Genomic DNA, 55643 nt, shown 5'->3' on the forward strand with positions numbered 1-55643 from the left:
CACGGAAATCCTGACACTCCCCCGCTCGCCGAGCTCTGAACTCGGATTGCCGAGAAAAAGGCTCGATACACCGGGTTCCGAGCTCGGACCACCGAGAAAAAAGCTCCGCACGTCGAACTCCGAGCTCGGAATGCCCGCCCTCAGGCACGGGTTGTTTCGCGCGCGTATCATGCGTGCTCTCCGCCTTCGCGCGTCCCGTTCCGGGGCACCGCCCCCGCCCGACCCGACATGCCGCTGCGCCGCCTCGAAAAGCTGATCGACCCGTTCCGCCATCTGCCCGACAGCCAGCCTCCGGGCGAAGTCTGGCGCTTCTACGCCTACTTCCTGCGCGAAGTGCGCGGCGTCTTCGTGTTCCTGCTGGTGGTGGGGCTGCTGGGGGCGTTGATCGAGGTGGCGCTGTTCGACTTCCTCGGGCGCCTGGTCGACCTGGCCCAGAGCACGCCCAGCACGGATTTCTTCGCACGCCACCGCAACGAATTGCTGTGGATGGCCTTCGTCGCGCTGATTGCGCGCCCGGCCGTCTTTGGCCTGCATGACGTGCTGGTGCACCAGGTCATCAACCCGAACCTGTCGAACCTGATCCGCTGGCAAAACCACCGCTACGTGCTCAAGCAGAGCCTGACGTTCTTCCAGAACGACTTTGCCGGCCGCATCGCCCAGCGCATCATGCAGACCGGCTTTTCGCTGCGCGATTCTGCCGTGCAGGCAGTGGATGCCATCTGGCACGTGGTGATCTACGCGATCAGTGCGCTGGTGCTGTTTGCGCAGGCCGACTGGCGCCTGATGGTGCCGCTGCTGCTATGGATTGCGTGCTACGTGATCGCCATGAGCTACTTCGTGCCACGCGTGAAGGCGCGCTCGGTCGTTGCCACCGAGGCACGCTCCAAGCTGATGGGCCGCATTGTCGACGGCTACACCAACATCACGACGCTCAAGCTGTTCGCCCACACGCAGCACGAAGAAACCTACGCGCGCGACGCCATGGCTGAGCAGACCGAGAAGACGCGCCTGTCCGGCCGCATGATCAGCATCATGGATTTCACCATCACCACCATGAACGGCTTGCTGATTGCCGGCACCACGGCCCTGGCCCTGTGGCTGTGGAGTCAGGGCCGGGTGAGCGCCGGCACCATCGCGCTGACCACGGGACTGGTGATCCGCATCAACAACATGTCCGGCTGGATCATGTGGGTGGTCAACGGCATCTTCGAAAACGTCGGGCAGGTGCAGGACGGCATGCAGACCATTGCCGTACCGCGCACCGTGACCGACCGCCCGGACGCGCAGCCGCTGCACGTCGCGCGCGGTGAGGTGCGCTTCGAGCAGGTGGGCTTTCACTACGGCAAGGGCAGTGGCGTGATCGAAGGGCTGGACCTCGTGGTGCGCCCCGGCGAGCGTATCGGCCTGGTCGGCCCATCGGGCGCGGGCAAGTCGACGCTGGTCAATCTGCTGCTGCGCCTGTACGACGTCGAGCGCGGCCGCATCCTGGTCGACGGTCAAGACATCACTGCCGTCACGCAGGAAAGCCTGCGCGCGCAGATCGGCATGGTCACGCAGGATACGTCGCTGCTGCACCGCTCCATCCGTGACAACCTGCGCTACGGCAAGCCCGATAGCACCGTGGCGGAGTTGATGGAAGCCGTGCGGCGTGCGCGGGCTGACGAGTTCATCCCGCACCTGTCCGACTCACACGGGCGACGCGGTTTCGATGCGCTGGTGGGCGAGCGCGGCGTGAAGCTCTCTGGCGGCCAGCGCCAGCGCATTGCCATTGCCCGCGTGCTGCTCAAGGATGCGCCGATCCTGATCCTGGACGAAGCCACCTCGGCGCTCGATTCGGAAGTGGAAGCCGCCATCCAGGAAAGCCTGGAAACGCTGATGCAGGGCAAGACCGTGATTGCGATTGCGCACCGCCTGTCGACCATTGCGCGCATGGACCGGCTGGTGGTGCTCGACGGTGGCCGCATCGTGGAGAGCGGCACGCACGCGGAGCTGCTGGAACACGGCGGCCTGTATGCGCGGCTATGGGCGCACCAGACCGGCGGCTTCGTTGGTGTGGACTGAGCGTTACGACAGGCGCCGGCCGAGCGTCTCGGGCACCATCGCCAGCCCGATCAGCGAGACCAGCCCGCAGCCGATCACGTAGAAGGCGGGCGCGTTTGCATTGCCCGTGAGGTGGATCAGCTCGGTCGAGAAGAACTGCGCGAAACCGCCGAAGATGGCGATGGCAACGCAGTAGGCGATCGACAGCCCCGTGGCCCGCAGCCGCTGCGGCAGCACCTCGCTGACGAGCACCATCGATGCCGGCGAGGTCATCGACATCGGCACCGACAGACAACCGACCACGATCAGCAATCGGGGGAGCGAAGGGTCTGCGTTGATGAGGGCGAAGGCCGGATAGACCATCGCCAGCAGTGCAACGCGAGACCACAGCACCACCCTGCGACGCCCGACGCGGTCCGCCAGCCGGCCCGCAAACGGCGACAGCACCACCTGCACCAGCGCCGCAATGCACGCCGCCCAGATGCCCAGCGACAGCGGCATGTGCAGCACGCTCACGGCGTAGTTGCTGAGGTAGTACACGATGATGTACGTGGACGAGGCCACGCCGATCATCAGCAGAATGCTCGCCACCAGCGCACGGCGGTGTTCGCGCAGGAGCGGCAGTGTTGCGTCGGCTTCGCGCGTGCTCGGCGGCGCGGCGGTTTCCTCAAGACGGCGGCGGATGACCAGGCCGACCGGGATGACGAGAATGCCGATCACGAATGCGAGCCGCCAGCCCCACGACTCCAGCGCTGCCGGCGCGAGCAGATTGCTCAGCAGCAGGCCGACCAGCGCGCCGAACAGTGCTGCCAGCCCCTGGCTGAACGGCTGCCAGCTCGTATAGAAGCCACGCGAGCGATCATTCGCGTATTCGAGCAGCAGCGCGGTGGAAGCGCCCATCTCTCCACCGATGGCAAAGCCCTGCACGAGCCGCGCGAGCACAACCAGCATCGGCGCGACGATACCAATCTGGGCGTAGGTCGGCGTGACGACGAAGATCAGCGACGAGATGCCCATCAGCCACAGCGTAAGCGCCACGGCGGGCTTGCGGCCTGCGCGGTCGGCGTACATACCGATCAGCAGGCCGCCGAGCGGACGCATCAGGAAACCCACGCCAAATGTGGCGAAGGACATCAGCAACTGGCCGGTCGCGTTGCCGACCGGGAAGTACAGCCGCCCGATGAGCGTGGCGAAGAAGCTGTAGACCACGAAGTCATAGAACTCCAGACCGTTGCCGATGGTGATGGCCGCAATGGCGCGCGTACGGGACAGCGGTTGCGCCTGCGCCGTGGTGTGCGCGCCGGCACGGCCGCCATACGACGGCGCGGAGGTGTGGTTCGACATGGGGTTGCCTCTGGGAATCGTGCTTCTTTTTTTGGCGCCGTCGCGGCGCTGTGATGGCCCTGGCGTCAATGCGCCGGGCTCATGCCCCGCGCGCCTCTTCAGCCAGGACGCCTGCTGCGTTCGGTTTCACGCACACATACCACGCTGCCGACATAAGCAGCACCCAGCCTGCGCCAACGTACAGCGCCACGCGGGTGTCTTCCATGTAGCCCAGCACCCCGATCACGAACAGCATGAAGGCGATGGCGAGTGCCGGCCCGACGGGCCACAGCGGCACCTTGAACTTGAGCGCACGCACTTCGTCGGCCGACAGGCGGCGACGCATGGCCACCTGCGACAGCAGGATCATCAGCCACACCCAGACAGTCGCGAAGGTTGCGATGGACGCGATGATCAGGAAGACGTTCTCGGGAATCAGGTAGTTCAGCACCACGCCGCCAAGCAGGGCTCCGGCCATGGCCAGCACCGTGACCCAGGGCACGCCGTGGCGGGACGTCGCGGCGAAGATGCGCGGCGCCTGGCCCTGCTCGGCCATGCCGTACATCATGCGGCCTGCGCCGAAGATGTTGCTGTTGATGGCCGAGATGGCCGCCGAGATGACGATCAGGTTAAGGATCGCCGCGGCAGACTTGATGCCGAGACCGGAGAAGATCTGCACGAACGGGCTGCCCTGGCTGCCGATGCCGGTCCACGGGAAGATCGCCATCAGCACGCACATCGTCAGCACGTAGAACAGCAGGATGCGCGCCGGCACAGCGTTGATCGCCTTCGGGATCACCTTCTCCGGGTTCTGCGCTTCACCGCCAGTGATGCCGATGATCTCGACGCCGCCATAGGCAAACATCACGACGGCCAGCGAGGCAACGAGCCCGCCGACGCCGTGCGGCAGGAAGCCGCCGTGCGCCCACAGGTTGCTCAAGCCGGGTGCGTGCTCGCCGTTCATCGTGACGCCAAGGAACAGGATGGCGGTGCCGCCGATGATCATGGCGCCGATCGCAAGAATCTTGACCAGCGCGAGCCAGAATTCCATTTCGCCGAACACCTTGACGTTGCACAGGTTCAGGCCGCAGATCAGCATGACAATGCCGAGCACCCAGATCCATTGCGGCACATCGGGAAACCAGAAGCCCATGTAGATGCCGAAGGCGGTCACGTCCGCGAGACAGACGATCACCATTTCGAGGATGTAGGTCCACCCCGTGAGAAAGCCGGCGAGCGGCCCGAGGTTGTCACGCGCGTAGCGTCCGAAAGAGCCGGAGACCGGCTCCCGCACCGCCATTTCGCCAAGCGCACGCATGACCATGTAGACGGCGGCGCCGCCAATGATGTACGCGAGAATCACAGCCGGTCCGGCCAACTGGATGGCCGATGCAGACCCATAGAACAGGCCCGTGCCGATAGCCGAGCCGAGCGCGAGAAAGCGGATATGCCGCGCGCGCAGGTTGCGTTGGAGGTGTTTCAATCTGTCTCCTGTCCATATAAGCGAGATCGCCCCCCCGGGGGGCCGTAGCGATGGCAAGCGGATCTTCGTCCGCTTCCGTACCAGCGCGTCGCGGATCAAGCCCGCGACAGCGCGCCCGTCGGCAGCAAAGCGGCGTGGTGTCGTCCGGCAACCATTGTTCTCCGTACAGACAACATCGCGCAGATGCGCATAGTGTTGTATATACATTGACAGATGTATTGGGGTATTCCCGAGATCTCGCGCATGGCCGTGACGAGGGTCAGACTTCTTCTGGGTCGCCCCCAAAGAAAAAGGCGAACGTGGTTCGCCTTGGGTGGTGCTTGACGGCCGCCGCATCGTCGAGAGCGGCGCGCATACGGAACTGCCGGAAGATGGCGGCCGGCATGCGCCGCCTATGGGCGCATCAGACTGGGGACTTTGTCGGCGTGGATTGTTGGTGTGGGCGTTGGGCGGCTACACCCAGCCCAAGCCGCCCACCAGCGCGCCCAGCCCCACCAGCAGCAGCGGGTGTACGCGTGTCAGGGTGCAGGCCAGCACCGTTGCCACAGTCAGCATGATCGTGCCGGCGCTGTGGTCTGCACCGCGCGTCAGCACCCAGCCGGTGGCGAACATCAGGCCGATGGTCAGCGGCGCCAGGCCACGGCGGACCAGCGTGACCCAGCGCGCATCCGGCGCCCGATGCATGACGCGCGCGATCACGACCGCAATCACGCACGATGGCCCGCAGATGCCGACCAATGACGCAACCGCACCACCCAGCCCCGCCGCCTGCCAACCGAACAGCTCCACAAAGAGCACGTTCGGCCCCGGCGCGGCCTGCGAGATAGCGTACATGGCGCTCAGTTGCTCGCTGGTCATGTAGTGGCGCGTATCGACCAGGAAGCGGTGCATATCGGGCAGCGTCGAGCTGGCCCCGCCGATGGCGAGAAACGACAGCACCAGGAAGTGCCAGAACAGGTCGAATACCGTGGTCAGATAGCTGCTCATCGCATCGCTCTCCATTCCAGCACGAGCGCGAGCGGAATCAGCACCAGCATCACCGGCAGCAGCGGCCATTGCAGCACGCCGATCGCCAGGAACACCGCCAGGCCGACGCCGACGGCGCGCCACGTGCGCGACTGGCCCTGCGTCAGCTTGACGGCCGTTGAGAGCACCAGCCCCGCCGCCACCGCTGCCATGCCCTTGAGCAGGTTCTGCACGAGCGACAACGTGCTGAAGTGGTCGTACAGCATCACGATCAGCAACAGCAGCACCGCCGGCACCAGCACCAGGCCGCTCATCGCTGCGGCCGCCCCGCGCACGCCGTGATAACGGTAGCCGAGCATCACCGAAAGGTTGACGACATTTGGGCCGGGCAGCACCTGGCCGAGGCTCAGCAGTTCTGCAAACTCTGCGTTGGAGAGCCAGCCATTGCGGTCGACAATGCCGGCGCGTGCAAACGGCAGCACGCCGCCAAAACCCGACAGGCCCATGCGCGCAAACTCGGTGAAGAGTTTGCTGCATGAGGGAACGTTTGCCGCACGGTCGGCGGCATTGGCTTCGGGCTCGACGCTCAGGTCGCTCATCGGTTCAGGCGGCTTCCGGTGCGGGCTTGGGCAGCGACAGCTTCGGATCGCGCAGCTTGGGTTCCAGCGTCTTGCCCTTGCGTGCGCGCTTACCGGCGTACGGCTCTTGCGCGCGGGTCGTCAGGGTCTGTTCGACCGCCTTGCCGCCGCGTGGGCCGGTGCCCGAGAGCACAAAGCCCGCTGCGCCAAAGGCCACCGCCTGAAGCAGCGTTTCATTCTTCTCCAGCTCCATCAGGATCACGCCACGGCCACCGCTGGCGAGCGTCTTCAACTCGCTGATCTGGAACAGCAGCATGCGGCCGCCTTCCGACAGACACGCCACGCCATACGCGTCAGCCGGCACCGGAGCGGGCTTGTTGGGCTGGTCGCCTTCGTCCAGCGTCAGGAACGCCTTGCCTGCCTTCTGGCGGCCAACCATGTCGCCCACCTTGGCCAGGAAGCCGTTGCCACCTTGCGTGGAGATGACGAGGTTCTGCTCGGCATGGCCTGCGAAGGTGTGCGCAATGTGCGTACCCGGCGCCAGCTCGATCAACGTGGTCAGCGGCACGCCGTCACCACGGCCGCCAGGCAGGTTGGCCACGGCCACGGAATACACACGGCCCGTGCCCTTGTCGTCGCGCGTGCCGAAGATCAGCAGCGCGTCCGTCGTGCGGCACTCGAAGGTGTCGTACAGCATATCGCCCGCCTTGAAGCCGAATTGCGTCGCGTCGTGGCCGTGGCCTTGACGCGTACGCACCCAGCCCTTCTGCGAAACGATTACCGTGACGGGTTCGTCGATCACCTTCACCTCGGCGGCGGCACGGCGCTCTTCCTGGATGAAGGTGCGGCGGTCGTCGCCGTATTGTTTGGCATCGGTCTCGATCTCCTTGATGATGCGACGGCGCATCATGGTCTCGGACTTCAGCAGCACGTCCAACTCGCCCTGTTCTTCGCGCAGGTTCTTCAGCTCCTGCTCAATCTTGATGGCTTCCAGGCGCGCAAGTTGGCGCAGGCGGATTTCCAGGATGTCCTCGGCCTGACGGTCAGTCAGGTTGAAGGCCTGGATCAGCGCGGCCTTGGGCTCATCGCTCTCGCGAATGATGCGGATCACCTCCTCGATGCGTAGCAGCACCATCTGCCGGCCTTCGAGGATATGGATACGGTCTTCGACCTTGCCCAGACGATGGCGCGTGCGGCGCGTGACCGTGGCGAAGCGGTAGGCGATCCACTCGCGCAGGATTTCGGCCAGGCCCTTCTGGCGCGGCCGGCCATCCATGCCGATCATCACCAGGTTGATGGCCGCGCCCGATTCCAGCGACGTATGCGCCAGCAGCGAGTTGGCAAATTCCTGCTGGTCGATGTTCTTGCTCTTGGGCTCGAACACGAGGCGCACCGGCGCATCCTTGCCGGACTCGTCGCGCACGGCATCCAGCAAGCCGAGCATGGTCTGCTTCATCTGAAGCTGATCCGGCGACAGCGACTTCTTGCCCGTGCGCACCTTCGGGTTCGTCAGCTCTTCAATCTCTTCCAACACCTTCTGCGACGAGGTGTTGGGGGGCAATTCATTGACGACCAGTTGCCACTGGCCGCGCGCGAGTTCTTCGATCTTCCAGCGCGCGCGCACCTTCAGGCTGCCGCGGCCGGTTTCGTACACCTGCGCAATGTCGGTTGCCGACGAGATGATCTGCCCGCCGCCCGGGAAATCTGGCCCCGGCATGTACTGCATCAGATCGGTGCTGGTGAGCTTGTCGTCGCGGATCAGCGCCACGGCGGCGGTGGCCACTTCGCGCAGGTTGTGCGACGGAATCTCGGTCGCCATACCCACCGCGATGCCCGACGCGCCATTGAGCAGCACGAACGGCAGACGCGCCGGCAGCAGCTTGGGCTCGTCCATCGAGCCGTCATAGTTGGGGACGAAATCGGCCGTGCCCTGATCCAGCTCTTCAAGCAACAGGCGCGAGATGGGCGTCAGGCGCGCTTCCGTGTAGCGCATGGCCGCCGCGCCATCACCGTCGCGCGAGCCGAAGTTGCCCTGGCCGTCGATCAGCGGATAACGCAGCGAGAAATCCTGCGCCAGGCGCACCAGCGCGTCATACGCCGATTGATCGCCGTGCGGGTGGTATTTGCCGAGTACGTCACCCACCACGCGGGCCGACTTGACCGGCTTGGCGTCGGCGCGCAGGCCCATCTCGTGCATCGCAAACAGGATGCGGCGCTGCACCGGCTTCTGGCCGTCGGCCACTTCGGGCAAGGCGCGGCCCTTGACCACGCTCACGGCATAGTCGAGGTAGGCGCGCTCGGCGTAGTGCCCAAGGGTGAGCGCTTCGGCCGGCTCGCTGGGGTCGAAGAGGATGTCTTGTTGTTCCATGGAAGCTCAAGCGAAGGCGGCGCGCATGGATTGCGGCGCCGCCAGGATCAATGTTGTTGGTCGTTCTTGGCCACACCGGTGGCCGGGTCCAGTACGAGTTCGATGCGGGCGGGCCGTCCTGTGCGGCCGGGCTTGCGCGTGACCATGGCGCCGTTGGCGCTCGCGTTCATCAAACCCGGCACGGCGGCCAGCGGATTGTAGTAACGGTAGAACTGCAGGACCGTCTTCACGTAGTTCTGCGTTTCGGCATAGGGCGGAATGTCGTTGCCGTGCTTCTTGACCGCGCCCTCGCCCGCGTTGTAAGCGGCGAGCACGAGTTCAAGATTGCCCGAGAACATGCGCAGCAGATCGCTCAGGTAGCGCACGCCCGTGGCAATGTTCGTCTTCGGGTCGGCCAGCTTCTGCGCAGTCGTACGGCGCGCGTCGCCGGTCACGCCGTAGCGTTCGCCGGTTTGCGGAATCACCTGCATCAGCCCGATTGCGCCCTTGGGCGACACGGCCTGGGGGTTGAAGCCCGATTCGGCGGCAATCACTGCCTTCACGAATGCCGGATCAATACCGTGCTTGCCCGCGGCTTGGCGGATCAGCGGATCGACCGTCGGTACGTTCGGGTGCTGCAGCACCGCGCGCACCAGGCGCTGGCGCATGCCCGTGTTGTCCAGCGCATCGCGCCTGGTTGCGTTGATGTAGGCATCGACGTCCGGCAACTCGGTGGCTGGCAGCGCGATGGCGCCATCGCCCTTATCGTCGGAACCGCCGGCCACTGCCGCACCCTTCATGAACAGCACGTAGCGATCATCCAGACGCTCGGCGGCAAAGTGCGCAAGGCCGTTCTCGTCGATGTAGCCGTAGACGTCCGCACGCGCGGGCTGGCTGGCTAGCAGGGCCAGCGCCGTGAGCACATAAGCGAGACGTCGGAACAGCTTCATTGTGATTGGTTGGATATCAGATATCGGCTTCGACTTCGTTACCGCGCGCTTCCAGCCACGTGCGACGCGCGCCGGCTTCGCCCTTGCCCATCAGCATGTTCATCATGCCCACGGTCTGCTCCTGGTCCAGTTCGCCCAGCGACACGGGCAGCAGGCGGCGCGTATCGGGGTTCATGGTGGTTTCCCAGAGCTGTTCGGCGCTCATTTCGCCCAGGCCCTTGAAGCGGGAGATCTGCCAGGCGCCGTCTTTCACGCCGTCCTTGCGCAGCTTGTCTTCGATGGCTTCCAGCTCGCCGTCGTCCAACGCGTAGAGCTTCTGCGCGGGCTTCTTGCCGCGCGCCGGCGCATCGACACGATACAGCGGCGGACGCGCCACGCATACGTTCCCGCGTTCAATCAACTGCGGGAAGTGCTTGAAGAACAACGTGAGCAGCAGCACCTGGATGTGCGCGCCGTCCACGTCGGCGTCCGACAGAATGCAGATCTTGCCGTAGCGCAGGCCGGAGAGGTCGATGCTGTCCATTGGGCCGTGCGGGTCCACGCCAATGGCGACCGCAATGTCATGCACTTCGTTGTTGGCGAACAGGCGGTCGCGCTCGGTTTCCCACGTGTTGAGCACCTTGCCGCGCAGCGGCAGGATGGCCTGGAATTCCTTGTCGCGGCCCATCTTGGCCGAGCCGCCTGCGGAGTCGCCCTCCACCAGGAAGAGTTCGTTGCGGGTCACGTCGTCGGACTCGCAATCGGTCAGCTTGCCGGGCAGCACGGCCACGCCGGAGCCCTTCTTCTTCTCGACCTTCTGCGCCGCGCGCGTGCGCGCCTGCGCCTGCTTGATGACGAGTTCGGCCAGTTTCTTGCCGTGCTCGACATGCTGGTTCAGCCACAGTTCCAGCGCCGGGCGGCTGAAGGTGGACACCAGCCGCACCGCATCGCGGCTGTTCAGGCGCTCCTTGATCTGACCCTGGAATTGCGGGTCGAGCACCTTGGCCGACAGCACGAACGACGCGCGCGCAAACACGTCTTCGGACATCAGCTTGACGCCCTTGGGCAGCAGCGCGTGCATCTCGACGAAGCTCTTGACGGCCTGGAACAGGCCTTCGCGCAGACCGGATTCATGTGTGCCGCCGGCCGGCGTCGGGATCAGGTTGACGTACGACTCGCGCACCGGCGAGCCCTCTTCTGTCCAGGCCACCACCCACGAGGCGCCTTCGCCAAAGGCAAAACCTTCTTCGCCCGGCTTGTCCGGGTCGGCAAAGTGCTCGCCCTCGAACAGGGGGATCACCGGCTCGGCGCCGCTGCCCTGCGCGAGCGATTCGACCAGGTAACCACGCAGGCCCTGGTCGTATTGCCATTCAAGCGTCTCGCCGGATTTTTCCAGCGTGAGCGCGACCTTCACGCCCGGCAGCAGCACGGCCTTGCTGCGCAACAAGCGCTGCAGCTCGGCCTGCGGGATGTTCTCGGAATCGAAATACTTGGCGTCGGGCCACACGCGCACGCGCGTGCCGTTCTTCTTCTCGCCGCGCTCGGCCTTGCGCGTGGTCAGCTTCTCGATGACGTCGCCGCCGGAAAACGTGAGCGTCGACACATTGCCATCACGCCAGACCGTCACTTCCATCCGCGTCGACAGCGCGTTCGTCACCGACACGCCCACGCCGTGCAGGCCGCCGGAGAACGCATAGGCGCCGCCGCGCCCCTTGTCGAACTTGCCACCCGCGTGCAGGCGCGTGAAGACGATCTCGACCACCGGCACACCCTCTTCCGGGTGAATGCCGACGGGAATGCCGCGCGCCTCGTCTTCCACGCTCACGCTGCCGTCCTTGTACAGCGTGACGGCAATCAGCTTGCCGTAGCCGCCCAGCGCCTCGTCGGCGGCGTTGTCGATCACTTCCTGCACGATGTGCAGCGGGTTGTCGGTGCGCGTGTACATACCCGGCCGTTGCTTGACCGGTTCCAGGCCCTTGAGGACCTTGATCGACGATTCGCTGTATTGGGAGGTTTTGCTCATGGAAGGCGGAAAAACTGGCCGGCGCAGGGTCTGTCCCTGCGTGTCGGGAATGCAGCGCGCATTGTAAAGGAAGCTGTCCTTACAAATGCGGAGGGATTGTTAGCCTTGGGATGCGACGCGCGGTCGACATCCCGCTGACATATGGACGGACTACCGAGGCTTCATGCCGTGCCGGCGCGCTTGGCTTCGAGCGCTTCCCAGCGCTCCAGCGCCTCCAGCAATTCCAGCTCGATCGCCTCGTGGCGCTCGGCCAGATTCTGGGCGCGTTCCGGGTCGCGGCCGTAGATCGTGCCGTCTTCCAGCTCGGCGCCGACCTGCTTCTGCTCGGTCTCCAGCGCCTCGATGCGCGCGGGCAATGCGTCCAGCTCGCGCTGCTCCTTGTAGCTGAGCTTGACCGTGGCGCGCTCGCGCGGGCGGGCGGCTTCGGCCTTCTTCTCCTCCGCGACGGGCTTGGCGGCCTGCGCAATCTGCGCGGAGCGTGCCGACTGCGTCTGCCAATCGGAGAACCCGCCCACGTACTCGCGCCAGCGGCCCTCGCCCTCTGCGGCAATGACCGAGGTGACGACGTTGTCGACGAAGGCGCGGTCGTGCGACACCAGGAACACCGTACCGCTGTATTCCTGTAGCAGTTCTTCCAGCAGTTCCAGCGTGTCGATGTCCAGATCGTTGGTCGGCTCGTCGAGCACCAGCACGTTGGCCGGGCGGGCAAACAGGCGCGCCAGCAGCAGCCGGTTGCGCTCACCGCCCGAGAGCGATGCCACCGGCGAGCGCGCCCGCTCGGGCGGGAACAGGAAGTCGCCCAGGTAGCTCATCACGTGCTTGCGCTGGCCGTTCACCTCGATCCAGTCGCTGCCGGGGCTGATGGTGTCGGCCAGCGAGCGGTTGAGATCGAGCTGCGCGCGCATCTGGTCGAAATACGCGACCTGCAGGTTCGTGCCGTTGCGCACCGTGCCCGAATCGGGCGGCAGCTCGCCAAGGATCAGCTTGAGCAATGTCGTCTTGCCGACGCCGTTGGCGCCAAGAATGCCCACCTTGTCGCCACGCAGGATGGTGGCGGAAAAATGATCGACGACGGTCTTGTCGCCATAGCACTTGGTCACGTCGATCAACTCGGCGACGATCTTGCCGGAGCGGTCACCCTGCGAGACCTCCAGCTTGACGTTGCCCTGCACCTCGCGGCGCGCCTGGCGCTCCACGCGCATCTGTTCCAGCCGCGCAACGCGGCCGACACTGCGTGTGCGGCGCGCTTCCACACCCTTGCGGATCCACACTTCTTCCTGCGCGAGCAGCTTGTCGAAGCGGGCATTTTCCAGCGCTTCGGCCTCCAGCTCCTGCGCCTTGCGCGTCTGATACGCCGTGAAGTTGCCGGGGTACGAACGCAGCTTGCCGCGATCGAGTTCGATAATGCGCGTGGCCACACGGTCCAGGAACGCGCGATCGTGCGTGATGAACAGCACGCTGCCGCGGAAGGCCAGCAGCAAATCTTCGAGCCAGCGGATGGAGTCGTAATCGAGGTGGTTGGTCGGCTCATCCAGCAGCAGGATGTCGGGCGCACCCACCAACGCCTGCGCCAACGCCACGCGCTTGGTCAGGCCGCCTGACAGCGAACCGATGCGCGTGCCCGGCTGCAGGCCAAGCTGGGCGATGGTTGTTTCCACGCGCGTGCGCAATTGCCAGGCATCGGCGGCTTCCAATTGCGCTTGCAATGCATGCAGCCGGTGCAGCGCGGCTTCGTCATGCGAATCGCCCATCGACGTGACAAGCGCCTCATATTCCGCGAGCAGCCCCGCGGCATGCGGCACACCCATGGCGACAGCTTCAGCCACCGTCTGGTCCGGGTCGAACACCGGCTCCTGCGGCACGTAGGCAGAGGTGACGCCGCTCTGGCGGGCGATCAGCCCGTCGTCTGGGGCGGTGGCGCCCGCCACGATCTTCAGGAGCGACGACTTGCCTGTGCCGTTGCGGCCAATCAGACCGACGCGCTCGCCAGCCTCCAGCGAGAAATCGGTGTGGTCGAGCAACGCCACGTGGCCGAACGCCAGTTGCGCATCGGTAATGGAAAACAGGGCCATGCCGGATCAAGAAAGAAGACGGGCCGCACGCGGCCGGGAGGCGCGTATTGTAGTCGCCTCGGGGCCGGAGGCCCGTGTCATTGCACTTGCGCGCGCGGGTGCTATAACGCTTGTGCCGCTGCGTGCGCTTTTCCAGGCGGCTTCCATCCACATCACTAGCCAAAGGGGAAACCAATGCGCGGACTGTTCGGGCTGTTGATCATCTTGATCGTGGTAGGCATTCCGGTGCGGCAGGTCTTGCTGCGGACCGGCTTTTCGCAATGGTGGACGCTGCTGGTGCTGGTGCCGCTGGTAAACCTGGTCGCGCTGTGGATCTTTGCGTTCTCGAACTGGCCACGGCAGTCGTCTCAGCCAGGCAACGTGCTGCCGAACCAAAGCTGAACAGGCGACGCGCCAAGGCGGCCGCGCAAAAGAAAACGGCCCGCTTTCGGCGGGCCGGAAGAGTCTCTCCTCGATGCCTTGCGAACAAGACATGTGCGGAGCATAGCGCCGCTTTTCAATCTCTGGCAGTCAGGACAAACCCGGTAGGGAAAAACGCGTAACGCCAAGCCCCACGCGGCTTTGCACCGCAACAACGCATGCCGCGTCAAGCATGCGCACGGCGCACCGCGCACGGGTCGGCCGCACCAAGTCGACAGTCGGCGCGGTGTCGATTTCGCACGCCATGTGTGCGCGACGCACCACTGCAAGGCAACTCGGCGCAAACCGATTTTTAGAGCATTGAATCCAGTCTTGCAGCCTGCTTACAACACAGCGGAATCGCATACCTGCGCGTTGCGCCATCGCGCCGTATCATGCGGCAGGCCCTCCGGTCACGAGCCGGGCATAACGATAAAGCGGGCCGCCGATTCTTCCCGGGGGATACAACCATGTTGTACTTCAAGCGCACGCTGCCGACGGCAGCGCTGCTCTCTATCTCGCTATCCATTCTTGCGCCGGGCGCCGCCCTGGCCTCTTCCTCGCCGGTTCTCGACCGCATCCGCGACACTGGCGTCGTGCGCATCGCCCATCGTGAAAGCTCCGTGCCCTTCTCGTTCTACGATGCCGACAAGAAGCCCGTCGGCTATGCGATGGATCTTTGCCTGCGCGTGATCGACAAGCTGCGCACCGAACTCAAGCGGCCCGACCTGAAGGTGCAATACGTGATGGTGACGTCGTCGTCGCGCATCCCGACCATTGCCGAAGGCAAGGCTGAACTCGAGTGCGGCTCGACCACCAACACGCGCGAGCGCCGCGAGAAGGTGGCTTTCACCATCCCGCACTACATCGCGGGCAGCCGGATGATCGTCAAGACGTCGTCGGGCATCCGCAAGTGGGACGACCTGCGCGGCAAGACCGTGGTTTCGACCAAGGGCACCACCAACATCACCGAGCTGCACAAGGTGAACGACACGCGCGTGCTGGGCATGAACATCATCGAGGCGAAGGACCACGGCGAGGCCTTCGCGATGGTCGAGGCCGGCAAGGCCGATGCCTTTGCCATGGACGACGTGCTGCTCTACGGCTTCCGCGCCAACGCCAAGACCCCGGGCGACTACACCGTGGTCGGCGACATGCTGACGATCGAGCCGTACGCGATCATGCTCAGCAAGAGCGACGCCGAGTTCAAGCGCGTGGTCGACCGCGCGATGACCAATATCATCCTCGACTATGAAGCCGAGAAGCTCTACAAGAAGTGGTTTCAGCAGCCGATTCCGCCCAACGGCGCGAAGCTCGACATTCCGATGAGCTTCCTGCTGCGCGACTCTTTCAAGTACCCGAGCGACAAGGTCGCCGACTGAGCAGGGTCGCTGAACACCCAACGCCGCCGCCTTGCACGGCGGCGTTTTTCATTGCGCGATCAACGCTGCGACGGCAGCATCGGCTTGCCGAGCAGACGAGAGAGTACGGCCTCCGGCGAGTGCGTACGGTCGGCAATGGCGGCCGGGGCCAGGTAGAAGGTCTGCTCCATCATCGCGTGGCCGCGCATGGCCGCATGCAGCGCCTGATCGCTGAACACCACCCAGGTTGAGCCGGGCGGGAACTCGAAGGTCTGCTGCGGCGCGCTGCGCTGATATTGCAGGTCGGCCTTGGCCAGATCGTGCAATTGCAGCATGCGGTGGTCATATTCCGAGCGCAGACGCTTGGTGATGTGCAGCTTGTGCATCAGCCAGGACTGGCCCGGCAGCATGCCGCGCGTCTTCGGCACGAAGCGCTGCGCGAAGTCCGCAAACGGCTCGCCGATGCGCCAGACGCGCGGCGCATCCGGATCGACGTTATGAAACACGCGCAAGAGACGCTGGCCGAGCAGTGGATTCGACGGAAACGCATCGACGTGCAGGCGCGTGTCGTCCTTGCGCCAGCTCACCGGCCGGCCGGCGATTTCGGCGGGGCGCAGTGAGGTGCCAGCACGCTTGAGGTGCGGGCCGTAGTCGGGAAACAGTGCGAGGATGAGGCGCTCGGCCGCATCGGCATAGCGGCGAATGAGCGTGGCGAGATCACGCAGATCCGCAGGCGCGCCTACCGCGCCGCGCACGGTGGACTCGTTGGCGCGCAGGTTGATGTTCTTTGTCTTGCCGTCGGACCAGCGGGCATCGAGAAAGCGCTGCTCGCGGGCGTCCAACTGGAAACCCAGCGCGGGAAAATGCAGCACGTTGCCGCGTTCAAGCGCGGCACGGATGGCCCCAGCTTCGTTTGCCGTGACAGCCGGCGACCATTCATGTACCGGCCAAGGCACCACCATATCGATGGCCGGCGGCACAACAGCCGACTGTGTCCGGATCTGATCATTGCGAGCCGGAGGCTTGGCCGGCTCGAACCCTTGCATACTTCCCATGAACTTATCAATCGCTTACGTAAATATTGGCGAATGATAGGACGTTCACCAGCTCAGTGCATCTTCAGGAAACACAATGCTGCATGTCATACGTCACATGCGGGGAGGCAGCACTACAGGAAATGCTTGACGACCTGCTCTTCGAGGCCGACAAAGCGCACCAGCTGACGCGAGCCGTCCGGAAACTGCTTGATGACGTGGCCGTCAGGGGTGTCGGTATGACGAAAGTAGATCGGGCGATCGGGCGCCCCGGACCGATGCTTCGGCAGCAGGCCTTCCAGCGACGACTCCACCGTCCACGGATCGTCCCGCTCTTCGGATGTCAACATGTTGGTCGTCTAAAGGTGTCTCGGATGAATCTTGAATGAGTGAAGAAGCATAACTTCCACGAACGATCGTGCAAAGTTCGTAATACTTAAATCTGATTCATTGACCGATCGTTCGTTAGATTTAGCGTTTGCCCCGCCGAAATCGCACCGAAATTGTGGGGCGCACCCCACAAAACCCATGCCATCATCATCGCTTCACGCATTTCGGATAATGGCCCGAGCATCAGGCCAACCCTGCCTCCCATGAGTGACGCCCCCTCCCCCTTCTCATTTGCCACGCTACGCGAGCGCCTGCTGCGCGCCGTCGAACGCAAGCTTCGCCAAACCTCCCGCATGTCGCGCAACGGGCTGCGGTTCACGATCTTCCTCGCGGGTGCGATGGGGGTAGCAGTGTTTTCGCTGGTGTTCTCGTGGGTGGCCGATACCGCGCTTGCCTGGCAGCGCGCCCTGCACGCGCACTATGCATGGGCGGCCTTCATCCTGCTGCCACCCGGGCTGGCCGCTCTGCGCTGGCTGACACTGCGCCTGGCTCCGCAAGCGCGCGGCAGCGGCATTCCGCAGGTGATCGCCACGCAGCATCTGCCGCCGTTCGGGATGGCGCAGACGACGCTGGTGTCGTTTCCACAAGCGCTATGGAAGATCGGCCTGACAGCGGTAGCGCTGTTCCTGGGCGCATCCGTCGGGCGCGAGGGGCCATCTGTGCAGGTGGGCGCAGCGGCCATGCTGGCGTGGGGCCATTGGTGGCAGCATCGTGCCGGCGTGCGCGTTGGTTTCCATGCGCAGGCCCTGCTCACGGCCGGCGCCGCTGGCGGCTTGGCTGCCGCCTTCAATACACCGCTGGCCGGCGTGGTGTTTGCCATCGAAGAACTCGGCAAAGGCGCCGCGCTGCGTTGGGACCGTCTGGTGCTGGCCGGCGTACTGGCGTCGGGTTTCCTCTCCCTGGCGGTGGTCGGCAACAACCCGTATTTCCTGGTGCGCGAGCCCATCCTGTTCCTGCGCCAGGGGTGGCCCTGGATCGTGGTTGCGGCGCTGGTCTGCGGCGTATTCGGCGGGCTGTTCGCCAAACTGTTGCTGGGTGGCGTCTCGGGCCTGCTGCCTGCGGCCATCGGCCAGCGCGTGCAGCGCTATCCTGTGTGGACGTCCTTCGGCTGCGGCATCGTCATCGCCTGCATCGGCGCAGCTACGCATGGCGACACCTATGGCACCGGCTACAGTCAGGCCGACGCCCTGCTCAACGGCCACCCGATCGAGACGCATTGGTTTGGCGTGTCGAAGCTGGCGGCAACTGTTGCGTCGTATTTTGCCGGCATCCCAGGCGGGATCTTCACGCCGTCACTGGCGATCGGCGCGGGGCTGGGACAGCATCTGTGGCAACTCACGGCGGGGCTGGCCGACGAGCGCGTGCTGGTGCTCGTATCGATGGCGGCATTCCTGGCGGCGGCCACGCAGGCGCCCATCACCGCCAGCGTGATCGTCATGGAAATGACGCGCAGCCAGAACATGATGTTTCATTTACTCGCCGCGACCCTTCTGGCCTCGTTCGTGGCGAGGCAGTTCTGTCCGCGGCCGTTCTACCACGCAGCCTCGCGGGGCTTCCGGCGTGAAGCGCTGGCCGTCGAAGCCGCGTCGGGAAAGGCCGCGAGCGCCTAGGCAGTCTGGCCTTGCCTGCGCAAATTGCGTAGAATCGCCGCTCGCTCGGGCGGCCTTCCGCGTCACCCGAAGCAGGTCACTCGCCGTAGCACAATGGATAGTGCACGCGCCTCCTAAGCGTGAGATACAGGTTCGATTCCTGTCGGCGGGACCAGCACACATGACAAAGCCAGGCACATCGCCTGGCTTTCGTTTTTCCCGCGCTAGAAACAACAAGGCCCGCCACACACGGGCGGGCCTATGGCTGCGGATGGCCCGGGGACATCTAGGTCAACACCGGCAGCGCTTCGAGCACGAGCAGCCCGATCAGCACCCCGATGATGGTCAGCAGCACACGGATCCCTACCCGTGTACCTCGAATCACCAGTGGCGCGGACGCCAGTCCGATCACGCCCGCCACGCAGACGGCGAGCAACAGGTATAGGTTGGAGAAGGCCATCGGGAATTCCATCATCCGCCCCTTGCCGACCGTGATTGGCCGGTGTTTCGAGTATAGGCCGAACTCCCGTTCCGGCAACCCGTTGCATTTGCTCTTTGACGCACTGCAAAAAGTCGTGCTATAGTCCGCCGCTTGGCTGTTTACTGCTCCCATTGCGGTTGGCCGATGTGCCGGTTTCGCTACATTGTCGATCCCGGTGCCCATCGCTCTCGATTCCGCCCCAAAAGCATGCGCAGCCGATTGCCATTGTGCTTGGCATCGTCTCCGATCTCCCGCGTGGATTCACATCACGCCGAAGGGACCGCCGCCCCACCTCGCTGATCGATTCAGCGCGAGGCCGGCCCATTCCCCGCCTTGTCCGTTTTGCAGCCCCGTCTGTCGAACCGGCCTTATCCGATTGGCGCCGACGCCCGTAATTAACCGGTCGCCGTATCCCATTTCCGTCGCTCGCATCCGTTGATGTGGTCGGCGCGGCAGCCTTACTACCTATTCGACATGACACAGCCTCAACTGGACGGCGGTGCGATTGCGCACGCTGAATCCGACACCACCAATTCCGACGCACTGATCGCCAACGCCGCCACCGCTGCCAGCGCTTTTGCTGCACTCGGCCTGGACGATCGCATCGTCCGCGCGCTGGGCGAAGTGAACTACACCACCCCGACGCCGGTGCAGGCACAAGCCATTCCGGCCTGCTTGTCGGGCCGCGACCTGCTGGTCACGAGCCAAACCGGTTCGGGCAAAACCGCTGCCTTTATCCTGCCGGCCATCCAGCGCATCAGCGAGCAACCCGAGCCGCAGCGCCCGCGCATGGACGGCCCGCCGCAACGCATGAAGGGCCGCCGCCCGCGTCCGGCACCGGCCAAGCCGTCGCTGCTGGTGCTCACACCCACGCGCGAACTGGCCCTGCAAGTGACCACTGCTACCGCACAATACGGTCGCCATCTGCGCCGCATCGTCTGCGCGAGCATCCTGGGCGGCATGCCCTACCCCAAGCAGCTTGACATGCTGGCACGCATGCCGGACATCATCATCGCCACGCCGGGCCGCCTGCTCGACCATATTGATTCGGGCCGCATCGACCTGTCTGCGCTCGACATGCTCGTGTTCGACGAAGCCGACCGCATGCTCGACATGGGCTTCTCCGACGACATCGAAGCCATCGTCGGGGCCACGCCGGCCACGCGCCAGATGCTGATGTTCTCGGCCACCATGGACCGCCGCATCGAGCAGCTCGCCGAGCGCATGATGCGCGACCCGCAACGCATCGAAATCGCTGCCGCAAAGGTCGATCAAAGCAACATCGAAGAGCGCCTGCACTTCACCGACGACGTCTCGCACAAGCAGCAACTGCTGGACCACCTGCTGCGCGATTCATCGCTCAAGCAAGCCATCGTCTTCACGGCCACCAAGCGTGACGCCGACTCGCTGGCCGAGCGCCTGACCGAGACCGGCTTCTCCGCCGGCGCCCTGCACGGCGACATGCATCAAGGTGCCCGCAACCGTACGCTGACGGCACTGCGCCGCGGCCACCTGCGCGTGCTGGTGGCGACTGACGTGGCCGCGCGTGGCATCGACGTGCCCGACATCACTCACGTGGTCAACTTCGACCTGCCCAAGCAGGCTGAAGACTACGTGCACCGTATCGGCCGCACGGGCCGTGCCGGCCGCAGCGGTATCGCCATCAACCTGGTGAACCACAACGACACGTTCCAATGGCGCCGCATCGAGCGCTTTGTGGATCGCCGCATCGACGCGAGCGTCATCGAAGGCTTGGAGCCGAAGCGCTCGCCCAAGCCGCGCAGCGGCGGCCCGCGTGCCGGTGGCGACCGTGGCGGCTATCGCGGTGGCAACGGTGGCGGCAACTGGCGTGGCCAGCGTGACGGTTATGCCGCACGCCAGGGCAACGGCAGCAACGGTGGCAACAACGAAGGCCGCTTCCAGCGCAGCTTCGGTGGCGACCGCGACGGCTTCGCCCCGCGCCGCGACGACCGTGGCGACCGCAATGGCGGTGGCTACCAAGGCGGCCAACGTGACTGGGGCAACCGCGACAATGCGGCCCCGCGCCAATCGTACGGCCAGCAAAACCGCGGCGACTGGCAACAGCGCCCGGCCCGCACGCAAGACGGCAACCGGGGCTACGGCAATAGCAATGGCGGTGGCGGTTATGGCAACCGTGACGGCAATCGCGAAGGCTATGGCAACCGCGAAGGCGCCCCGCGCCGCTTTGGCGACAACAACAGCAGCCGCTTTGGCGATAGCAATGGCAGTGGCGCTCCGCGCCGCAACAACAGCAGCTACGGCAATCGTGACGGCAACCGCGACAGCTACGGCAGCAAGGGCCGCTCGCGCGACTTCGATCGCTGATCGGCTACGCGCATCGCCGCAATGAGAAAGAGAATGGCCCCGCAAGGGGCCTTTTCTTTTGCTGCGCCAGGATCAAAGCGCACAGGTCCGGAAGCCGACGAAGACGTCATCGCGCTCCGGCAGCAGGAACCCCCGGAAGCGCGGATGGCGCGCGCGCTGCGGCGTGTGCGCAGCGGCGCCACGGATGGTCTGCATCGTCATGAAATGCGGTGCCGACAGGCTCGCCACCCGGCCGCGCGGCACACCCGGCACGAAATCCGGATACGGCTCGAACGGCGATGAGGTCCACTCCCACACCTGCCCCCAGTGGAAGCCGGCGCGATCCCGCACGGCGGCCATCTCCCATTCTTCCTCGGTGGGCAAACGACGGCCGGCCCAGCGGCACCATGCCTGCACCTCGTATAGGCTCACGTGCCGCACGGGCTCGTCGCGATTGAGCGTGCGGGCCTGGCCGTAGCGCAGCGCCTGCCAAGTGCGTGTAGCAGGATCACGTTGCCAGCCCAGCGGCGCGGAGCGCTCCTGCATCATCAACCACTCCATGCCGGCCGGTGACCACCACTGCGGATGGTCATAGCCACGGTCTTCGATGAATTCCAAATACTGGCCGTTGGTGACCGGCTGGGCATCGATCTCGAAGGCGGGCACATAGGTGTGATGCGGCGGACATTCGTTGTCGAAGACAAAACCGTCTGCGTCAGGCCAGCCCATCTGGAAGCGGCCGCCGGACAGCGAGAGCGTCTGCGCGGCTGGTACGGCCACGGCAGCCAGCGGCGGCTGCCCAGCCGGTTGCAGACCCAGTATCTGCAGCAGGCCGTGCAGATGCTCGGCGCGCAGGTCTTCATGGAAGACGGCCCAACGGAACGGCTCAAGCGCCGCGTCGTCATCGGTGCCGAGCGTGGCCAGTTTGCGCAACACCCGATCGAGCACGTCGTGCGCGTATTGCTTGACCGCCGCGATGCCCGGAAGCGTCAACTCCCAGCAGGCGTCGGGCGGCATGCGGTCCATGTCGAAGAAGGTGTCGGCACCATCCAGCGCGGTGGGCAGCGTGGCCTGCCAGCGCGCCAGATCCCATTCGGTGCCGGCGCCGTCTTCGACGGTGTCGCTGCCATTGCGGCGCGGCTCGCGCAGGCACCAGAACTCGGCAAACCAGGCGAGCTGACCGAGCGTCCACAGTGGCGGCGCGTGATGCGGCACGCGCTCGATCTGCCAGCCGCGCTGCGTGTCGCCAAATGCAGCCAGCAACGCCAGCGTACGGTTGCGCGCATCGACCAGACTATGAGCGATGCCCTGGCGCGGCAGGCGGCGGCCGTCGGTCCAGTCGGGGAGCGATCCGATGAACGTCGGATCGGGGAGCATGAAGAATTCAGCCATCGCGGCACACCTCGGGCGGGAACCGAGCCATTATCGCACCGGCTTACTCCGCCCTCCCGCCGTTGCCGTTCGGGCCTCTAGCGACCGATGCAGGCGTGGCAGACGGCAAAATCGCCGCCGGCGTCGGTCCAGGTGTGCAGGTCTTCAAAACCGGCATCGACAAAGAGTGCCTGCAGGCGCGGCAGGTCGTATTTGACGGAGTTTTCGGTATGCAAGCGCTCGCCAACGGTGAAGGCGCGCGCCTGATCGGCCCAACACACTGTCACGTTGCGACGGGCCTCAAGGTGCATCTCAATGCGGTGCATTTCGGCGCGGTACAGCGCGACATGGCGCCAATCCTGCACATCAAAGTCCGCACCCAGCAGACGATTCAGGTTGCGCAGCACGTTCAGGTTGAATGCGGCGGTCACGCCAAGCGGATCGTCATAAGCGGCTTCGAGCCGGCGCACGTCCTTGATCAGGTCGACGCCGATCAGCACGCTGTCGCCGGGCGCTGAAGCCTCGCGCAATCGCGCGAGAAACGCCTGCGCGTCATCCGGCGTGAAGTTGCCCAGGCTCGATCCGGGATAGAACCACACGCGCCGCCCGTCGCCCACGGCATCGGGCAGCACCAGCGGCTCGCACAGGTCTGCGCCGATGCCGACCATCGGCAGTTGCGGATGTTGCCGCGCCAACGCGCGCAACGTGTCGCGCAGGAATTCGGCAGAGATATCGATGGCCACGTAGCGCGATGGCGCCAGCGTGCGGAACAGCCGCGCCGCCTTCTCGCAGTTGCCAGCCCCCAGGTCGATCAGCGTGGCGCCGCGCCCGACGCGCAGGGCGATCTCAGCGGCGTGCAGGCTGAAGATGGTGGCTTCGGTGCGGGTCGGGTAGTACTCGGGCAGGTCAGTGATCGCCTCGAACAGGCGCGAACCGAGCGCATCGTAGAAGAACTTCGGACTCACGCTGGCAACCGGCGCCAGCAAGCCTGTCTCTGCCTCAGCACGCAGGGCCGCGTCGTCCTCGGTGAAGAGTTGGTAGAAGGTCAGGCCGGCGCCGACGGCATCGACTATCGGCGCCGGCTGGACCAGGCGAGCCAGCGCGCGGCGGGCATAGGCATCGGCGGATGGCTTGGTGGCCTGCATGGTGTCTCCCGGTGGGGTGGAACGGCACGGTACAGCATGGTCATGAAAGCCACTGGCAGCGAGAAATGTGCCACTAGCTCCGCACTGGTGAAATTGCAGCGTAGCCGCCGCTTCATGACAGCGCCACCGTTCTTTCACACGAGAATGTCACAACGCGGCATGACGCCAATCGTAAAAATCACCATCGCCGCTGAAAAATGCGTACACATGACGGTATGACGCCGGTATCGCGTTTTTGCAGTGCAACATCATTCGGCTGCGCTATAATGCGGGCTTCCTCAAAGGGGAGTAGCTCGGGGGTTCTTCAGCCCCAGGCACGATCGTCATGACGAAGCTCGCGCTTCCGGTCGTGCCGGCACCGGCAGGTTCCCAACCTGTTCGTGTCGAGCAAGACCTTTGCAACCGGATTCATGGTCTGCAAAGCGTCACGTCCCTGCCTTCCATGTAATCCGGTCAACCCTGTTTCTTGTTTGACTCTGGAGCCATCATGGAGTGGTTGTCTGAAATTTTCACCATGCAGTTTGCTGCCGCGCTGGCCTCGATCGTCGTGATCGACCTTGTGCTCGCAGGCGATAACGCCATCCTCATCGCACTGGCCGCGCGCAACCTTCCGCACGAACTGCAGAAGAGAGCAATCCTGTGGGGCGCGGCGGGCGCCATCGTTGTGCGTGCGCTGATGACGCTGGCAGTGGTGTGGCTGCTGAAGATCCCGGGCCTGATGCTGGTGGGTGGCCTGGCACTGGTGTGGATCGCCTGGAAACTGCTGGCTGACGACGGCGGCGACGATGGCGAACATGGCCCCGCCAGCACCACGCTGATGGGCGCGATGAAGACCATCATCATCGCCGACGCGGTGATGGGCATCGACAACGTGCTCGCCATTGCGGGCGCGTCACACGGCAATTTCCTGTTGGTGGTACTCGGTCTGCTGATCAGCGTGCCGGTGGTGGTCTGGGGCAGCGGCGTGGTGCTGCGCCTGATCGAGCGTTTCCCGCTCATCATCTACGGCGGTGCGGCAGTGCTGGCCTACACGGCGGCTCACATGATCGTGGCCGAACCCATCCTCAAGCCGTTCTTCGCTGAGCAGCCCCCGCTGACATGGGCTGTTTACGTAGTGGTGTTCGTGATCGTGCTGGGCGGCGGCTGGCTGGTGCAGCGTCGCCGCCAGCAGCCGGCTTAAGCCGGGATCGACTGACCGGCGAAGACTTGCGCCAGCATGGCGCGGTCGATGTTGCCGCCGGTCAGCGGCAAGCCGACACGCAAACCGGCAATCTGCTCGCGCTGCTGCCACGCGCCCGCCAGGGCGGCAGCGGCAGCGCCTTCGGCCACGTTGTGCGTGGTCGAGAAATATAGGCAAATGGCCTCGGCCACCTCGCCATCCGTCACGGCGACAATCTCGTCGACACCGGCACGGATCACCGCCAGCGCCTTGGCATCCGGCGTGCGGCAGGCTAATCCATCGGCCAGCAGCGTCGATACCGGCGCCGACACCACCGCACCACTCGCAAACGAGTGCTCATAACATCGCGCGTGTGCCGACACGACGCCAACAATGCGCGTCGACAAACCCAGCGCGTCGCGCGCCGCCACTGCCGCGCAGATGCCCGAGCCCATGCCGATCGGCACATACACCACATCCAGCGGTGCCGCGTCGAAGAATTCCAGCCAATAGCTCGCCACCCCGGCGACGAGGTCTTCGTGATACGCCGGCACCAGGTGCAGTCCACGCTCAGCGGCGAGTTGCGCAGCTGCTTCGCGGCTGGCCTGGAAATCGTCTCCGGCTTCGATCAGCTCTGCGCCCAGCGCACGCATGGCGCCGTTCTTCTCCACGCTGTTGCCGTACGGCACGACGATGGTGGCTGCCATGCCATTCTGGCGCGCAGCCAGGGCGATCGACTGGCCGAGGTTGCCGCGCGTCGCAGCAATCACACCGCGCAGTTCCGGCTCGCGGCGACGCAGCGCATGCAGATAAGTCAGGCCACCGCGTACCTTGAAGGCGCCCACTTCCGTATGGTTTTCGTGCTTGACCCACACCGCCGTGCCCATGGCCTGCGAGAGGAGCGGCCAACAATACTGCGGCGTCGGCGGGATCACTGCATTGACGACACTTGCAGCAGCGCGCAGACGGCGCAATTCAGCAGCACGGTTGAGTGAGGCGGCGGTGGTAACGGGCGACATGACGATCTCCAGCAGACAGTTTGATTCGACAGGCCTATCTTCCCTGCCCGCTGACTCGCAGAACATCGACAGTTCTGCGATTTGTCAGTCAAACTGTGCCGCCCATTCGACCAGGCCAGTTTCCAGACACTTCCAGTACAGTCACCACCTTGTCGGGCAAGTTACAATGCGGCTCAATCGATTTCCGACGCCCTGCTCGCCGCAATGCAGCCCTATCTCGACCTGATGCGCCATGTCTACGAACATGGCACCGACAAAGCCGACCGCACCGGCACCGGCACGCGCTCCGTGTTCGGCCACCAGATGCGCTTCAACCTGCAGGATGGCTTTCCGCTGGTGACCACCAAGAAGGTCCACATCAAGTCCATCGTCTATGAACTGCTGTGGTTCCTCCAGGGCGCAACCAACGTGCGCTGGCTGCAGGACAACGGCGTGACGATCTGGGACGAATGGGCTGACGCCGAGGGCGAGCTGGGCCCGATCTACGGCTACCAATGGCGCTCCTGGCCTTCGCCCACCGGCGAGCACATCGACCAGATCGCCGAGCTGATCGCGCAGATCAAGCGCAACCCCGATTCGCGCCGGCTGATCGTCTCGGCCTGGAACGTGGCCGATATCCCGCGCATGAAGCTGCCGCCCTGCCACGCGTTCTTCCAGTTCTACGTGGCCGACGGCAAGCTGTCGTGCCAGCTCTACCAGCGCAGCGCCGATATCTTCCTCGGCGTGCCGTTCAACATCGCCAGCTATGCGCTGCTCACGTACATGATTGCGCAGCAGACCGGCCTGGATGTGGGCGACTTCATCTGGACTGGCGGCGACTGCCACCTCTACAACAACCACTTCGAACAGGTCGAAACGCAACTCGCGCGTGAACCGCTGCCGCTGGCGAAGCTGCACATCAAGCGCAAGCCCGAGAGCATCTTCGATTACCAGTACGAAGACTTCGAGATCGTCGGCTACCAGAGCCACGCAGCCATCAAGGCTCCCGTCGCCGTATGACCATCCTGACCCTGATCGTCGCACGCGCCCGCAACGGCGTGATCGGACGCGACAACACGCTGCCCTGGCGCCTGCCCGAAGACCTCGCACACTTCAAGCGCACCACCATGGGCGCGCCCATCGTGATGGGCCGCAAAACGTACGACTCGATCGGTCGCCCGCTGCCCGGCCGGCGCAACATCGTCGTCACGCGCAACGCCAAGCTGGAGCTGCCGGGTTGCGAGATCGCCCATTCGCTGGAAGACGCGCAGCGCCTGTGTGTGGGTGTTGAGCAGATCTTCCTGATCGGCGGCGCGCAGCTCTATGCGGATGCCCTGCCGAGCGCCGACCGCCTGATCGTCACCGAGATTGATGCGGACTTTGAAGGCGACGCGCACTTCCCGGCGCCCGACCCGACGGTCTGGCATGAGGTTGCCCGCGAGACACACCACGCCGCCACGCCCAACGATTTCGACTACGCCTTTGTCACGTACGAACGGCCACCGTCGGACGAGCAGTAAGCCGATCGCGAAATCGCAGGCAACAAAAAAACGCGCTCAGTTTCGAGCGCGTTTTTTGTATGAGCGAATGGGCTTACTCGCCAGCGATCGTCATCTGTTCAATCAGAATCGAACCGGTTTCCTTCGTGCCGCGCACCAGCGCATCTGCGCCGATGGCGACGATCTGGCGGAACATCTCGCGCAGGTTGCCGGCAATGGTGATCTCTTCCACCGGATACTGAATCACGCCGTTCTCGACCCAGTAACCCGATGCGCCGCGCGAGTAGTCGCCGGTCACGTAATTGACGCCCTGCCCCATCAGCTCGGTCACCAGCAGACCCGTGCCCATACGGCGCAGCATGCCGGCAAAATCGTCCTCAGGCTTGGTCTTGTCGGAGAACAGCGTCAGGTTGTGCGAGCCGCCCGCGTTGCCAGTGGTCTGCATGCCCAGCTTGCGTGCGGAATACGTCGACAGGAAGTAGCCCTCCACCACGCCATCCTTGACCACGTCGCGACGCTGCGTGCGCACGCCTTCCTCGTCGAACGGCGCGCTGCCCATGCCGCTCAATACATGTGGGTCTTCCTTGATCTGTACGTGCGGTGCGAAGATTTCCTTGCCGAGCGAATCGAGCAGAAAAGTCGACTTGCGGTACAGCGCCCCACCCGACACGGCCTGCACGAACGCACCCAGCAGGCCAGCCGCCAGCGGCGCCTCGAACAACACCGGGCACTTGCGCGTGGTCAGCCTGCGCGCGGACAGACGTGCCAGCGCGCGCTCCGCAGCGTACTTGCCGATGGCTTCGGGCGCGGCCAGATCCTTGGGCGAGCGCTTGGACGAATACCAGTCATCGCGCTGCATATGCGCGCCCGCCCCCGCGATCGGCGCGCACGAAATAAAGTGTCGCGAATACGGATAGCCACCTAGGAAACCGCGCGAGGTCGCCAGCACGAAGTGCGAATGCTGCGCCGAGATGCTCGCGCCATCGCTGTTGCGGATCTTCGGGCTCACGGCGAAGGCGGCGGCTTCGGCAGCGCGGGCGATCTCAACGGCGGCTTCAGCGTCGATCGTCCACGGGTGGTAGAGCTGCAGGTCGCGCGGATGCTTTTCCAGCAGCTCTTCTTCGGCCAGGCCAGCGCAGTCGTCGTCAGCGGTGAAGCGCGCGATGTTGTAGGCAGCCTCCACCGTGGAGCGCAGCGCAGCCGGCGAGAAATCCGACGTGCTGGCGTTGCCGCGCTTCTTGCCCAGCATGACCGTCACGCCGACGATCTTGTCGCGGTTCTGCTCGATGGTCTCGATCTCGCCCTTGCGCACCGTGACCGACAAGCCCTGGCCTTCGGAGATTTCCGTTGCGGCATCGGTGGCGCCGAGCTCACGTGCAACGCGCAGCACATCGCGCGCCATCTCTTCGAGCTGTTCGCGGCGGTAGGCAAACACAGAGTCATCAGTCTTGGAATCGAGCGTTTGGGACATAGGCAAGGAAGGGGGGAGAAACGGGGCCGTTTTGGCGTAGGCGCCCATCATAGCAAGATACAATGCGCGCCATGAGCCGAGCATCCCGACACAACCCTACGTATCTGCAACCCGTCGTGCGTACCGACATCGGTGACGAGGACGATCCGGATACGCCCAAGAGCAAATCGCAGCGCAAGCGCGAGGTGAACGCCCTGCAAGACCTGGGCACCGCCCTAGAAGCGCTGCCCAAGGACAAACTCGCCAAGGTGCCGTTGCCCGACACGCTGGCCGACGCGCTGCGCGATGCAAAGCGCATCACCGCCCACGAGGGCAAGCGTCGCCAGATGCAGTACATCGGCAAGCTGATGCGCGCCCTGACCGACGAGGAAGTCGAAGCCATCCGCCGCGTTTTGGCCACCTTCGTTGGCGCCTCCAAGGCAGAAACCGCACGCCTGCACGCCATCGAGCGTTGGCGCGACCGCCTGATCGCCAGCGACGATGCCGTCACCGACTTTATTGCAGCGCACCCGGACGCCGACGTGCAAGCCCTGCGCACGCTGGTGCGCAACGCACGCAAGGAAGCGCAACTGGCCAAGCCGCCCAAGTCGTCGCGCGAGCTGTTCCAGATGGTCAAGCAGGCCCTGGCCGGCAATGACCGCGACGAAGGCGACGCCGATCAACCCGAAGCCGAAGACGACGAAGCATGACTGCCTCCGCCCCGCTCACCCGACGCCACCCCGACGAACTGATCGTCGGCTTTGTGTCGATCTCGGACCGCGCCTCGGCCGGCACGTATCAGGATGAAGGGATTCCGGCGCTGCGCGACTGGTTTGGCGCCGCGCTGTCGTCGCCATGGCAAGGCGTGGAGCGGCTGATTCCGGACGACCAGGCCACCATTTCGGCCACGCTGATCGACCTCGTGGACCACGTCGGCTGCAATCTGGTGCTCACCACAGGCGGCACCGGCCCGACGCGCCGCGACGTGACACCCGAAGCCACGCTGGCGGTGGCCACTAAGGAGATGCCGGGCTTTGGCGAGCAGATGCGGCAGATCAGTCTGAACTTCGTGCCGACGGCGATCCTGTCACGGCAGGTGGCGGTGATCCGCGAGACGCCGTCACGCGCGGCGCTGATCGTCAACCTGCCCGGTCAGCCGCGCGCCATCAAGGAAACCCTGGAAGGTGTGAAGGACGTCGAAGGCCGCGCCACGGTGCCGGGCATCTTCGCGGCGGTGCCCTACTGCATCGACCTGATTGGCGGCCCGTACGTCGAAACGCACGACAGCGTGGTCAAGGCCTGGCGGCCCAAGCACGCCGTGCGCGCCAAACCGCTGCAGATTTAAGGATTACGGTGCAACCGAGGAGGCCAGCGCTTCGGCTTCCGGCATCTGCGGTACGTCACGGATAAAGTGCTCGCGGTAGTAACGCAGCTCTTCGATCGACTCGATGATGTCCGCAAACGCCGTGTGCCGTTGGTGCTTGGTAAAGCCCTTGGCGATGGCCGGCTGCCAGCGCTTGCACAGTTCCTTGAGCGTGGAGACGTCCAGGTTGCGGTAATGGAAATACGCCTCCAGCTTGGGCATGTAGCGCGCCATGAAGCGGCGGTCCTGGCAGATCGAGTTACCGCACATCGGCGACTTGCTCTTGGGCACCCACTTCTTGAGAAACGCCAGCAACTCCGCTTCCGCTTCCGCTTCCGTGGTAGTCGACGCCTTGACCTTGTCGATCAGGCCCGAGCGGCCGTGCGTGCCCTTGTTCCATGCGTCCATGCCGTCCAGCAACTCGTCGGACTGGTGGATCACCAGCACCGGGCCCTCGGCCAGCACATTCAGCTCCGAATCTGTCACCACCACGGCCACTTCGATGATGCGGTCGTTCTCGGGGCTCAGGCCAGTCATCTCCATGTCGAGCCAGACCAGGTTGTTGTCGCTCTTGGCGGCAACGCGGTGGGGGGTCTGGGACGATGCGGCCGGTTGTTGAATCGGCTGAGAAGCGGAGGTGCTCACGGAATGCCTTGAGAAAATGACTGAAGGCTATAATTTTCGCATATCTGATAGGTGTTTCCCCACATGCCCGCCTTTACTGCAGTCTTCCTGATCGCTCTCTTGCTGATGTCCGCCACGCGCCTGTGGCTGGCCGCGCGGCAGATCCGCCACGTGGCGCGCCACCGCGATACCGTGCCCGCACAGTTTGCCGAGTCGATCACGCTGGACATGCACCGCAAGGCCGCCGACTACACCGTCGCCCGCACCCGGCTGGCGATGCTGGAAGTGCCCGTGCAGGCAGTCCTGCTGATTGCGCTGACGCTGCTCGGCGGGCTGAACTGGATCAACCAGGCGTGGCTAGGCGTGTTCGGTCCGGGCTATGCCTACGGCGTGGCGCTCATCGCGTCGGTCATCGTCATCAGCAGCGTGGTCGAGCTACCGTTCTCGCTGTATGCGCAGTTTGTCGTCGAAGAGCATTTCGGTTTCAACCGCATGACCTGGAAGCTCTGGGCCATCGACTTGGTCAAGGGCATCGCCATTGGCACCGTGCTCGGGCTACCGCTGCTGCTGGCCGTACTGTGGCTGATGGACAAAATGGGCGCGCACTGGTGGTTGTACACCTGGATCGTGTGGATGGCCTTCATGCTGTTTGTCCAAGCGATCTATCCGAACGTCATCGCGCCGCTCTACAACAAGTTCACGCCCCTGCAGGACGAAGAATTGCGCACCCGCATCGAAAGCCTGCTCAAGCGCTGCGGCTTTGCCAGCAAGGGTCTGTTCGTGATGGACGGCAGCCGTCGCAGCGCGCACGGCAACGCATACTTCAGCGGCTTTGGCGCGACCAAGCGCATCGTCTTCTTCGATACGCTGCTCGAACGCCTCAACCCGTCCGAAATGGAAGCGGTGCTCGCGCACGAGCTGGGTCATTTCAAACGCCACCACATCACCAAGCGCATCGCCGTGACGTTCGTGCTGAGCCTGGGCGCACTGGCGCTGCTCGGCTGGCTGATGACCCGGACGTGGTTCTATCTGGGCCTGGGCGTAGCGCCCAACCTGTTCTCCGACAACCACGCGCTGGCGCTGATGCTGTTCTTTCTGGCGCTGCCGGTGTTCACGTTCTTCATCTCGCCGATCGGCAGCCTGTCTTCGCGCAAGGATGAGTACGAAGCCGATGCCTTCGCGGCACAGCATGCCGATGCGAAGCAACTCGTCTCGGCGCTGGTGAAGCTCTTCCAGGACAATGCCTCGACGCTGACGCCCGACCCGGTCTATTCGGCGTTCTACTACTCGCACCCGACGGCCTCACAGCGCGTCACACGCCTCGTGCAGGCCGGCGCATGACGCGCGGCAAACCGGGCCGTGCTCACAAGCAGACTGCCACCGGCGAGCGCGGACTGGTGATCGCCGCGCACGGCCGCCATTATCTGGTCGAACGCGAAGGCGGTGGCTTCCTGCAGTGCTTCCCGCGCGGCAAGCGCAGCGAATGCGCTGTCGGCGACCACGTCATCTTTGAAGCCACGGCTGTCGACCAAGGCGTGGTCGTACGCGTGGACGAGCGGCGCAACCTGCTCCACCGCTCCGACCAGTTCAAGTCCAAGATGCTGGCCGCGAACCTCGATCAGGTCGTCATCATGCTTGGCACCGAGCCGAGCTTTTCCGATGACCTGCTCGGCCGCGCACTGGTCGCCGCCGAATCGCTCGGCATCACGCCGCTGATCCTGCTCAACAAGATCGACCTGACCGCCCGGCTGGAGACAGCCCGCGGACGGCTGGCGCTATATCGCGAGCTTGGTTATACGGTCGTGGAGTTGACAGTGCATGGCGCACCGGAGGCCGCGCACGCCGCCCTGGAGCCGCATATCGCCGGCCGCGCGTCGATCCTCATCGGCCAGTCTGGCATGGGCAAATCATCGCTGCTGAACCTGCTGATCCCGGGCGTGGATGCGCAGACGCGCGAGATTTCAGAGAAGCTCGATTCCGGCAAGCACACGACCACCTTCACGCGGCTCTATCATCTGCCGGCCGACTGGGGCCAGGGCGGCGTGCTGATCGACTCGCCGGGTTTCCAGGAATTCGGTCTGCACCACCTGAGCGAAGGCATGCTCGAACGCGCGTTCCCCGAATTCCGGCCGCACCTGACCGAATGCCGCTTTTATAACTGCCGACACCTGCAGGAGCCCGGCTGTGGCATCCTGGGCGCAATGGCCGAAGGCAAGATCGATCCGCGCCGGCACCAGCTCTATGCGCAGTTGCTGCACGAATCGGAGCAGCAGAAGCCCTGGTAGCGGCCCGTAGCGACCGATAGAAGAGGCAGGGATGAAACTGTTAGTCAGCAGTCCATCGCTCGGCATGGCGGCGCATTGGCAGAACGTGCTCTCTGCCGCAGGCATCCGCACCGAGTTGCGCAACATCTACCTGAGCAGCGTGGCAGGCGATGTTCCGCCGCAGGATTGCGCCGCGCAGGTCTGGCTGGTGAATCCAGAACAGGAAGCGCAGGCACGAACGCTGCTGGATCAGGCGCGGCATCCGCCAAGCGGCCCTGCCTGGCGTTGCTCCCACTGCGGAGAGATGCACGAGCCGCAGTTCGCCCAATGCTGGCGCTGCGGCCACGACCGCGAGGATGCGGCCTAGAAGGACAGATGGGAATTCAGCCCAGCCACACGGCGACCGACAGCATCGCCAGCAGCAGCATCCACAGCACGACCGCGCGCCACACCAGCCCCACGGCCGATTGCAGCGTGCGCACGTTCGCCTCCTGCCCCACTTCCATCGGATACGCGCCGTCTTCGTCGGCAATGCTCTCGGCGGAATCACGCTGCGGGATGGGCATGCCCAGGCGCACGCCCAACGCGCCGCCGCCGGCCGCCAGCAGGATGCCGTTCACCTCGTCGCTCCACTTGGCGGCACGATTGCGCCACGCGTACACCGCATCTTCGAAATTGCCGACGATGGCGAAGCCGATGGCCGTCAGGCGCGCCGGCACGTAATCAATGATGAAGAACGCCTGGCGCGCGAACAGGCCCAGCGCAGGGCTGCGTTCCATCGACGGCTCGCTCCAGTGGCGCGCCAGATATTCGGCGCCGCGATACAGCACCACGCCCGCTGGCCCGATCGGCACGAGAAACCAGAAGAACACGCCGAACACATGGCGATGCACCGCCACGATCGCGCATTCGAGCGTGTGGCGGACGACCTCATTGACCGGCATGTCGGTCGTATCCCGCCCGGACCACTCGGCCAGAATCAGCCGTGCCGTGACGACGTCGTCGCTGCGCAGTGCTTCGTGGATATCGGTGAAGTAATGGCTGAACTGGCGGAAGCCCAAGGTCAGATAGACCATCAGTACGTTCCACAGAAACGCCAGCCCGATACTGATCGACGACAGCAGGTAGTGCACCAGCGCCACCACCACCACGGCCGGCAGCGTGACCACGCACCAGGCCAGGATGGCATCGCGGCGCTGTCCGGTATCGAACCAGGTTTCCGCCCGTGCAGCGAGTGCGCGCACAACGTCGTAGATCGGGTTGTCCCGGCTGAGCGCACGGAATTGCTCAAGGATCAGCGCGCAGAGTACGGAGAAAAAGGTCATTGGACTGGTGTTGCGAAGGCGCGTGCCACGCCGTGAATGCGATGTGCAAGACGATAGCATACGGCGTGCGCACAACAACGCACGCTGTGAGGCCCTGTTGTCACATCCGCTACGCGGCCAGCAGGTGATACAGGTTGCGCAGCATGCCCGCGGTGGCGCCCCAGATAAAGTAGTAGCCACCGTCCGGCCGCCGATAGGGCATGGCATAGAAGCGACGCACGCGGTCTTCCCAACGCAGTTCGCGCACTTCGTGGTTGGATGGGTCCATCAGGAAGGCAAGCGGTACCTCGAACACCTCGGCGACCTCGCTTGGGGCCGGGCGCAGATTGAAGTCGGGCGTGAGCAATCCGACGACCGGGCTCACATGAAAGCCCGTGCCGGTAATGTAGTCCGGCAGACGGCCCACCACCTCGACGAAATCGGGACCGATGCCGACCTCCTCCACCGTCTCGCGCAGAGCGGTGGCAACCATGTCGCGGTCGATCGCCTCTCGGCCGCCACCAGGAAAGCTGATCTGTCCGGCATGTTGGCTCAAGGAGGCATTGCGCTGCGTCAGTAACACCGTCAGGCCCGCCGCGCGCTGCACCAGCGGCACCAGCACAGCCGCCTCACGCAGTTTGAGTGAGCCGTCAATCAGACGGGATTCGTCGGTATGCTCCGGCTGCCAGGTGGGCTGAGCATGCAGACGCTCGCGCACAAAATCGACAGTCAGCCGCATGGCACCGAGTGCCGGCAAGGGCGCTGCGGCTTGCAACACCGGCAACTGCTCTGGATCGAACGCGGGACGGCGCATGGGGCGGAGATGGAATGATCGTAGGCGGAAGGCAATTACGTGAGGGCAATTTTCCGCCGCAAAAGAGAAAAAAGGCACCCGAAGGTGCCTTTTCGCAACGCGCGCAGATTACTCCGCAGCGACTTCCTTGCGCTTGAAGGTCAGCTTCTCCTTGATGCGTGCCGACTTGCCCGAGCGCTCGCGCAGGTAGTACAGCTTGGCACGGCGCACATCGCCGCGACGCTTCACTTCGATGCTGGCCAGCAGCGGCGAGTACAGCTGGAACGTACGCTCCACGCCTTCGCCCGAAGAAATCTTGCGAACGATGAACGACGAGTTCAGGCCGCGATTGCGCTTGGCAATCACCACGCCTTCATACGCCTGCACGCGCTTGCGGTTGCCTTCAACGACGTTCACGTTGACGATCACGGTGTCGCCAGGGGCGAACGGGGGGATCGTCTTGTTGGCCGTCAGGCGCTTGATTTCTTCCTGCTCGATTTGCTCGATGAGATTCATCTTTTTCTCCTTGACCATCATGCCGGCGTTTTGCCCGGTCGGTTGACCGCGGCCCCGGTAGAGGATGGGAACTTCGGAATTTCCGCAGAACTACTGCGCAATCCAACCTTGCCCTTGCGATGCTCGCCATACCAATGTACGGCTGCGCTTCTCAGGTCAACCTCGAATCGCTCGCTACGTTCTGCAAAGCTTCCTTCACTTGGCCGAGGCTTCCGGTGTGGAAGCTTCCGGCCCCTTTGCCGTCGTCGCCGCGGCAGCGAGGAAAACCTCATCGCTGCGGGACAACAAACCCTGCTTGCGTGCCGCCTCGATCAGATCGGGCCGCTTGCGCATTGTATTCAACAGCGCCTGCTGGCGGCGCCACTTCTCGATCTCGGCGTGGTGGCCGCCCAGCAAGACATCGGGCACACGCACGCCTTCGTACTCTTCCGGCCGCGTATAGTGCGGGCAGTCGAGCAAGCCATTGACGAAGCTGTCCTGCACCGCCGACTGCGCATCGCCCAGCACACCGGGCAACTGCCGCACCACCGCGTCAATGATGGCCATCGCCGCAATCTCGCCACCGGAGAGAACGAAATCGCCGAGGCTGATTTCCTCATCGACACGACGGTCGACCAGGCGCTGATCAATCGCCTCGTAACGCCCGCACAGCAGCGTGAGCGCCGGCAACTGCGCCAACTCCATCACTCGCCGGTGCGTGAGCGGCCTGCCTTGCGGCGACAACAGCACCACATGCGAAGCCGCCGGCGCCTGTGCCTGCTGGATCGCGTCCAGCGCAGCTTCCAGCGGCCTGGCCAGCATCACCATGCCGGGGCCTCCACCATAAGGCCGGTCGTCTACCGTACGGTAGTTGTCCGTCGTGAAGTCGCGTGGGTTCCAGGTGCGCAACGTGTACACCTGCTGCTTGGCTGCGCGGCTGGTGATACCCCAGTCCGTCAGCGCCCGGAACATGTCCGGAAACAACGAGATGACGTCGAACTGCATCGCCGAATTCTCCGGCCGCATGTTCAGTAATCCAGACCCCAGTCGACGACGATGCGCTTACCAGCGACATCCACCGACTTCACGTAAACCTCGACAAATGGCACCAATCGCTCGACGTCGTCCTCGCCAACGATGCGCAGAATCTGATGCGCGCCGTTGTCGATCAGGCCCGCCACCGTGCCGAGCGTTTCCTGCTGCTCGTTGACGACCGTGGCGCCGATCAGGTCGACCCAATAGAACTCGTCGTCGTCCGGTTCTGGAAAATCGGCCCGGCTGACCCACACCGCACAACCGCGCAGCGCCTCGGCAACATTGCGATCAGGCGCGGCAGGCGAGCCTGCCACCACCGTACCGCTGTGTTCGCGCGATGTACCGACAGGGAATACCAGCCAGTCCGTCGATGCTGCAAGCACCCCGGCGGCAGGCTTGAGCCACCAAGTGCGGGCATGCAGCAGCGCATCGGCATCGCCGTGCGGCTGGACCTTGACCCAACCGCGAATACCATAAGCACCGCCCACATAGCCGACCTCGACCAGATCGTCGGGAAGCGATGGATTGGTGCTTGCCCCCGGGCGCATGGCTTGCAAGCGCTCAGCCACCTTTTGCGAGGTCGCCTGCGTTGCGACGGCCACAGGACCGGGTCGTGTCGATGCGGCGCGCGTCACAGCAGAATGTGCACGGACGGCACCGTCGATCGACGCATGCTAAAACTTAGGCAGCAGCCTTCGCAGCGCCTTGCTTCACCAGACGGGCAACCGTCGGCGACAGTTGAGCGCCAACACCTTGCCAGTAAGCCAGACGATCTTGCACGAGGCGCAGACCTTCTTCGCCATCTTTGGCGAGCGGGTTATAGAAACCAACGCGCTCGATGAAACGACCATCACGGCGGTTACGCGAGTCAGTCGCGACGATGTTGAAGAACGGGCGCTTCTTGGAGCCACCGCGGGCCAGACGGATCACGACCATGGATCTTTTCCTTGAAAAACTGGGTATGCGTACAGAGAAACGCGCAAGTATAGCCCAATTTTCCAGACCAAACAAACACTTAGGTTCAGCGCGGGCGCGCAGCGGTTGGCGTGCGTGGCACGAGCGTTACGCGCGGGCAGCGATTGTGCTTGCGGCATGGCTTGGCGTTGCGCTGCCGGCCGGCGCCAAGTTGCCGATCGAAACCCTGCGCGTGCCACCCGGCTTCCAGGCCGAGGTGCTGACAGATGCGATGCCGGCTGCACGCGAAATGGCGCTGTCTCCAGCCGGCATCCTGTACGTCGGCAGCCGTGCTGGCAAAGTCTATGCGCTGGCGATGCAGACGCCAAATGCGCCGGTGCGCACGGTGGCCTCCGGCCTGCAGCTTCCTGTCGGCGTGGCTTGGCGCGATGGCAGCCTGTACATCTCGGCCGTATCGCGCGTGGTGCGGCTCGATGGCATCGACAAGCGCCTGGACAACCCGCCCGAACCCATCGTCGTTAATGACAAGCTGCCCACCGAGACGCACCACGGCTGGAAGTTCATTGCGTTCGGCCCCGACGGCAAGCTGTACGTACCCGTAGGCGCCCCGTGCAACATCTGCCGCCCCGACGAGAGCCGCTACGCCAACCTCATGCGCATGAACGCCGACGGCAGCCACCTCGAACTCGTCGCACGCGGCGTCCGCAACACGGTCGGCTTCGACTGGCACCCGACCACGCACGAGCTGTGGTTCACCGACAACGGCCGCGACTGGATGGGCGACGACCAACCCGACGACGAACTCAATCGCATCGCCGCACCCAACCAGCATTTCGGCTTTCCGTTCTGCCACGCCGGCGACATCGCCGACCCGGAATTTGGCGCGGGCCATCCGTGTAGCGACTACGTGCGACCAATCACCAAGCTGGGCGCGCATGTGGCAGCGCTCGGCATGCGCTTCTACACGGGCACCAGCTTCCCGGCGGCGTACCGCAACAACATCTTCATTGCCGAGCATGGCTCGTGGAACCGCTCATCCAAGGTCGGCTACCGAGTCATGCGCGTGGTGATCGATGAAGCAGGCAAGGTGACAAAGCAAGAACCCTTCGTGCAAGGCTGGCTGCAGGGCGAGCGCGTCTGGGGCCGCCCCGCTGACGTGCTCGTCACACCGGACGGCAGCCTGCTGATCGCCGACGACTACGCTGGCGCCGTGTATCGCGTCCGCTACATCGGAAAATGACGCTCGCATCGCCTATTGCCAGGGCAATGCGTGCGGGAAACATCTCGTTACACGGGAAACCTTTGGACAGTGGATGCGACCTGAGTGAAGCCTTACATTGACAGGCATGAACACGCGCTGCCGGTCTCTCTTGCTCATGCCAGGAACACGCGCGGCGCGTGGCGCTTTCGAACCCTTGTCCGACAGGAGATAGCCATGCCGATCCGTGCATTGCTTCACCCCTTGGCGGCGGGTGTTCTGATTGTCGCCTCTGCGGGCGCCCTGGCTGCCAACGCATCGGCGCGTCAGGCCGCCGTCGCCTTTGCAGAACCCGCCATGCCCGCCTGGACGCAGAGCGCCAACGCTGCGCCGCGTGCGCAGCCGATGGTGGCGCAGATGTTCTTCGCTGATGCCCGCAGCGACCAGGCTGCCCGCATCCGCGCGCAGATGGAGCGGATGGAGGCGCGCGCCCGCGCCGACGACCGCCTCAACGGTCGCGTGCAACCCCGCGAAGGCAGCGGTCGAGGCGACTGGCAACAGCAGGAACGCATGCGCCAGGAACGTGGCAATGGCGGCGGTCAGGGCGGCAACTGGCGCGGCTCGCGACGGGGCTGACCGCTACATCAACTTGGCTGCTCCAGACCGCCACATTTCACATCGCGGAACTTGCTTTACACACCTCAGTCGTATTAGCTGGTGAGTGGCACACGTTTGGCGTGCCATTTCCATCACACCAATCACAACGACAACAGGTGCCTCCATGCTGTTCCAACTCCACCGCCATGTGCGGCTCATCCTGGGTCTGATATGGACCTCGGCCTTCATGCTGATGCTCGCCCACTTGCTCTACGGCGAAGTCAGCCTGCGCCAACAGGCGCCCCAACTGCTGCAAGACCTGACGGCGTCGCTGAGCGTGCCGTCGCTGCGTCCGGTTCCGATTTAGCGCCCCCGCCCTTCCCGCCACAGCGCCATCGCAACGCTGCGTGCGTCCGGCCGAACTGAAAGCCGCCTCCACTGATTGTTGATGCGTCCTCGAGACGCGCCCCAGTGCAGCCAACGGGCTGCGCCGCGGATTGTCTCGGGCGTAGAATGCACGACGCTGTTGCCGTGCTGCCGTGTGTTCTACGCCCATCATGCCTACGATCGCTCTCCAAAAAAAATCCAAGCTGCTGACCGTGCTGCTCGCCTTCCTATTCGGGAGCGTGGGCGCCCATCGTTTCTACCTCAAGGGCGGGCGCGACTTCTGGGCGTGGACGCAGGCGCTTTCCATGGTGCTCGGCGTCGTGGGCGTGGCCCTGCTGTGGACGACCAATCGGGCAAGCCTGCCCGGCTGGATCTGCGCCATCGTCGGCGGATCGTCCGTGCTGGCCGGTTACCTGTCAGCGCTGGTGTATGGCCTGCGCCCCGACGATAAATGGGATGCGCAATTCAATGCCGACGGCACGCCCACACAATCGGGCTGGCCTATCGTACTGTTGACCATCCTCACCCTCATGATCGGCACCGGCCTGCTGATGGCCGGCCTTGCCATCACCTTCCAGACCTATTTCGAAACGCAGGTGCAGGCAGCGAAGGAGCTGTCGCAGTAATTCGCCGTCAGAACAGGCTGCCCTGGCGTTCGTCAACCGGCTTCCTTGGCTTGATGACGCGCACGGGCGGTTTGAACTGCGAGGTGTCGAGCACCAGTTCGTTGTAGCGGTGATAGCTGAAGCCGAACTTGTCGGCGCACTTGTAGAAGCGTTGCCGCAGCAGGTCGGCCCAGATGCCGGTGCCGCGCATGCGCGTGGTGAAATCAGCCTTGTAGTCCTGGCCGCCGTGCAGGTCGCGGATGCGGTTCATGACGCGTTGCGCACGGTCAGGAAGATGCGCCATCAGCCAATCCTGGAACACAGCGTTCAGCTCATTGGGCAGGCGCAGCACGATGTAGCTCGCGTATGTGGCGCCCGCCTCGCGCGAAGCTTCCAGGATCTGCTCCATGTGGTCGTCGGTAACGAACGGGATCATCGGCGCAACGCTCACTCCCACCGGAATGCCCGCCTGGGCCAGCGTGCGGATCGTGCGCAGGCGGCGCGAAGGCGTGGCCGCGCGTGGTTCCAATTTGCGCGCCAGATCCGCATCGAGCGTAGTGATCGTAACGGCCGCCACGACGAGGTTCTTGGTGGCCATTGGCGCGAGCAGGTCGATATCGCGTTCGATCAATGACGACTTGGTGATCAGTCCAACGGGGTGGTCACAGTCGTGCAACACCTGCAGCACGTCGCGCGTGACGCGCAGCTCTCGCTCGATGGGTTGATATGCATCCGTGTTCACGCCCAGCGCAATCGCCTCGCAACGGTAGCCCGGCTTGGCCAGCGTTTCTCGCAACACCTCCGCAGCGTTCGTCTTGGCGAACAGCTTGGTCTCGAAATCGAGCCCCGGCGACAACTCCAGATACGCATGCGTTGGCCGCGCGAAGCAGTACACGCAGCCGTGCTCGCAGCCGCGATACGGATTGAGCGACACACCAAACGGAATGTCCGGCGACTGGTTGTGGCTCAGGATCGAGCGCGCACGCTCAATGGAAATCGTGGTCTCGATGCGTGGCGGCGTGTCCTCGGGATCTAACTGGCCGACGAGCGACTGCCAGCCATCATCAACGCGCGCGCGTTCATCGCGCTCGAAGCGGCCTTGCAAGTTGGACGTGGCGCCACGCCCCTTGCGCGGGACATGGCGATCGGACGGGTCGGACACAGCGGAACAGGTCGGATGCGGGGCCCGCTGATCGTATCGCATCCGCCTGCAGTCCGCTGTGCGTGGCGCTCGCTACGCTTCCGGGTCCAGCTTCACCTCCCAAAGCGACTTGCCGTCCAGGTCATGCAGCGAGACCATCATCGTGCGCGTGGCCGGGTCGATCTTGGCGCGACCGTAGTACTGCTGCAGCGCGGCCGGCGACTGGTTTTGTGGATTGTCTTTGGGGATGCTGATGTAGCGCAGATCCGGCCCGAAGGTCTGGTCCACCTCGTTCGGGCCGAACGTGCCGGCGTTGATCGGCCCGCCGACAAATTCCCAGAACGGCTTGAACTCGGTGAACTTCGCGCGCGACGGATGGTAGTACGTCGCCTGCGCATAGTGCACATCGGCCGTCACCCACACCACGTTCTGGATGTTCTCCTCCTTGATGAAGCGCAGGATGTCGGCCAGCTCAAGTTCGCGGCCGGACGGTGCGCCGTCGTCAGCATTGGCCCACGCCTCGAACGTGCCCTTGGGCACATCGGGGTTCAGGTCGGGCACCACCAGCGAAATCGGCATGTCACTGGCAATCACCTTCCACGTTGCCTTCGATTGCTTGAGCGATTGCTTGAGCCACGCCGTCTGTGCCGGGCCGAGGAATGCGGAATCGGCATCGAGCGTGGTCTGTCGGTTGGGCGAGTTGCGACCGCGATAGCTGCGCTCGTCGAGCATGAAGACGTCCAGCAACGGACCGTACTGGAACGCGCGATAGATCTGCTCCGGGTCGATCGGGTTGAAGCGGAACGGGTTGTATTCGAACATCGCCTGCCGCGCACGTGCGGCCAGCAGCGACGCGCTGCGCTCCTGATAACGCTTCTCTTCGGGGCCGATCTGCTGGCCGGGGTACCAGTTGTTGCGCACTTCGTGATCGTCCCACTGCACAAGGAACGGCACTTCGGCGGCAAAGCGGCGCTTGTTCTTGTCGAGCTGGTTGTAGGCGAACGCGCCGCGATAGTCGTCGAGCGTCTGCGCAACGTGCGATTTGGCTTCGGTGACAAGGTTCGTCCACAGCGAGCCATCCGGCAGCTTCACCTCGGCCTGAATGGGGCCGTCGGCGTAAATCTGGTCGCCCGAGTGGATGAAGAAATCGGGCGACTCTCGACGCATCGCTTCATACAGGCGATAGCCGCCGAAGCGCTCGTTGATGCCCCAGCCCTGGCCGGCCTCGTCACCCGAGAAGACGAAGCAGATCTCGCGATTGGCTTGCACGGGCGTCGTACGGAAGCGACCAGTGACGGGCTCGCTGAACGCCTTGTCGTGCACGAGGTCTTGAAAGCTGACGCGATAGAACAGATCGGCGCCGGACGGCAAACCCGTCAGGTCCACGCGCGCGGTCAGGCCGCTGCCTTCGATGGCGGACGGGCCGATGCGGCGGGCAGCGTTCTTGAAAGCGGTGTCGGTCGAATATTCGACGATCATGCGTGCCGGGCGGTCGGTACGGCTCCAGACGATGGCGCTGTCGGCGGTCACGTCGCCGCTCATCACGCCGCCGGGCAGTTGCGGGCGCAGACGTTCGGAAGTCACCACCGCTGGGGCCGCGCCTTGCGCCAGCACCTCGCCGATGCGCGAACCGAGCAACGCGCTGCCGCTGGCGGAAACAAGACCCTTGATGAGCGTGCGGCGGGTCGGCTTGAAGATCGGCTGGTCGGACATGGTGGCTCCGGGTATCGGTGAGAAGGATGCCGCCCAGCGTAAGTCGCTTCCGTGACAACGCTACGTCACGCGCCCGCCTCCGTCACATCAATGGCGAGCGTCTCCTTGATCTCCTCCATCACGATGTAGCTCTTGGACTGCACCGCACCAGGGAGCTGCAGCAGGATGTCGCCCAGCAGGCGGCGGTATTCGCTCATCTCGCGGATGCGTGCCTTGATGAGGTAATCGAAATCGCCCGAGACGAGGTGGCACTCCAGCACTTCGGGAATGCGCAACACCTCGCGCCGGAACTGCTCGAACATGTTGCCGGATTTGCTGCCCAGGCTGATCTCGACAAACACCAGCAGCGAAGCGCCCAGCATGGCCGGGTTCAGCCGTGCGTAATAGCCGAGGATGAAGCCCTCGCGCTCCAGCCGTTTGACGCGCTCGATGCACGGCGTAATGGTCAAGCCGACAGCCTCGGACAACTCCTTCATGGAGAGGCGCCCGTCCTTCTGCAGCAGGTCGAGGATGCGGCGATCGAGCTTGTCGAGGGCCCGGATAGGCTTGCGCTGGGTTCGCATGAATGAAATCACCCCAAAATCGAAGTTGTTCCTGTTTATCTAAAATATACAGAAACAATTGCTGGATATGTGCGAATAGGATAGCGACATCTATCGCGATTGCATCTCCGGGGAGTATCACCATGCGCGTGCTCGTTCTTGGCAGCGGCGTCATCGGCGTGACGAGCGCCTATTATCTGGCCCGCGCCGGCCATGAGGTCACCGTCGTCGACCGTGAAGCCGGTCCGGCGCTTGATACCAGCTTTGCCAATGCCGGTCAGATCTCGCCGGGTTACGCATCACCGTGGGCCGCGCCGGGCGTGCCGCTCAAGGCCGTCAAGTGGATGTTCCAGCAACATGCGCCGCTTTCCATCCGCCCCGATGGCACCCTCTTCCAGCTTCAGTGGATGTGGCAGATGCTGCGCAACTGCAACGCTGCCAGCTACGCCCAGAACAAGGAACGGATGGTCCGCCTGGCCGAGTACAGCCGCGACTGCATCCGCGACCTGCGCGCCGACACCGGCATCGCCTACGAAGGCCGCCAGCAAGGCACGCTGCAAGTCTTCCGCACCCAGCAACAGCTTGACGGCGCCGCGAACGACATCGCCGTGCTCCAGCGTGCCGGCGTGCCATACGAACTGCTTTCGCGCGATGACCTCGTGCGCAGTGAACCAGGACTGGCCTCCACCCGCCACAAGCTGGCCGGCGGCCTGCGCCTGCCCAATGACGAAACGGGCGACTGCCAACTCTTCACCACGCGCTTGGCGGCGTTGGCAGAGCAGCTGGGCGTGCGCTTCCGTTTCAACAGCAACATCAACAGCCTGACCGTCAAGAACGACGCCGTGCGCGGCGCGCTGGTCGATGGCGAGCCGCTGGATGCCGACCTCGTCGTCGTGGCGCTGGGCAGCTACAGCACGTCGTTCCTGCAGAACCTCGTGCGCGTGCCGGTATATCCGCTCAAGGGCTTCTCGATCACCGTGCCGATGACAGATACGGCCAAGAGCCCGGTTTCCACTGTGCTGGACGAGACCTACAAGGTGGCGATCACGCGCTTCGACGACCGCATCCGCGTGGGCGGCATGGCGCAGATCGTCGGCTACGACAAGCGCCTGGACCCGGGCAAGCGCAACACGCTGGAGTTCGTCGTCAACGACCTGTTCCCGGGCGGCGGTGACGTGTCGCGCGCTTCGTTCTGGACCGGCCTGCGCCCGATGACGCCGGACGGCACGCCCATCGTCGGCCCGACGCCGGTGCGCGGCCTGTGGCTCAACACTGGCCACGGCACGCTGGGTTGGACCATGGCATGTGGCTCAGGCAAGTTGCTGTCGGATCTGGTGTCGGGCCGTTCGCCCGCCATCCGTGCCGATGACCTGTCGGTCCACCGTTACCTGGGCGGCGGCCAGATGCCGGCGACCAAGCCTGCGCTGGCCTGAACGCCGACATACCCCGCACCAACGAAAAAGGGAGGCTTCAGCCTCCCTTTTTTCACGCCTGCAACACAACTCAGAACTGCACTTCCGGCACCGCGCCGATGGTCTCGCCGCCCGACAGGATCGACTGCGCAATCCCCGGCGCCTGCGTGAGCAGCACGTCAGCAAACACGCGCGCCGTGGCGATCTTGGCGCCGTAGAAGTTCGGGTCTTCGCTCTCACGATCGATGGCGACCAGCAGCGCACGCGCCATCTGCCAGCCCGACAGCACGATGCCGCACAGTCGCAGATACGGCACGCTGCCCGCGAACACGGCGTTCGGCTGCGCCTTGGTCTGCACGACCACGAAGCGCACCACCGATTCCATCGCCTCACGGCCAGCAGCCAGACGCACGCGCATCGCATCACAATGCGCGCCACCCTTGGCCGCCAGTGCAGCTTCCACCTTGGCGATCTCTGCGCAGATGCCCAGCGCCACCGCACCGCCATCACGCACCGTCTTGCGGCCGATCAGGTCGTTGGCCTGGATAGCCGTGGTGCCTTCGTAGATCGGCAGAATGCGCGCATCGCGGTAGTACTGCGCGGCGCCAGTCTCTTCGATGAAGCCCATGCCGCCGTGCACCTGTACGCCCAGGCTCGTCACGTCGATTGACATCTCCGTGCTCCAGCCCTTCACGACCGGCACCAGGAATTCATACAGCGCTTCGTTCTTCTTGCGCGCGGCATCATCCGCAGCGTGGTGGCCGGCATCACACGCAGCGGCGGCCACATAGGCCAGCGCACGGGCGCCTTCGGTCATGGCACGCATCGTCAGCAACATGCGCTTGACGTCCGGGTGATGAATGATCGGCACCGCCTTGGCTGCGGAACCATCCACCGGACGGCTCTGCACGCGCTCACGCGCATAGGCCACAGCCTTCTGATACGCGCGCTCAGACACCCCAATACCCTGCATGCCCACGGCATAACGCGCCGCATTCATCATGATGAACATGTACTCCAGGCCGCGGTTCTCCTCGCCGACCAGCGTGCCGATGGCACCGCCGTTATCACCAAACTGCAGCACGGCAGTGGGGCTCGCCTTGATGCCGAGTTTGTGCTCGATCGAAACGCAATATGCATCGTTGCGCGCACCCAGCGAACCGTCTTCGTTGACGAGGAATTTCGGCACCACGAACAACGAAATGCCCTTCACACCTTCCGGCGCACCCGGCGTGCGCGCCAGCACGAGGTGGACGATGTTCTCGGCCATGTCGTGCTCGCCCCAGGTGATGAAGATCTTCGTGCCGAAAATCTTGAACGTGCCGTCACCCACCGGCTCGGCACGCGTGCGCACGAGCGCCAAGTCGGAGCCGGCCTGCGGCTCGGTCAGGTTCATCGTGCCGGTCCATTCGCCGGAGATGAGCTTGGGTACGAAGCGCTGTTTCTGCTCTTCGCTGCCAGCGGTCAGCAACGCTTCGATGGCGCCATCGGTCAGCAGCGGGCACAGCGCAAACGACAGGTTGGCCGCGTTCAGCATCTCGATGCAAGCGGTGGCAATCAGCTTGGGCAGACCCTGGCCGCCGTATTCGAGCGGGTGCTGCACGCCCTGCCAACCGCCCTGGCCGAATTGCGCAAAGGCCTCCTTAAAGCCGGCGCTAGCGGTGACTACACCATCCTTCCAGCTGCTGGGGTTGCGGTCGCCCTCCACGTTGAGCGGGGCGACAACTTCACCAGTGAAGCGCGCGCTTTCCTCCAGCACGGCCTGTGCGGTGTCGGCGGTGGCGTCTTCGAAACCGGGCAGTTTGGCAACGTTGTCCAGGCCCGCGAGTTCGTTCATCACGAACAGCATGTCCTTGACGGGAGCTTGATAGGTCATGTCTCTCTCCAATCTTTCATTAAACGCGATCAGGACGACGCGTCAGTCAAAGTGTCCACGCCGTCCTGATAGCGCTCGCGTATAAAAAAGCCGCTTCCAAACAGGTCGGAAGCGGCTTTGCGTCGGGCATTGCGGCGCGCGTCAAAAGAGGCACGCTGCGCGGTGCAATCAGCCCAGTGCGGCCACCAGCTCCGGCACCACGGTGTTCAGGTCACCCACGAGGCCGTAGTCGGCCACCTGGAAGATCGGCGCTTCAGGATCCTTGTTGATCGCGACGATCACCTTGGAATCCTTCATGCCGGCCAAGTGCTGGATCGCGCCCGAGATACCAACGGCGATATAGAGCTGGGGTGCCACGATCTTGCCGGTCTGGCCGACTTGGTAGTCGTTCGGCACGAAGCCGGCGTCCACTGCGGCGCGCGAGGCGCCCAGCGCGGCGCCCAGCTTGTCGGCCAGCGGCGTCAGCACCTTGGTGTAGTTCTCGCCCGAGCCCACGCCACGGCCGCCCGACACGATGATCTTGGCAGCGGTCAGTTCCGGACGGTCGCTCTTCGTGACTTCGCGCGAGACGAATTGCGAGATGCCGGCATCAGCCACGGCGGCGACGTTCTCGACAGCGGCCGAGCCACCGGTGGCGGCAGCGGCGTCAAACGCCGTGCCGCGCACGGTGATCACCTTCACCTTGTCGGCCGATTGCACGGTGGCAATCGCGTTGCCGGCGTAAATCGGGCGCTCGAAGGTGTCCGGGCTGTCGACCTTGGTGATGTCGGACAGTTGGGCCACGTCCAGCTTGGCGGCCACGCGCGGCAGGATGTTCTTGCCGTAAGCGGTGGCGGGCGCCAGGATGTGGCTGTAGGCGCCGGCCACGGCCAGGGCCTGCTCGGCGACGTTCTCGGCCAGGCCATCGGCAAACTGGGGCGCGTCGGCCACCAGCACCTTGGTCACGCCGGCGATTTGCGCGGCGGCCTGGGCGGCGGCACCGCAACCAGCGCCGGCCACCAGCACGTGGACGTCGCCGCCGCATTGTGCGGCCGCCGTCACGGTGTTCAGCGTCGCGGCCTTGATGGATTGGTTGTCGTGTTCAGCAATAACGAGTGCGGTCATCTTGATCTGCCTGTTCGGTGTGCTTGAAGTTGAGTGCAAATGGCGGACGACCGCCTCACAGCACCTTGGCTTCGGTCTTGAGCTTGGCGACCAGCGTTGCGACGTCGGGCACCATCACGCCGGCGCTGCGCTTGGCGGGCTCAACCACCTTCAGCGTCTTCAGGCGCGGTGCAACGTCTACCCCCAGGTCTTCCGGCTTAACCGTGTCGAGTTGCTTCTTCTTCGCCTTCATGATGTTCGGCAGCGTCACATAACGCGGCTCGTTCAGGCGCAGGTCGGTGGTGACCACGGCCGGCAGCTTGACCGACAGGGTTTCCAGGCCGCCGTCCACTTCACGCGTGACCGAAGCCTTGCCGTCGGCAATCTGCACCTTCGAGGCGAACGTGGCTTGCGGCAGACCCGCCAGCGCAGCCAGCATCTGACCGGTCTGGTTGGCGTCGTCGTCAATCGCCTGCTTGCCCAGGATGATCAGTTGCGGCTGCTCCTTGTCGACCAGCGCCTTGAGCAGCTTGGCCACGGCCAGCGGCTGCAGATCTTCGTTGGTTTCGACCAAGATGCCACGGTCGGCGCCGATGGCCATGGCGGTGCGCAGGGTTTCCTGGCACTGCGTCACACCGCATGACACGGCGATCACTTCGGTGGCAACGCCCGCTTCCTTCAGGCGGACAGCCTCTTCCACGGCGATCTCGTCGAACGGGTTCATGCTCATCTTGACGTTGGCCAGATCGACACCGCTGCCGTCCGCCTTCACGCGAGCCTTCACGTTGTAATCGATCACGCGCTTGACTGCGACCAGGACTTTCATGCGCTCACTCCACTCATTAATAAGACATCTGTTACAAGACGCCGGCCATTATAAGGGCGGCCGGTCGCTCGCGTTAATTTTCCGAACGATCGTGCTATTTTAACCGCGAAAAATTGCCGGACACCAGTCAAACGTCCGGCAATTGGCTGGGGAAAACCCTCTAACCGTGCGTAAAAGTGCTGAGATCGGTGCTTACCAAGCCACGATCACCGCGTCCTTGTACTTTGCCTTGACGAAGGCCTTCACAGCGTCCGAATGATACGCCTTCACGAGCTTGGCGACCCACGGTTGGTCCTTGTCGGCCGCACGCACGGCCAGCACGTTGGCGTACGGGCCCTTCGGGCTTTCGATGGCGATGCCATCCTTGATCGGGTCCAGGCCGGCCTTCTCGGCGTAGTTGCCGTTGACGGCGGCGGCGTCAAGATCATCGAGCGAGCGCGGCAGTTGAGCGGCGTCCAGCTCCACGAACTTCAGCTTCTTCGGGTTCTCGGCCACGTCGCGCGGCGAGGCCTTGAAACCAGCGTTCGGCTTGAGCTTGATCACGCCTTGCGCCTGCAGCAGCAGGAGCGCGCGGCCGCCGTTGGTCGGGTCGTTCGGCAGGCCGAAGCGCGCGCCGTCCTTCAGGTCCTTGAGCGACTTGATCTTCTTCGAGTAGATACCCATCGGGAAGGTGATGGTCTGGCCGACGCTCACGAACTTGTAGCCGCGCGTGGCGACCTGATCGTCCAGGTACGGTTGGTGCTGGTAGCTGTTGGCGTCCAGGTCACCGGAGGCCAGGGCGGCGTTCGGCTGGATGTAATCGTTGAACTCGACGATCTGGATCTTCAGGCCATCTTTCTCGGCAACCTTCTTCACCTCTTCCATGATCTCGGCGTGCGGGCCAGCGGTCACGCCGATCTTGATGGGTTTGCTCTGCGCCAGGGCGCTCCCGGCGACCAGTGCCAGCGCGGCACCCACGCTTGCGGACCATTGCAGCAGTTGACGACGATTCATCGTGTTTCCTCGTTTTGTCTGTCGATTGAATGATTAGCGATGGCTCAGGCGGCGGACCAGCCAATCGCCGGTCGATTGCACCGCCTGCACAAAGACGATCAGGATGACGACCACCGCCAGCATGATGTCCGATTCGTAGCGCTGGTAGCCGTAGCGGATACCCAGATCGCCCAGGCCGCCCCCGCCGATGGTACCGGCCATGGCCGAGTAGCCCACCAGGCTGACGAAGGTGATCGTCAGGCCGGCCAGGATGCCGGGCATGGCCTCGGGCAGCAGCACCTTGTAGACGAGTTGGCCGGTGGTCGCGCCCATCGATTGCGCGGCTTCGATCAGGCCACGGTCCACTTCGCGCAGCGCGGTTTCGACCAAGCGCGCGACGAAGGGAATCGCCGCGATGGTCAGCGGCACAATCGCCGCCGCCGTGCCGATGGACGAACCGGCCAACAGTCGCGTGAACGGAATCACCGCCACCAGCAGGATGATGAACGGCACCGAGCGCACCGCATTGACGATCAAGCCGGCAACGCGGTTGAACACCGGCGCCGACAGCACACCGCCCGACGCGGTCAAATACAGCAACACGCCCAGCGGCACGCCAAACAGTGCGCCGATGCCGCCCGAGACGCCCACCATGGCCAGCGTCTCCCAAAAGGCCGGCAGAAACAGATCGGTCAGGTCAGACCACATGGTTGATCTCCTCGACCACCACGCCTTGCTCGCGCAGGAAGTTCATCGCGTTGCTGATGTCGATGGTTTCGCCCGAGGCCAGGATCGCCAGCGAGCCGAAGGCCTGGCCCTGAATCTCATCGATATGGCCGTGCAGGATGTTGAAGTCGAGCCCGTAGTTGCGAATCGCCTGGGCCAGCACTGGCTGATCCACGCCCGCGCCCGTAAAAGCCAGTCGGAATAGGTGATCGCGCCCGCCCTGCTCGCGCGCGACGAGACGGCTTTCCACGCGCGCCAGCACCGAAGGAGGCAGTTCCTGCGAGATGACCTCGCCGATAAGCGCCCGCGTCACGTCGTGCTTGGGTTTTAGGAACACGTCGATCACGCGGCCGAGTTCCACCACGCGACCGGCGTCGAGCACCGCGACGCGGTCGCACACTTGCTTGATGACTTCCATCTGGTGCGTGATCAGCACGATGGTCAGGCCCAGTTCGCGGTTGATCTTGCGCAGCAGGTCAAGGATCGAGCGTGTCGTCTCCGGGTCCAGCGCGGAGGTCGCCTCGTCGCACAGCAGCACTTCCGGCTGGCTAGCGAGCGCACGGGCGATGCCGACGCGTTGCTTCTGCCCGCCCGAGAGTTGCGCCGGATAGCGATCCTTGAACGCGGCCAGGCCGACGAGGTCCAGCAGCGGCAGCACGATTTCGCGGATGCGCTCGCGCGGCGTGCCCGCCAGCTCCAGCGGCAGCGCCACGTTGCCGTACACCGTGCGCGAAGATAGCAGATTGAAGTGCTGGAAGATCATGCCGATCTTGCGGCGCGCCTGGCGCAGCCCGTCGGCATTCAATGCGGTGAGGTTCTGGCCCGCCACGGTGACGGTGCCGGAGGTCGGCCGATTCAGCAGGTTGATGACGCGCACCAGCGTGCTCTTGCCCGCGCCGCTGCGGCCGATGATGCCGAAGATCTCGCCGCGCTCAATGGCCAGGTCGACGTCACGCAGCGCGTGAACGTCGTTGCCGCCCGTTCCCCGAAAGCGCTGCGATATCCCCTTGAGTTCAATCATGCGTACATACAAAAAACGGCAACCGCACTGGATCTCAGGCCGTTGCCGTCTCTTTCTTGTTGGAGTGAGGCGCTAGTGTAAGGCAGGCGCTACATGCGAGGAACGATTCTTTAACGATGTCTTTATTACTTTTTGGAATTTTGCAGGCGATTTGTCGACATATGTCGCCTAAAGCTCCGCCAGAGCCTTGATGTGCGCCACCACGCTGCGGCCGAGCGCGCTAAGGTTGTAGCCGCCCTCCAGGCAACTCACGATGCGGCCCTTGGCGTGCGTTCGGGCCACTTGCATCAGCTGCTGCGTGATCCACGCGTAGTCAGCCTCCACCAAGCCCATCTGGCCGAGATCATCTTCGCGGTGCGCATCGAAGCCGGCAGAGATGAACAGCATCTCGGGCTGGAACGCCTCCAGGCGCGGCAGCCAGATGGTCTCCACCACCTCGCGCACCGTCAGGCCGTTGGTGTATGCAGGCAGCGGAATGTTGACCATATTGGCGGTCACCACCTCGGTGCCGGAATACGGATAGAACGGGTGCTGGAAGATGCTGCACATCAGCACACGCGGCTCATCGCGAAAGGCGGCTTCGGTGCCGTTGCCATGGTGCACGTCGAAATCGACGATCGCCACGCGCTGCAGCCCGTGATGCTCCAACGCATGGCGCGCGGCCACAGCCACGTTGTTGAAGAAACAGAAGCCCATCGCGCGGCCCGGCTCTGCGTGGTGGCCGGGCGGGCGCACGCTGCAGAAGGCGTTCTCGAGCTCGCCCGCGATCACCTTGTCGGTCGCGTCCACTGCCGCACCGGCGGCCAGCACGGCAGCCATGTAGGTGTGCGGGTTCATCATGGTGTCGGGATCGATGGACGTGTAGCCGGCAATCGGCACGTTGGCCACCAATTCGCGCAGGTATTCGGGGCGATGCACGCGGCACAACTGTGCCTCGGTGGCGGGCGGCGCCTCGCAAGGGACCAGAAACTGGTCAATGCGGCTGGCGATCAATTGATCTTCGATCGCGCGCAGGCGGTCCGGGCACTCGGGGTGGTGATACCCCATTTCGTGCCGGAGGAATTCGGGATGCGTATAAAGGCCGGTCGCCATGTTGATGTTGTGATCCGGGGTGCTTCGGTGTCTCCAGCCGCTACGTTAGCACGGTGGCAGGCGCTTGCGCCTCACTCGGCACGCCAAGGCGATCCGACAGAGCCATCCGCTACAATGCCCCGGTCCTGTCTGAAGCCCGCCCATGAGCCAATCGTCTCCCTCCCGTCGTCCCGTGTTGCGCGCCCTGGTGGCAGGTGCCGCGCTTTCCGCGCTGTCCTTCCCGGCTCTTTCGCTGGCGGCCAAGAAAGTGGCCAAATCACCCAAGCGCCGCGTCGCGGTCCATGAAGAAGAGATCGACCCAGACCGCTACCGCAACAACCCGCAGACGCAGGCCTTCGTTAGCGAGCTGGTCGGCCAGTACAACTTCGACCGCGCCTCGCTTGACGCGCTATTTGCCGGCACGGCCTATTCAGCCACGGTGGCACGGCTGATCCTGCCGCCCGCCACGCCCGCGCGCCGGAGCTGGGCAGCCTATCGCGGCCGCTTCATCGAGCCCATTCGCGTCAGTGCCGGCGTGCAGTTCTGGCAGCAATATGGCGATACGCTGCGCCGCGCCGAGAGCGAATTCGGCGTGCCCGCCGACGTGATCGTCGGCATCCTGGGCGTGGAAACCATCTACGGCCGCGACATGGGTAACTTCCGCGTGATGGACGCGTTGTCCACGCTGGCCTTCGACTACCCCGACACGCCCAACCGCGCAGAACGCAGCACGATGTTCCGCAACCAACTCAAGGACTACCTGATCTGGTGCCGCGACACAGGCACGGATGCATTCTCGGTGCTGGGCTCGTACGCGGGCGCGGTGGGCATTCCACAGTTCATGCCGACCAGCATTCGCGAATACGCCGTCGACTACGACCACGACGGCCACATCGACTTGCGCAACAGCGCGGTGGATGCGATCGGCAGCGTTGCGCACTTCCTGCAGATGCACGGCTGGGAACCGAACCGCCCAGTGATGTGGAACATCGCCGGCGACGCCGACAGCCAAGGTATTGCCGCGGCGGCGGCTGACGGTCAACCGTATCCGCGCATGACGCTGTCCAAGCTCACGCGCGCGGGGCTCACATTGGCGCCGGGTTTGGATGCGACCCGCGAACAGGAGACTGACGTGCTGGTCGTCGACCTGCCCACACCCGGCCAGCCAATCGAGTATCGCGTCGGCCTGCGCAACTTCTACGTGCTCACGCGCTACAACCGCAGCTTCTTCTATGCAGCCGCTGTGTACGAATTAGGTCAGGCCGTGCGGCAGGCGATGCGCGGTTGACCGCCAAGCGTTCACGCAAAGGAAAGCGCAGCCGAAGCTGCGCTTTTTGGGTGGCCGAATCGTCTGCAGCTACCGCCAGCGCGGCAGGTACACCATGCGGGGTTTCGCTCGCGCCGGGGTCAAGAACCTTGTCATCAATTCGCGTCACGACCAAGTTCTGCCCTTGTTGTATCAGGCGCATCTGCGCGAACGGCGGCCGCCCGAGCTGTGCGATGTCGTCAACGGAAAAACCGGCCAGCCGAGCCTTCGCGCGCTCCGGCGGAATATCGAGCCATTGCCACGTATCGTTGCTACCCCGACGGCGCAGGCCAGCACGGGCCCAGATTTCCGTAGCGGGCATCTCGACCTGGGCGCCGCCGTTGGGCAAGCTGACCTGGGTGACTGTCTTGCCCGAACGCGCCTCGAACCAGACCTCCACATCGGCCATCGGGCCGAAGCGCGGAATGCCCACAATCGCCAGCCAGGTACCGGCTTCAGTGGGCTTGGTTCGCGCCAGTTCCTCGTCGCTGAACAGACGGAAATGCGGCGTACCGGGCGCGATGGGCTGGAGGACGATGGTGTCGCCTTCCAGCCTCCAAGTCCCTTGGGCATGCTTATCCACGTTGGATACCCAACGCCATTCGAACTCACCGTCGTCGTCGAGCTTCAGCATCGAGCCGACGGCGCGCCCGGCATCCAGGTAGTACTGGCCGGCTACCGCCTGCATCTCAGCCTCCGGTGAGGCGCTCAACGCAGGGGTCAGTCACCCGGCCATCGCCAGCGCCACGGGCGCGGCCCAAGGCTTCATGCGCGTCAATCGCATCATCATGGCCGTGCGGCCCATCAAGCCGGAAACACGCCGGTCGACAGGTAGCGGTCGCCCCGATCGCACACCACGAACACGATGGTCGCGTTCTCGACCTCTTCCGCAATCTTCAGCGCCACGCACAGTGCACCGGCTGCAGAGATACCGCAGAAGATGCCTTCCTCGCGCGCCATGCGCCGCGCCATGTGTTCGGCGTCGGACTGGCTCACGGGCTCTGTGCGGTCGATGAATCTCGGATCGTAGATCTTCGGCATGTAGGCTTCCGGCCACTTGCGGATGCCCGGGATGCGCGAGCCCTCAGCCGGCTGAGCGCCAATGATCTGGACGGCCGGGTTTTTCTCTTTCAGGAAACGCGAGACACCGGTAATCGTGCCCGTCGTGCCCATCGCCGAGACGAAATGCGTGATGCGCCCTTCCGTCTGGCGCCACAGCTCGGGGCCGGTACCCTCGTAGTGCGCCAGCGGGTTGTCCGGGTTGGAGAACTGGTCGAGGATGACGCCCTTGCCTTCCTTTTCCATCGCATCAGCCAGATCGCGCGCGTATTCCATGCCGCCCTTGACGGGGGTGAGGATGATCTCGGCACCATACGCAGCCATGCTCTGGCGGCGCTCCACCGACAGGTCTT

General features: G+C 64.3%; 53 protein-coding genes and 1 tRNA gene (1 of these 54 running past the window's edge). 20 read left to right on the top strand and 34 right to left on the bottom strand.

Translation table 11 applies throughout. From position 1 onward, the window contains the following. Nucleotides 1-228: 228 nt before the first annotated feature. On the top strand, nucleotides 229-2061 hold the full coding sequence (locus B4F51_RS07095; RefSeq protein ID WP_296224391.1) for an ABC transporter ATP-binding protein: 1833 nt from the start codon (nucleotides 229-231) through the stop codon (nucleotides 2059-2061). Nucleotides 2062-2064: 3 nt separating this feature from the next. On the opposite strand, the gene B4F51_RS07100 is transcribed toward B4F51_RS07095, so the two are convergent. From B4F51_RS07100 to B4F51_RS07135, 8 genes are all read right to left on the bottom strand, one after another. Then, entirely contained in the window at nucleotides 2065-3384 is a 1320-nt protein-coding gene (locus tag B4F51_RS07100; protein WP_296224392.1) for an MFS transporter, read from the bottom strand. Nucleotides 3385-3463: 79 nt separating this feature from the next. Then, on the bottom strand, nucleotides 3464-4846 hold the full coding sequence (locus B4F51_RS07105) for an amino acid permease (RefSeq protein WP_296224393.1): 1383 nt from the start codon (nucleotides 4844-4846) through the stop codon (nucleotides 3464-3466). Between the two features lie 453 nt (nucleotides 4847-5299). Continuing rightward, entirely contained in the window at nucleotides 5300-5848 is a 549-nt protein-coding gene (locus tag B4F51_RS07110) for a chromate transporter (protein WP_296224394.1), read from the bottom strand. Then, nucleotides 5830-6411 (bottom strand): chromate transporter, encoded by a 582-nt coding sequence (locus tag B4F51_RS07115; RefSeq protein WP_296224395.1) that lies wholly within the window; start codon nucleotides 6409-6411, stop codon nucleotides 5830-5832. Before B4F51_RS07115 ends, B4F51_RS07110 begins: the two co-directional genes overlap by 19 nt. Nucleotides 6412-6415: 4 nt before the next feature. Then, nucleotides 6416-8758, bottom strand: a complete 2343-nt coding sequence (gene parC, locus B4F51_RS07120) for a DNA topoisomerase IV subunit A (protein WP_296224396.1) — start codon at nucleotides 8756-8758, stop codon at nucleotides 6416-6418. Between the two features lie 47 nt (nucleotides 8759-8805). Beyond that, nucleotides 8806-9687, bottom strand: coding sequence for a lytic transglycosylase domain-containing protein (locus tag B4F51_RS07125; protein WP_296224397.1), 882 nt, complete (start codon nucleotides 9685-9687; stop codon nucleotides 8806-8808). 16 nt (nucleotides 9688-9703) lie between these two features. After that, nucleotides 9704-11689, bottom strand: a complete 1986-nt coding sequence (locus tag B4F51_RS07130; RefSeq protein WP_296224398.1) for a DNA topoisomerase IV subunit B — start codon at nucleotides 11687-11689, stop codon at nucleotides 9704-9706. A 161-nt stretch (nucleotides 11690-11850) separates the two neighbouring features. Then, nucleotides 11851-13761, bottom strand: a complete 1911-nt coding sequence (locus B4F51_RS07135) for an ATP-binding cassette domain-containing protein (RefSeq protein WP_296224399.1) — start codon at nucleotides 13759-13761, stop codon at nucleotides 11851-11853. Nucleotides 13762-13935: 174 nt separating this feature from the next. Here B4F51_RS07135 and B4F51_RS07140 point away from each other — a divergent pair, with 174 nt between their 5' ends. Next, on the top strand, nucleotides 13936-14142 hold the full coding sequence (locus B4F51_RS07140) for a hypothetical protein (protein ID WP_296224400.1): 207 nt from the start codon (nucleotides 13936-13938) through the stop codon (nucleotides 14140-14142). 488 nt (nucleotides 14143-14630) lie between these two features. Continuing rightward, nucleotides 14631-15542, top strand: coding sequence for an amino acid ABC transporter substrate-binding protein (locus B4F51_RS07145; protein WP_296224401.1), 912 nt, complete (start codon nucleotides 14631-14633; stop codon nucleotides 15540-15542). 59 nt (nucleotides 15543-15601) lie between these two features. Here the strand turns inward: B4F51_RS07145 and B4F51_RS07150 are convergent, their stop codons facing one another. Further along, on the bottom strand, nucleotides 15602-16576 hold the full coding sequence (locus B4F51_RS07150; RefSeq protein WP_296224402.1) for a Kdo hydroxylase family protein: 975 nt from the start codon (nucleotides 16574-16576) through the stop codon (nucleotides 15602-15604). Nucleotides 16577-16689: 113 nt separating this feature from the next. Further along, nucleotides 16690-16905 (bottom strand): hypothetical protein, encoded by a 216-nt coding sequence (locus B4F51_RS07155; RefSeq protein ID WP_296224403.1) that lies wholly within the window; start codon nucleotides 16903-16905, stop codon nucleotides 16690-16692. A 222-nt stretch (nucleotides 16906-17127) separates the two neighbouring features. Here B4F51_RS07155 and B4F51_RS07160 point away from each other — a divergent pair, with 222 nt between their 5' ends. Then, nucleotides 17128-18555 carry a chloride channel protein gene (locus tag B4F51_RS07160; RefSeq protein ID WP_414706710.1) on the top strand — a complete coding sequence of 476 codons (1428 nt, stop codon included), beginning with the start codon at nucleotides 17128-17130 and terminating at the stop codon, nucleotides 18553-18555. A 79-nt stretch (nucleotides 18556-18634) separates the two neighbouring features. Next, nucleotides 18635-18709: transfer RNA gene (locus tag B4F51_RS07165), tRNA-Arg, on the top strand. Nucleotides 18710-18820: 111 nt separating this feature from the next. Here B4F51_RS07165 and B4F51_RS07170 read toward each other — a convergent pair. Further along, nucleotides 18821-19009 (bottom strand): hypothetical protein, encoded by a 189-nt coding sequence (locus B4F51_RS07170; RefSeq protein WP_349676276.1) that lies wholly within the window; start codon nucleotides 19007-19009, stop codon nucleotides 18821-18823. A gap of 480 nt (nucleotides 19010-19489) precedes the next feature. Between B4F51_RS07170 and B4F51_RS07175 the strand changes: the two genes are divergently transcribed. Then, entirely contained in the window at nucleotides 19490-21361 is a 1872-nt protein-coding gene (locus B4F51_RS07175) for a DEAD/DEAH box helicase (protein ID WP_296224406.1), read from the top strand. A 72-nt stretch (nucleotides 21362-21433) separates the two neighbouring features. Here B4F51_RS07175 and B4F51_RS07180 read toward each other — a convergent pair whose 3' ends face one another. Both B4F51_RS07180 and egtD read right to left on the bottom strand, forming a co-directional pair. Further along, nucleotides 21434-22732, bottom strand: a complete 1299-nt coding sequence (locus tag B4F51_RS07180; protein WP_296224407.1) for an ergothioneine biosynthesis protein EgtB — start codon at nucleotides 22730-22732, stop codon at nucleotides 21434-21436. Nucleotides 22733-22809: 77 nt separating this feature from the next. Continuing rightward, nucleotides 22810-23856, bottom strand: a complete 1047-nt coding sequence (gene egtD / locus B4F51_RS07185) for an L-histidine N(alpha)-methyltransferase (protein WP_296224408.1) — start codon at nucleotides 23854-23856, stop codon at nucleotides 22810-22812. Between the two features lie 487 nt (nucleotides 23857-24343). Here egtD and B4F51_RS07190 point away from each other — a divergent pair, with 487 nt between their 5' ends. Beyond that, nucleotides 24344-25036 (top strand): TerC family protein, encoded by a 693-nt coding sequence (locus B4F51_RS07190; RefSeq protein ID WP_296224409.1) that lies wholly within the window; start codon nucleotides 24344-24346, stop codon nucleotides 25034-25036. Here the strand turns inward: B4F51_RS07190 and B4F51_RS07195 are convergent. Next, nucleotides 25033-26034 (bottom strand): threonine dehydratase, encoded by a 1002-nt coding sequence (locus B4F51_RS07195; RefSeq protein WP_296224410.1) that lies wholly within the window; start codon nucleotides 26032-26034, stop codon nucleotides 25033-25035. The genes B4F51_RS07190 and B4F51_RS07195 overlap by 4 nt on opposite strands. Nucleotides 26035-26238: 204 nt before the next feature. Here B4F51_RS07195 and B4F51_RS07200 point away from each other — a divergent pair, with 204 nt between their 5' ends. Beyond that, a complete protein-coding gene (locus B4F51_RS07200) occupies nucleotides 26239-27033 on the top strand; it encodes a thymidylate synthase (RefSeq protein ID WP_296224411.1) in 795 nt (264 codons plus the stop codon). After that, nucleotides 27030-27533 carry a dihydrofolate reductase gene (locus tag B4F51_RS07205; protein WP_296224412.1) on the top strand — a complete coding sequence of 168 codons (504 nt, stop codon included), beginning with the start codon at nucleotides 27030-27032 and terminating at the stop codon, nucleotides 27531-27533. The genes B4F51_RS07200 and B4F51_RS07205 overlap by 4 nt, the downstream gene beginning before the upstream one ends. A gap of 73 nt (nucleotides 27534-27606) precedes the next feature. Here B4F51_RS07205 and pmbA read toward each other — a convergent pair whose 3' ends face one another. Next, a complete protein-coding gene (gene pmbA / locus B4F51_RS07210; protein ID WP_296224413.1) occupies nucleotides 27607-28983 on the bottom strand; it encodes a metalloprotease PmbA in 1377 nt (458 codons plus the stop codon). A 71-nt stretch (nucleotides 28984-29054) separates the two neighbouring features. On the opposite strand from pmbA, the gene yjgA reads away from it, so the two are divergent. Both yjgA and mog read left to right on the top strand, forming a co-directional pair. Beyond that, entirely contained in the window at nucleotides 29055-29672 is a 618-nt protein-coding gene (yjgA, locus tag B4F51_RS07215; RefSeq protein ID WP_296224414.1) for a ribosome biogenesis factor YjgA, read from the top strand. After that, nucleotides 29669-30307, top strand: a complete 639-nt coding sequence (gene mog / locus B4F51_RS07220) for a molybdopterin adenylyltransferase (RefSeq protein ID WP_296224415.1) — start codon at nucleotides 29669-29671, stop codon at nucleotides 30305-30307. Before yjgA ends, mog begins: the two co-directional genes overlap by 4 nt. A gap of 3 nt (nucleotides 30308-30310) precedes the next feature. Here mog and orn read toward each other — a convergent pair whose 3' ends face one another. Next, nucleotides 30311-30970: an oligoribonuclease gene (orn, locus tag B4F51_RS07225; protein WP_296224416.1), complete on the bottom strand. Its 660-nt coding sequence runs from the start codon at nucleotides 30968-30970 to the stop codon at nucleotides 30311-30313. Nucleotides 30971-31033: 63 nt separating this feature from the next. On the opposite strand from orn, the gene B4F51_RS07230 reads away from it, so the two are divergent. Genes B4F51_RS07230 through B4F51_RS07240 form a run of 3 tightly spaced genes read left to right on the top strand, consistent with a single transcriptional unit; the run spans nucleotide 31034 to nucleotide 33580 of the window. Then, on the top strand, nucleotides 31034-32290 hold the full coding sequence (locus tag B4F51_RS07230) for a M48 family metallopeptidase (protein ID WP_296224417.1): 1257 nt from the start codon (nucleotides 31034-31036) through the stop codon (nucleotides 32288-32290). Continuing rightward, on the top strand, nucleotides 32287-33234 hold the full coding sequence (gene rsgA / locus B4F51_RS07235; RefSeq protein ID WP_296224418.1) for a ribosome small subunit-dependent GTPase A: 948 nt from the start codon (nucleotides 32287-32289) through the stop codon (nucleotides 33232-33234). Before B4F51_RS07230 ends, rsgA begins: the two co-directional genes overlap by 4 nt. A gap of 31 nt (nucleotides 33235-33265) precedes the next feature. Continuing rightward, nucleotides 33266-33580, top strand: a complete 315-nt coding sequence (locus tag B4F51_RS07240) for a hypothetical protein (protein WP_296224419.1) — start codon at nucleotides 33266-33268, stop codon at nucleotides 33578-33580. A gap of 16 nt (nucleotides 33581-33596) precedes the next feature. Here the strand turns inward: B4F51_RS07240 and B4F51_RS07245 are convergent, their stop codons facing one another. From B4F51_RS07245 to rpsP, 6 genes are all read right to left on the bottom strand, one after another. Then, nucleotides 33597-34538: a CobD/CbiB family protein gene (locus tag B4F51_RS07245; RefSeq protein ID WP_296224420.1), complete on the bottom strand. Its 942-nt coding sequence runs from the start codon at nucleotides 34536-34538 to the stop codon at nucleotides 33597-33599. Between the two features lie 109 nt (nucleotides 34539-34647). Beyond that, the gene (locus tag B4F51_RS07250; protein WP_296224421.1) at nucleotides 34648-35331 is read right to left on the bottom strand and encodes a CoA pyrophosphatase; all 684 of its coding nucleotides are present in this window, start codon (nucleotides 35329-35331) and stop codon (nucleotides 34648-34650) included. A gap of 108 nt (nucleotides 35332-35439) precedes the next feature. Next, entirely contained in the window at nucleotides 35440-35826 is a 387-nt protein-coding gene (gene rplS / locus B4F51_RS07255) for a 50S ribosomal protein L19 (protein ID WP_296224422.1), read from the bottom strand. A 195-nt stretch (nucleotides 35827-36021) separates the two neighbouring features. Then, nucleotides 36022-36810, bottom strand: coding sequence for a tRNA (guanosine(37)-N1)-methyltransferase TrmD (trmD, locus tag B4F51_RS07260; RefSeq protein WP_296224423.1), 789 nt, complete (start codon nucleotides 36808-36810; stop codon nucleotides 36022-36024). Between the two features lie 23 nt (nucleotides 36811-36833). Further along, nucleotides 36834-37475 (bottom strand): ribosome maturation factor RimM, encoded by a 642-nt coding sequence (gene rimM / locus B4F51_RS07265; RefSeq protein WP_414706709.1) that lies wholly within the window; start codon nucleotides 37473-37475, stop codon nucleotides 36834-36836. Nucleotides 37476-37521: 46 nt separating this feature from the next. Next, on the bottom strand, nucleotides 37522-37776 hold the full coding sequence (rpsP, locus tag B4F51_RS07270) for a 30S ribosomal protein S16 (RefSeq protein WP_021195488.1): 255 nt from the start codon (nucleotides 37774-37776) through the stop codon (nucleotides 37522-37524). A gap of 145 nt (nucleotides 37777-37921) precedes the next feature. Between rpsP and B4F51_RS07275 the strand changes: the two genes are divergently transcribed. The 4 genes from B4F51_RS07275 to B4F51_RS07290 all read left to right on the top strand — a co-directional run bounded on the left by B4F51_RS07275 (nucleotide 37922) and on the right by B4F51_RS07290 (nucleotide 40563). Then, on the top strand, nucleotides 37922-38995 hold the full coding sequence (locus B4F51_RS07275; RefSeq protein WP_296224424.1) for a PQQ-dependent sugar dehydrogenase: 1074 nt from the start codon (nucleotides 37922-37924) through the stop codon (nucleotides 38993-38995). Between the two features lie 195 nt (nucleotides 38996-39190). Then, nucleotides 39191-39589 carry a hypothetical protein gene (locus tag B4F51_RS07280; RefSeq protein WP_296224425.1) on the top strand — a complete coding sequence of 133 codons (399 nt, stop codon included), beginning with the start codon at nucleotides 39191-39193 and terminating at the stop codon, nucleotides 39587-39589. Nucleotides 39590-39734: 145 nt separating this feature from the next. Beyond that, nucleotides 39735-39917: a hypothetical protein gene (locus B4F51_RS07285; RefSeq protein WP_296224426.1), complete on the top strand. Its 183-nt coding sequence runs from the start codon at nucleotides 39735-39737 to the stop codon at nucleotides 39915-39917. 190 nt (nucleotides 39918-40107) lie between these two features. After that, nucleotides 40108-40563 carry a TM2 domain-containing protein gene (locus B4F51_RS07290; protein WP_296224427.1) on the top strand — a complete coding sequence of 152 codons (456 nt, stop codon included), beginning with the start codon at nucleotides 40108-40110 and terminating at the stop codon, nucleotides 40561-40563. A gap of 7 nt (nucleotides 40564-40570) precedes the next feature. Here the strand turns inward: B4F51_RS07290 and B4F51_RS07295 are convergent, their stop codons facing one another. The 3 genes from B4F51_RS07295 to B4F51_RS07305 all read right to left on the bottom strand — a co-directional run bounded on the left by B4F51_RS07295 (nucleotide 40571) and on the right by B4F51_RS07305 (nucleotide 43959). Then, nucleotides 40571-41704: a PA0069 family radical SAM protein gene (locus B4F51_RS07295; RefSeq protein WP_296224428.1), complete on the bottom strand. Its 1134-nt coding sequence runs from the start codon at nucleotides 41702-41704 to the stop codon at nucleotides 40571-40573. Between the two features lie 72 nt (nucleotides 41705-41776). Next, nucleotides 41777-43396 (bottom strand): alkaline phosphatase D family protein, encoded by a 1620-nt coding sequence (locus tag B4F51_RS07300; RefSeq protein WP_296224429.1) that lies wholly within the window; start codon nucleotides 43394-43396, stop codon nucleotides 41777-41779. Nucleotides 43397-43461: 65 nt separating this feature from the next. Beyond that, entirely contained in the window at nucleotides 43462-43959 is a 498-nt protein-coding gene (locus B4F51_RS07305) for an Lrp/AsnC ligand binding domain-containing protein (protein WP_296224430.1), read from the bottom strand. A gap of 122 nt (nucleotides 43960-44081) precedes the next feature. On the opposite strand from B4F51_RS07305, the gene B4F51_RS07310 reads away from it, so the two are divergent. Then, complete coding sequence (locus B4F51_RS07310; protein WP_296224431.1) at nucleotides 44082-45371, top strand: D-amino acid dehydrogenase; 1290 nt, start codon at nucleotides 44082-44084, stop codon at nucleotides 45369-45371. 70 nt (nucleotides 45372-45441) lie between these two features. Here B4F51_RS07310 and B4F51_RS07315 read toward each other — a convergent pair whose 3' ends face one another. The 7 genes from B4F51_RS07315 to B4F51_RS07345 form a co-directional block, all read right to left on the bottom strand. Beyond that, nucleotides 45442-47226 (bottom strand): acyl-CoA dehydrogenase, encoded by a 1785-nt coding sequence (locus B4F51_RS07315; protein ID WP_296224432.1) that lies wholly within the window; start codon nucleotides 47224-47226, stop codon nucleotides 45442-45444. Nucleotides 47227-47394: 168 nt separating this feature from the next. After that, nucleotides 47395-48330: an electron transfer flavoprotein subunit alpha/FixB family protein gene (locus tag B4F51_RS07320; protein ID WP_296224433.1), complete on the bottom strand. Its 936-nt coding sequence runs from the start codon at nucleotides 48328-48330 to the stop codon at nucleotides 47395-47397. Between the two features lie 55 nt (nucleotides 48331-48385). Continuing rightward, nucleotides 48386-49135, bottom strand: coding sequence for an electron transfer flavoprotein subunit beta/FixA family protein (locus B4F51_RS07325; RefSeq protein ID WP_296224434.1), 750 nt, complete (start codon nucleotides 49133-49135; stop codon nucleotides 48386-48388). A 192-nt stretch (nucleotides 49136-49327) separates the two neighbouring features. Then, entirely contained in the window at nucleotides 49328-50128 is an 801-nt protein-coding gene (locus B4F51_RS07330) for a MetQ/NlpA family ABC transporter substrate-binding protein (protein WP_296224435.1), read from the bottom strand. Between the two features lie 33 nt (nucleotides 50129-50161). Then, nucleotides 50162-50815 (bottom strand): methionine ABC transporter permease, encoded by a 654-nt coding sequence (locus B4F51_RS07335; RefSeq protein WP_296224436.1) that lies wholly within the window; start codon nucleotides 50813-50815, stop codon nucleotides 50162-50164. Next, a complete protein-coding gene (locus tag B4F51_RS07340; protein WP_296224437.1) occupies nucleotides 50805-51854 on the bottom strand; it encodes a methionine ABC transporter ATP-binding protein in 1050 nt (349 codons plus the stop codon). Before B4F51_RS07340 ends, B4F51_RS07335 begins: the two co-directional genes overlap by 11 nt. Nucleotides 51855-52022: 168 nt before the next feature. Further along, nucleotides 52023-52946 carry a histone deacetylase family protein gene (locus B4F51_RS07345; protein ID WP_296224438.1) on the bottom strand — a complete coding sequence of 308 codons (924 nt, stop codon included), beginning with the start codon at nucleotides 52944-52946 and terminating at the stop codon, nucleotides 52023-52025. A gap of 142 nt (nucleotides 52947-53088) precedes the next feature. Between B4F51_RS07345 and mltB the strand changes: the two genes are divergently transcribed. Next, on the top strand, nucleotides 53089-54213 hold the full coding sequence (gene mltB / locus B4F51_RS07350; protein ID WP_296224439.1) for a lytic murein transglycosylase B: 1125 nt from the start codon (nucleotides 53089-53091) through the stop codon (nucleotides 54211-54213). Here the strand turns inward: mltB and B4F51_RS07355 are convergent. After that, nucleotides 54131-54919, bottom strand: a complete 789-nt coding sequence (locus tag B4F51_RS07355) for a hypothetical protein (protein ID WP_296224440.1) — start codon at nucleotides 54917-54919, stop codon at nucleotides 54131-54133. The genes mltB and B4F51_RS07355 overlap by 83 nt on opposite strands. Before the next feature lie 116 nt (nucleotides 54920-55035). After that, nucleotides 55036-55643: the 3' portion of a cysteine synthase CysM gene (gene cysM, locus B4F51_RS07360; protein ID WP_296224441.1), read on the bottom strand. Its footprint extends 295 nt past the window's final position; 608 of the gene's 903 nt are visible here — the last part of the coding sequence; the start codon falls outside the window, past its right edge — the gene reads right to left on this strand; its stop codon occupies nucleotides 55036-55038.

Source organism: Ralstonia sp. UBA689, assembly GCF_002298975.1.
Taxonomy (GTDB): Bacteria; Pseudomonadota; Gammaproteobacteria; order Burkholderiales; family Burkholderiaceae; genus Ralstonia.

What these genes read in the sequence shown, in the direction of transcription:
- B4F51_RS07290 (WP_296224427.1), top strand. Translation starts at nt 40,108, where the DNA reads ATGCCTACGATCGCTCTCCAAAAAAAATCCAAGCTGCTGACCGTGCTG.
- B4F51_RS07175 (WP_296224406.1), top strand. Translation starts at nt 19,490, where the DNA reads ATGACACAGCCTCAACTGGACGGCGGTGCGATTGCGCACGCTGAATCC.
- B4F51_RS07280 (WP_296224425.1), top strand. Translation starts at nt 39,191, where the DNA reads ATGCCGATCCGTGCATTGCTTCACCCCTTGGCGGCGGGTGTTCTGATT.
- B4F51_RS07250 (WP_296224421.1), bottom strand. Translation starts at nt 35,331, where the DNA reads ATGCGCCGTCCCGCGTTCGATCCAGAGCAGTTGCCGGTGTTGCAAGCC.
- mog (WP_296224415.1), top strand. Translation starts at nt 29,669, where the DNA reads ATGACTGCCTCCGCCCCGCTCACCCGACGCCACCCCGACGAACTGATC.
- rplS (WP_296224422.1), bottom strand. Translation starts at nt 35,826, where the DNA reads ATGAATCTCATCGAGCAAATCGAGCAGGAAGAAATCAAGCGCCTGACG.
- B4F51_RS07135 (WP_296224399.1), bottom strand. Translation starts at nt 13,761, where the DNA reads ATGGCCCTGTTTTCCATTACCGATGCGCAACTGGCGTTCGGCCACGTG.
- B4F51_RS07100 (WP_296224392.1), bottom strand. Translation starts at nt 3,384, where the DNA reads ATGTCGAACCACACCTCCGCGCCGTCGTATGGCGGCCGTGCCGGCGCG.
- B4F51_RS07145 (WP_296224401.1), top strand. Translation starts at nt 14,631, where the DNA reads ATGTTGTACTTCAAGCGCACGCTGCCGACGGCAGCGCTGCTCTCTATC.
- parC (WP_296224396.1), bottom strand. Translation starts at nt 8,758, where the DNA reads ATGGAACAACAAGACATCCTCTTCGACCCCAGCGAGCCGGCCGAAGCG.
- B4F51_RS07110 (WP_296224394.1), bottom strand. Translation starts at nt 5,848, where the DNA reads ATGGAGAGCGATGCGATGAGCAGCTATCTGACCACGGTATTCGACCTG.
- B4F51_RS07330 (WP_296224435.1), bottom strand. Translation starts at nt 50,128, where the DNA reads ATGAATCGTCGTCAACTGCTGCAATGGTCCGCAAGCGTGGGTGCCGCG.
- B4F51_RS07355 (WP_296224440.1), bottom strand. Translation starts at nt 54,919, where the DNA reads ATGCAGGCGGTAGCCGGCCAGTACTACCTGGATGCCGGGCGCGCCGTC.
- trmD (WP_296224423.1), bottom strand. Translation starts at nt 36,810, where the DNA reads ATGCAGTTCGACGTCATCTCGTTGTTTCCGGACATGTTCCGGGCGCTG.
- egtD (WP_296224408.1), bottom strand. Translation starts at nt 23,856, where the DNA reads ATGCAGGCCACCAAGCCATCCGCCGATGCCTATGCCCGCCGCGCGCTG.
- yjgA (WP_296224414.1), top strand. Translation starts at nt 29,055, where the DNA reads ATGAGCCGAGCATCCCGACACAACCCTACGTATCTGCAACCCGTCGTG.
- B4F51_RS07150 (WP_296224402.1), bottom strand. Translation starts at nt 16,576, where the DNA reads ATGGGAAGTATGCAAGGGTTCGAGCCGGCCAAGCCTCCGGCTCGCAAT.
- B4F51_RS07300 (WP_296224429.1), bottom strand. Translation starts at nt 43,396, where the DNA reads ATGTCCGACCAGCCGATCTTCAAGCCGACCCGCCGCACGCTCATCAAG.
- B4F51_RS07170 (WP_349676276.1), bottom strand. Translation starts at nt 19,009, where the DNA reads ATGATGGAATTCCCGATGGCCTTCTCCAACCTATACCTGTTGCTCGCC.
- B4F51_RS07310 (WP_296224431.1), top strand. Translation starts at nt 44,082, where the DNA reads ATGCGCGTGCTCGTTCTTGGCAGCGGCGTCATCGGCGTGACGAGCGCC.
- B4F51_RS07345 (WP_296224438.1), bottom strand. Translation starts at nt 52,946, where the DNA reads ATGGCGACCGGCCTTTATACGCATCCCGAATTCCTCCGGCACGAAATG.
- B4F51_RS07190 (WP_296224409.1), top strand. Translation starts at nt 24,344, where the DNA reads ATGGAGTGGTTGTCTGAAATTTTCACCATGCAGTTTGCTGCCGCGCTG.
- B4F51_RS07325 (WP_296224434.1), bottom strand. Translation starts at nt 49,135, where the DNA reads ATGAAAGTCCTGGTCGCAGTCAAGCGCGTGATCGATTACAACGTGAAG.
- B4F51_RS07195 (WP_296224410.1), bottom strand. Translation starts at nt 26,034, where the DNA reads ATGTCGCCCGTTACCACCGCCGCCTCACTCAACCGTGCTGCTGAATTG.
- pmbA (WP_296224413.1), bottom strand. Translation starts at nt 28,983, where the DNA reads ATGTCCCAAACGCTCGATTCCAAGACTGATGACTCTGTGTTTGCCTAC.
- B4F51_RS07240 (WP_296224419.1), top strand. Translation starts at nt 33,266, where the DNA reads ATGAAACTGTTAGTCAGCAGTCCATCGCTCGGCATGGCGGCGCATTGG.
- B4F51_RS07335 (WP_296224436.1), bottom strand. Translation starts at nt 50,815, where the DNA reads ATGTGGTCTGACCTGACCGATCTGTTTCTGCCGGCCTTTTGGGAGACG.
- rpsP (WP_021195488.1), bottom strand. Translation starts at nt 37,776, where the DNA reads ATGGTCGTGATCCGTCTGGCCCGCGGTGGCTCCAAGAAGCGCCCGTTC.
- B4F51_RS07180 (WP_296224407.1), bottom strand. Translation starts at nt 22,732, where the DNA reads ATGGCTGAATTCTTCATGCTCCCCGATCCGACGTTCATCGGATCGCTC.
- B4F51_RS07305 (WP_296224430.1), bottom strand. Translation starts at nt 43,959, where the DNA reads ATGCGAACCCAGCGCAAGCCTATCCGGGCCCTCGACAAGCTCGATCGC.
- B4F51_RS07140 (WP_296224400.1), top strand. Translation starts at nt 13,936, where the DNA reads ATGCGCGGACTGTTCGGGCTGTTGATCATCTTGATCGTGGTAGGCATT.
- B4F51_RS07125 (WP_296224397.1), bottom strand. Translation starts at nt 9,687, where the DNA reads ATGAAGCTGTTCCGACGTCTCGCTTATGTGCTCACGGCGCTGGCCCTG.
- B4F51_RS07340 (WP_296224437.1), bottom strand. Translation starts at nt 51,854, where the DNA reads ATGATTGAACTCAAGGGGATATCGCAGCGCTTTCGGGGAACGGGCGGC.
- B4F51_RS07245 (WP_296224420.1), bottom strand. Translation starts at nt 34,538, where the DNA reads ATGACCTTTTTCTCCGTACTCTGCGCGCTGATCCTTGAGCAATTCCGT.
- B4F51_RS07285 (WP_296224426.1), top strand. Translation starts at nt 39,735, where the DNA reads ATGCTGTTCCAACTCCACCGCCATGTGCGGCTCATCCTGGGTCTGATA.
- B4F51_RS07230 (WP_296224417.1), top strand. Translation starts at nt 31,034, where the DNA reads ATGCCCGCCTTTACTGCAGTCTTCCTGATCGCTCTCTTGCTGATGTCC.
- B4F51_RS07130 (WP_296224398.1), bottom strand. Translation starts at nt 11,689, where the DNA reads ATGAGCAAAACCTCCCAATACAGCGAATCGTCGATCAAGGTCCTCAAG.
- mltB (WP_296224439.1), top strand. Translation starts at nt 53,089, where the DNA reads ATGAGCCAATCGTCTCCCTCCCGTCGTCCCGTGTTGCGCGCCCTGGTG.
- B4F51_RS07115 (WP_296224395.1), bottom strand. Translation starts at nt 6,411, where the DNA reads ATGAGCGACCTGAGCGTCGAGCCCGAAGCCAATGCCGCCGACCGTGCG.
- B4F51_RS07155 (WP_296224403.1), bottom strand. Translation starts at nt 16,905, where the DNA reads ATGTTGACATCCGAAGAGCGGGACGATCCGTGGACGGTGGAGTCGTCG.
- B4F51_RS07320 (WP_296224433.1), bottom strand. Translation starts at nt 48,330, where the DNA reads ATGACCGCACTCGTTATTGCTGAACACGACAACCAATCCATCAAGGCC.
- B4F51_RS07200 (WP_296224411.1), top strand. Translation starts at nt 26,239, where the DNA reads ATGCAGCCCTATCTCGACCTGATGCGCCATGTCTACGAACATGGCACC.
- rsgA (WP_296224418.1), top strand. Translation starts at nt 32,287, where the DNA reads ATGACGCGCGGCAAACCGGGCCGTGCTCACAAGCAGACTGCCACCGGC.
- B4F51_RS07095 (WP_296224391.1), top strand. Translation starts at nt 229, where the DNA reads ATGCCGCTGCGCCGCCTCGAAAAGCTGATCGACCCGTTCCGCCATCTG.
- B4F51_RS07315 (WP_296224432.1), bottom strand. Translation starts at nt 47,226, where the DNA reads ATGACCTATCAAGCTCCCGTCAAGGACATGCTGTTCGTGATGAACGAA.
- B4F51_RS07205 (WP_296224412.1), top strand. Translation starts at nt 27,030, where the DNA reads ATGACCATCCTGACCCTGATCGTCGCACGCGCCCGCAACGGCGTGATC.